This window comes from Plantactinospora mayteni, from assembly GCF_016862935.1.
Taxonomy (GTDB): Bacteria; Actinomycetota; Actinomycetes; order Mycobacteriales; family Micromonosporaceae; genus Plantactinospora; species Plantactinospora mayteni.
In genome coordinates this window covers 170,315-227,985 of sequence record NZ_BONX01000026.1, presented here as the reverse complement: position 1 = coordinate 227,985, position 57,671 = coordinate 170,315, and the positions used below count along the sequence as shown (strand labels likewise).

The following is a 57,671-nucleotide window of genomic DNA, read 5'->3' as shown; positions in this document are numbered from 1 at the left end:
ACTGTTGATCTCGCCGCTGAGCTGGGCGCAGATCCGGGGTGAGCGGCGTCGCGCCGCGCTGGCGCCCCGGATCCGGGAACTCCAGCGGCGGCACCGTAACCAGCCGGACCGGCTTCGGACCGAGCTGGTCGCGCTGCACCGGGAGGCCGGGGTCTCGCCGTTCGGCAGCCTGCTGCCAGGGCTGGCCCAGGCGCCGTTCTTCTTCCTGATGTACCGGCTCTTCGCCCTGCCGGGTGACGCTGGCTCGGCCACCGGCGCCGACGGGCTGGACGGCTCCGGCGATGGATCCGGTGCCGGCGGGTTGCTGGCCGAGCGGCTGTTCGGGGTACCGCTCGGCCAGCATCTCGGCGACGGGCTGGCCGGGGCGGCCGGGCCGGTCTTCGGCGTACTTCTCGGGCTGCTGGTGTTGCTGGCCTCGTGGTCCTCGCGGCGGATGCGCCGGGCGGCGGGCCTGGCCGGGCCGGCCGACACGCCGGTGGGCGGTACCTCGGCGGCCGGTACCTCGGCGGGCGGCACCGAGGTGCCCGGCGCGGCGGTGCTCGGCAGGCTGCTGCCGCTGCTGCCGTACGCGACGGTGCTGGTCGCCCTGGTCATGCCGCTGGCGGCGGTGCTGTATCTGGTCACCACCACGGCGTGGACCGCGCTGGAGCAGGTGGTGCTGCGGCGCGGCGGGGCATCGACAAGTGTTGACACGCGAGGGTCCGGGACGTACAACTCCTGAGAGAGCGCTCTCTCGGCTCCCCGTCCCCCGTCGGGCTCCCCGTCCCCTGTAGAGAGGCCCCGCACATGAACACCACCCGGATCGTCCGGCCGGACTCCGCCGGCCGGCCCACCAGACGGCGCCTCGCGCTGCTGGTGGCCGCCTCCACCCTGCTCGCCACGGTCGTCAGCACGGTGACCGTGACCGCCAACGCCGCCATCCCACCCCCGCCCTCCGGCTGGAGCCTGGTCTGGGGCGACGACTTCACCGGCGTGGCCAACACTCTGCCGTCGTCGGCGAACTGGATCATCGACACCGGCACCAGCTATCCCGGCGGCCCGCCGAACTGGGGCACCGGCGAGATCCAGACCTACACCAACAGCACCGCCAACGTCAGCCACGACGGCAACGGCAACCTGCGGATCACCCCCATCCGCAACGGCTCCGGCCAGTGGACGTCGTCCCGGATCGAGACCGTCCGCACCAACTTCAAGGCGCCCGCCGGCGGGGTGTTGGCGATCGAGGGCCGGATCCAGATGCCGAACGTGACCGGTGCCGAGGCGGCCGGCTACTGGCCGGCGTTCTGGGCGCTCGGCGCGCCGTACCGGGGGAACTACCAGAACTGGCCGGGGATCGGCGAGTTCGACGTGATGGAGAACGTCAACGGGATCAACTCGGTCTGGGGCGTACTGCACTGCGGCGTCGCGCCGGGCGGGCCGTGCAACGAGTTCAACGGCATCGGCGCGCAGCGGGCCTGCCCCGGCTCGACCTGCCAGTCGGCGTTCCACACCTACCGGTTCGAGTGGGACGCCTCGGTCAGTCCCCAGCAACTGCGCTGGTACGTCGACGGCCAGCACTACCACACCGTCACCCAGTCCCAGGTCGGCTCGTACTGGTCGCAGATGACCGACCACGCCGGGTACTTCCTGCTGCTCAACGTCGCGATGGGCGGCGCGTTCCCGAACGGCGTGGCCGGCGGCACCACCCCGACCGCGGCCACCGTCTCCGGCCGGCCGATGCTGGTCGACTACGTGGCGGTCTACAGCCGGGGCGGTGGCACCAACCCGACCGACCCGCCGACCACCCCGCCCCCGACCACGCCGCCGCCCGGCGGCACGGTGAGCGCGTACTCGACGATCCAGGCCGAGGCGTACAACGGGCAGCAGGGTGTCGGGGTCGAGGCGTGCAGCGAGGGCGGCCAGAACATCGGCTGGCTGGCCAACGGTGACTGGGTCCGGTACGACCGGGTCGACTTCGGCTCGACGCCGCCCCGGGACTTCGTGGGCCGGGTCGCCTCGGGTGCCGGTGGCGGGGTGAGTGGCCTGGTGCAGGTCCGGGTGGACAGTCCGACCGGTCCGGTGCTGGGCAGCTTCGCCGTCGGCAACACCGGCGGTTGGCAGAGCTGGCAGTCGATTCCCGGCAACGTCTCGGCGGTGACCGGGGTACGTACCGTCTACCTGACCTTCAGCAGCGGCCAGCCGGCGGACTTCGCCAACCTCAACTGGTTCACCTTCCGCCGCTGAGCGCGGGCAAGGCTCCGCCGCTGAGCCTGTGAAGCCTGCGCGGCTGAGCCCGGGCAAGGCTCCGCCGCTGAACCTGGGAAGGCTGCGGCGCTGAGCCTGAGAAGCCCGCGTTGCTGCGTCCGCGTGGGCGGTCAGGACCGGTCCGGCCGGCGTCTCCGGCTTCTCGGCCCACCGGAGGCGCCGGCCCCACGGGTGCGTGGGTGGCTCTGCCGTCGTGCGGGGCCACTCCACGCACCCTCTTGCGTAAAACAGTTAACCTTCCTAATAATTGGCGGACAGTCGATGGCTGTGGATGCCCGACCGCCCGGTGGAGGACCACATGAGACGCCGCAGAAGCCTTGTCCTGTCCGTAGTCGCCGGCCTCGTGGCGGCGGTCGGCGTCGCCTGGGGAGCGCTGCCCGCGTACGCCGCCGGGCCGACCGCCACCTTCGTGAAGACCTCCGACTGGGGCACCGGCTGGGAGGGGAAATACACCATCACCAACGGCGGGACCAGCACCATCAACGGCTGGTCGGTCGCCTTCGACCTGCCCGCCGGCACCACGATGGGCAGCTACTGGGACGCCCTGCTCACCTCCTCGGGCCAGCGGCACACCTTCACCAACCGATCCTGGAACGGCACCGTCGCACCCGGCGCCTCGGTGTCGTTCGGCTTCCTCGCCACCGGCTCGGGCAGCCCGGCCAACTGCACCCTGAACGGCGCGGCCTGCGGCGGCGGCACCACCCCGACCACCCCGCCGACCACCCGCCCGCCCACCACCCAGCCCCCGACCACCCCGCCGACGACGAACCCGCCCACCTCCGGGCTGCCCAAGCACTTCCTCACCGGGTACTGGCACAACTTCGACAACCCGGCCGTCGAACTGCGACTGCGGGACGTGCCCGCCGAGTACGACGTGATCGCCGTCGCCTTCGCCGAGGCGACCAGTACGCCCGGCGCGGTCACGTTCGGGATCGACCCGGGGCTGTCGGCCTCGGTCGGCGGCTACACGAACGCCGACTTCACCGCCGACGTACGGACCGTCAAGGCGCGGGGCAAGAAGGTCATCCTCTCGGTCGGCGGCGAGACCGGCCGGGTCGCCGTCAACGACGCGGCCTCCGCGACCAACTTCAGCAACAGCGTCTACGGCCTGATCCAGCAGTACGGCTTCGACGGGGTCGACATCGACCTGGAGAACGGGCTCAACCCGACGTACATGGCGCAGGCGCTGCGGTCACTGCGCAGCCGGGTGGGGTCGAGTCTGATCATCACGATGGCGCCGCAGACCATCGACATGCAGTCGCCGTCGGTGTCGTACTTCAAGTTGGCGCTGGACATCCGGGACATCCTCACCGTGGTGCACACCCAGTTCTACAACTCCGGCTCGATGCTCGGCTGCGACCAGGCGTTCGCGTACTCCCAGGGCACGGTGAACTTCATGACGGCGCTGGCCTGCCTGCAACTCGAAGCCGGACTCCGGCCCGACCAGGTGGCGCTCGGGCTGCCGGCCGGTCCCGGCGCGGCCGGCGGCGGCATCGTCGCGCCGAGCCTGGTCAACCAGGCGCTGGACTGCCTGGCCAAGGGGACGAGCTGCGGCAGCTTCCGCCCGCCGCGCACCTACCCGGGCATCCGGGGCGCGATGACCTGGTCGATCAACTGGGACGTCAGCAACGGCAACAACTTCGCCCGGACAGTCCGGCCGCACCTGAACACGCTGCCCTGACTCTCGGGACAGTGCGTCGTCGGGCCGCCAGCGCGTGCTGGCGGCCCGACGCCGGCCCGACCGCCGCCGCAGCTTCACCGCCCGAAGTCGCAGCCGGCCTGGTTCGAGCGGACGATGTCAGGCGGCGGGGCGGGTGCGGCGCAGCCAGAGCAGACCGAGCACCGGCAGTACCAGCGGGATGTAGCCGTAGCCGCCACCGAAGTCCGACCAGACGGTGTCGTCGGGGAAGAGCGCCGGGTCGAGCAGGCTCAACGCCCCGACGCTGAGCACCCCGACGAGTTCCACGGTGCAGCAGACCAGCGCTGTGCGGCGGCCGGCCCGGTCGCCCCGGGCCAGCCCGACGGTCGCCACGATGTAGATCACGGCGGCGAGCGCGGAGAGCAGATAGGCGACCGGCGCCTCGTCGAACTTGGTGACGATCTGCACCCCGGCCCGGCAGCTCGCGGCGATGGCGAACAGGATGTAGACCGCCACCAGCGCCCGGCCCGGCCCGCTGTTCACCCGTCGGGGCAGCCTGTCCGGGGTCGCCGTACCGGCGCTCGTCGACTCAGCCACCGGGGATCTGCCAGGTCTGTTGCAGGCGTACCACGACCACCGGGATCACCAGGCAGACCACGGTGACGATCACCGAACCCCAGCGGGTCGGCTCCATCCGGGCCAGTACCCCGGCCAGCGGCGGCAGGCAGACCAGGGTGATCAGGTAACCGGCGAAGGTGCCGGCCTCGGCGGGCTGCTCGCCGCCGATCCAGGCGGCCACCGCCGCGGCGGCGAGCGCGAGCAGCACCAACTCCAGCACGGCCAGGCCGGCGAGGTGGGAGACGTTCGGCGGCCGGTTCCGCATCGTCGTCACCAGGCTCCAGACGGCGAGTACGAGCGACAGCACGATCGACGACGCGACCAGGAAGTCGTTCATCGGCCGGCCCGGGGGCGGATGCCGGTGCGAGATGGCAGCGCGGCGGCGCGGGACCGGTGTCGGCTCACCGCCGCAGTCTACTAACCGGCGTAGTAGCGCGGCGTCAAGGGGTGCGGCATGGCGGCCGAGTTCCTCGCCCGAGCCGTCACCGCCCCGGCCTACGCCCCCGCATCGCGAGTTGCCCGCAATGGTGCTGCGGAGCCTCCTCGCCCGGGGGCTTTCCCTACCCTCGCCCGGGATGCCAGTCGGATCGATCCTCGCCGTGATCGTTCATAGCGTCGGTGACACGAGACCGGAGACACCGACGAGGGGGACGTCATGCAGCAGCGCGACCGGTTCATCGACGGGCTCCGAGCCCTGGCCATCCTCGGCGTCGTGGCTGGGCACTGGCTGGTCGGCGCGCTGGTCGCGACCCCGACAGGCGGTCTGCGGATCGACAGCCCGCTGCGATACCTGGAGTGGCTCCACCCGGCCACCTGGTTCCTCCAGATGCTGGGCCTGTTCTTCCTCGTCGGCGGATACACGGCGGCACAGGGGCTCCGCCGTGCCCGGGCGCGCGGCGAGACCGACGCCGAATGGGTGTACCGCCGGCTGTGGCGGATCGGGCGGCCGGTTGTCGCCGCGACGATGATCCTGACCGTGGCGCTGCCGCTGCTCGGCGTCCTCGGGCTCGGCGCCGGTACCGTGCGGACGACCGTGGTGCTGTTCCTCCAGCCGTTGTGGTTCATGGCCGTGTACGCGGTGATCACCGCCCTCACGCCGTACGCCCTCAGACTCGACCGGCGTGCTGGGCTCCGGGTGGTCCTGGCGCTCGCCGCCGCCGTGGCCGTGGTGGACCTGGTGCGCTTCGGCCCGGACGTCGAGCCGGCCGCCGTCGGGTACCTGAGCGTGCTGCCGGCCTGGTGCTTCGCGTACCAACTGGGCGTGGCCTGGTCGGCGGGGCGCGTCGACCGGCGGGTCGCGGGCGGTCTGCTCGCCGGGGGACTGGCGCTGTTCGTGTTCCTGCTCGCCGTGCTGGAGTACCCGGTGAGCATCGTGAGCGTGCCCGGCTCCACGCGCTCAAACTCGAACCCGCCGTCGCTGATGGTCCCGGCCCTCGCCGCGATCCAGGCGGGCGCCGCACTGCTGCTGCGGGACCGGATCGAGCGGCTCCTGCGCCGGCCCCGGATCTGGGCCGCCGTGACACTGCTCAACCTGAGCGCGATGAGCGTGTTCTGCTGGCACCAGGTGGCGCTCGTCGGCGTCTCGGAGGTCGCCCGCCGGCTCGGCACGCTGCCCGGCCTCGGTGACGCACCCGTCGACATCGGCTGGGTCGCCGCCCGGCTCGCCTGGTATCCAGTGCTCGCGCTCGTGCTGGCCGGCCTGGTCGTGCTGGTGCGCCCCTACGAGCACCCGGTGCCCGCCGTTCCCCCGAAGCCGGCGGACACCGCAGAGACCGCCGAGCCGGTCAGCCGCGGAGCTTAGGCTCACCAGAAGTCGTCACGATCTGGGTGTGCCTGAGCGGGCCGAAGGCCGGATGTCGATCGGGGTGGCTCTGGTCCGGGGATAGCTCACCTCAACCGGCCACCTTCATGGTATCGGCGTGGCAAGCCGTTCCGCGTCGGCGCGAATGATGATTTCTCGGCCCTGACCGGTACATATGCTCGCCGGAGTCACGCTCGTACACACCGGGGGAGCACTGTGTCCGACGCCAGAACCCAGGAAATCGCTGCCGAACAGCGGGTCGTCGACCGGGTCTACGCACGACTCGACGTGATGCGGGAGCAGGCGAGCGCGCTCGCCGAGGAGGGCAACAAGAGGGCGGCGGCCGGTCCGGTCGCCGGGTTGGTGGAGCGCGACGCGATGGCCCACCGGGCCGCCACGCAGTTGCGGGCGCTGGACGCCGAAGCGGAGGGCCTGGTCTTCGGTCGGCTCGACTTCGACGACGGCGAGACCTACCGCATCGGCCGGCTGGGCGTACGCGACGGGGTGGAACCGCTGCTGGTCGACTGGCGGGCGCCGGCCGCCGCGCCGTTCTACCGGGCCACTCCGGGAGCGCCGCTCGGGGTGGTACGCCGTCGGGTGATCATCTGCCGGGGTCCGCAGGTCGTCGACCTCGACGACGACGTACTGTCCCCGGACGCCGCCGGTGAGCTGCGGCTACTCGGCGAGGGTGCGCTGCTGGCCGCGCTCCGGCGCTCCCGTGGCCCGCGCATGCGCGACATCGTCACCACGATCCAGCGGGAGCAGGACGAGGCCATCCGGGCCCCCGCCCGGGGCGTCACCCTGATCACCGGCGGGCCGGGGACCGGCAAGACCCAGGTCGCACTGCACCGGGCGGCGTACCTGCTCTACACCGACCGGGGCCGGTTCACCGACGGCCGCATCCTGGTGGTCGGCCCCTCGACCGTGTTCACCACCTACATCAGCCGGGTGCTGCCCTCGCTCGGTGAGGAGAGCGTGCACCTGCGCGCGCTCGGCGAACTCGTCGACGGCGTGACCGCCACCCGCCGGGACGGCGCGGAGGTCGCCAGGATCAAGGGCGACGAGCGCATCCGGGACGTGCTGACCGAGCTGACCTGGCAGACGCCGCCGACCGCACCGGACCGGCTCCGACTCGTGTACGCCGGCCAGGTGCTCACCCTGGACGGAGCCGACCTGCCGGCGGCCCGCCGTCGGGTACGCACCCGGTGCGAGGCGACCGGGACGATGCCCAACGCCGCCCGTTCGACCGCCGCCGCGATCCTGCTGGACGCCCTGTGGAGCAGGGTGGACGGCAGGCACCTCGACCGGGAGCTGTTCGCCGAGGAGGTCGGGGACCGGGGCGAGTTCCGCCGGTTCCTGCTCGCCTGGTGGCCGGTGCTGACACCGACGGCCGTACTGTCGTGGCTCACCGACCCGGCCCGGGTGGTCGGCCTGGGCGACCGGGCCGCCGAAGTGCTGGCCGCGTCGTACCGGGGTCGGACCGACTGGTCCGTGGACGACGTGCCGCTGCTCGACGAGCTGACCGGACTGCTCGGCGAGCCGCCCGTCGCGCCGAGGGCACCGGAGCCCGAGTGGCGGCTGCGCGAGCTGACCACCGGCACCCGCGACGTGCAGACCTTCGTCCTCAGTTGCGGACTGCGCGAAGGATGGGAGCTGTACGCGCCGGGACTTCCGACCCCGATCGCCCTCGCCGGCCCGGCGATCGACAACGACGCGACCGTCGCCGCCCAGCGCTGGGCCGAGGCCGTGATCCTCCGGGAAGGGCACCGGGTGGTCGGCTGGACCGACGGGTTCGACCCGCACGGCGAGGAGGGCTACGTGCCGGTGCTCGCCGAGCCGCTGCCGGTGGCGGAGCCCGACGACGACCCGTCGATCGGCGACCCCTACCTGCACGTGATCCTGGACGAGGCCCAGGACCTGTCGCCGATGGAGTGCCGGATGATCGCCCGCCGGGCCGAGTACGCCTCGATGACGGTCGTCGGCGATCTCGGGCAGGCGACCCACCCGCTGGCGGCCGACTCGTGGCCCGTACTGCTCGGCCGGCTCGCCAAGCGCGAGGTCCGGACGCTGGAACTGCACACCGGATACCGGGTACCGCAGGTCATCGCGGAGTACGCGGCCCGGGTCCTCGCCCCCGGCATCGCGCCGACCCGGTCGTACCGGCCGGGCGGGACGCTGGCGGTGCGGCAGGTCGACGATCTGCACGCCGCGGTCCGGGTGGCGGCCCGGCAGGCTCCCCGGGAGACCACAGTCGCGGTCATCGCCGCCGACGACGCGGCCGACGAACTGGCCGGCGACGAACTGGCGGGGCTCGTCGACGTGCCCGGGGTCGTGGTGGTGCCGGCCAGCCTCTGCAAGGGCCTGGAGTACGACCACGTGGTCGTGGTGGAGCCGGCCGACATCGTGGCCGCCGAACCTCGCGGCCTGAACCGGCTCTACGTCGTGCTGACCCGGGCCGTCGCGGGCCTCGTCGTACTGCACCGGAAGGCACTGCCGGCGGTCCTGCGCGACTGACGTCCGTCCGACCCCGGGCGTACCTGGGGGCACCGGGCGATCATGGGCGGATTATCAGTACCTTCTATGATTGGCCGCACCCCGACCGCCACCTCACCGGGAGCCCCACCGCGTGGACCTGTCCGGCATCGACGCGCTCTCCGCGCTGCTGATCGCCGGTGGTGTGGTGCTGTTCTCCCTCCTCGTCCTCGCGGTGGTGGCAGACCGGCCGCGCAACCCCCGACCCGACGTGGAGCGGCTGCGCGCCGCCGCCGAGGAGTTGGAGGCGTACGCGGTGGCGACCCAGACCGACGCCGGCCGGGCCGCCGCCATCGCCGGTGCGGCCCGGGTGGCCGTGGCCGAGGCGGAACGGCACCGGGACGAGGCGTGGGCGGACCAGGAGGCGGCCGGGCAGCAGTACGACCGGGCCTGGCAGGCGGTACTCGCCGGCCGGCAGGCGGCGGCGAGCGCCCCCGTCCGCGATCCCGAGCCCGATCCGGAGCGGGACCGGGCGGTGTCCCGGGCGGCCCTGGCGGCGTACCGGCGCGGGGATCTCTCGCTGCCGCAACTGCGCGAGGTGTTCCGGCGGAGCGGGAACTGGGACCCGGCGCAGGAGGAGCGGGAACGGGTACTCGACCTCGCCCGGATGCGGCTGGCCGAGGCGCGCCGGGCGTACGACCGGGCCGCCGCGCTGACCCGACGGGTCGAGCAGGAGGCGCGGGCCGCCGAGACGGCCGCCTGGGAACTGCTCTCCGAGGCGAACCGGTCGGTGGCGGAGGCGCGGGAGGCGTACCACACGGTCCAGCGGTTCGCGCAGCGGCGCGGGCGGAGCAGGCGACGCCGGAAGCGGGCCGGTTAGGACGGCCCGATTCGCCCCGGCCGGTTGTGTAAGGAAGAATTCCTGCTCAGAATGGCGCGAAGAGGGGATTACCGTGCTCACGTTCGGATTGTTCGGCACCGGTCACTGGGCGGCGGAGGTGCACGCCGCCGCGCTCGCCGGGCATCCCCGGGCCCGGCTCGCCGGGGTCTGGGGCCGGGACCCGGCCAAGGCCGAGGCGCTGGCCGACCGGTACGGCGTGCCGGCCTATCCCGACGCCGACGCGCTGATCGAGGCCGTGCAGGCGGTGTCGATCGCGCTGCCGCCGGACGTACAGGCGGACCTGGCGGTACGGGCCGCCACCGCCGGCCGGCACCTGCTGCTCGACAAGCCGCTGGCGCTGAGCCTGCCGGACGCCGACCGGGTGGTGGCGGCTGCCGCGCAGAGCGGGGTCGCCTCGGTGGTCTTCTTCACCAACCGCTTCCAGCCGGCCATCGCCACCTTCCTGGCCAGCGCGGCGGCCACCGGTGGCTGGCACGGCGCCCGGGGCGTGATGTACGCGTCGATCTTCCAGCCCGGCAACCCGTACGGCGGATCGGCCTGGCGGCGCGAGCAGGGCGCGCTCTGGGATGTCGGCCCGCACGCGCTCTCGCTGATCCTGCCGGTGCTCGGCCCGGTGACCGAGGTCGCCGCGATGGGCGGACCTCGGGGCGGCGTGCACCTGACGCTGGCGCACGGCGGGACCGCGACCAGCACCCTGTCGCTGGCCCTGGACGCCCCGCCCGCCTCGACCACCTTCGAGTTCGCCTTCCACGGCGAGGAGGGCATCGGCGTGGTGCCGGACCGGGACGGCAGCCCGGTGGACGCGCTACGGCTGGCGGTCGAGCAGCTCCTGAGCGAGATCGACAGCGGCACCCGCGACCAGCAGACGGACGTGCGGTTCGGCCGGGACGTGGTGGCGGTGCTCTCCGCCGCGCAGACCGCCCGCGAACAGGGCCGCACCGTCACCCTGCCGTCCTGATCCCGAGACCCGCCGGGGTCGGGCCGCCCCGTGCCGGCCCGACCCCCGGGGACTGCTCCGGTTAGGTTAGGAAGTCCCGGTAGCGGCCAGAATGGGGCCGGATGCCGACCCGGGGTGTAGCTAACCCCACCCCTGGCCGGCGCCTTCGGGCACTGCCGCCGCCGGCCATCAGCGGACAGACTTGACCGCATGACAACCAGAGCGGTACGCGCCGCCGGGCTCGCCCTGCTGCACGGGGTGGCACTGGCCGGGCTGGGCCTGGCCGGGGCGGTGTCGCTGCTGGTGCACCTGGCCTTCTTCGTGCCGGGGTTCGGGCTCGGGCTGATCTTCCTGCTGCCGCTGCCGATCCTGGCCGGGCGGCACCTGACCAACCTGGTACGCCGGCTGGCCGGCGACGGCTCCGGCTCCGGCGACGGCTCCGGGATGCCGCTCGGGTCGCCGTACCGGCCTCGGCCGGGGCCGCCGCAGCCGGAGGCGGACGGGCGCTATCCGCACGACAACCGGCTCTACCGGCGGCCCTGGGTTCCCGCGTTCCTCCGGCTGATGGACTGGCTGCTCGGCGACCCGGCCAGCTACCGCGACCTGGGCTGGATGATCACTACTCCGCTGGTCGGGACGCTGCTCGGCGGCCTGCCGGTCGCGCTGGTCGCCGCCGGTGGCTGGTACGCGGCCAGCAACGCCTCCCGGCACTGGTGGGCGGTACCGGCCGGACTCGCCGCCGCCGTCGCCGGGCTGGCGGTGGCGCCCTGGCTGCGTACCCTGCACCTGCGGTGGACCCGCTGGTGGCTGGGGCCGACGCAGCGGCAACCCGGCCGCCTCCGGGTCTGGTACGCGCACCAACTCCTGCTGCTGCTCCGACTGCTCTCCCTGCTCGGGCTGAGCCTGGCCGCCCTGCCACTGGCCGCACTCTCCGCCGTCGCCCTGCTGCTGACGTACGGGGTCGGCATCGTGGTGGTGCTGCCACCGGTGATCCAGAACATCCGCTGGCTGCCGGAACTGCGTCGACGGCTGGCCGGCCAGTGGAGCGGGGTGACGGTCGACTCGCCGTACCTGCCCCGGCCCGAGGTGCCGCAGCGTCGGCCGGACGGCCGCTACCAGGTGGGGAACCACCTCTACCAGACCGAGCGGTGGGCCGCGTACGGGCTGCGGCTGCGCTGGCTCACCCGGGACCGGGCGAGCTGGCGGGACTTCGGCTGGCTGCTGCTCGACCCGGTGGTCGGCGGGCTCTCCCTGGCCGCCCCGCTCGGCGCGATCGGCTACGGGATCTTCGGGCTGGCGATGCCGAGGCTGTGGATGCTGGTCGGGCTGCGGGCCGACGGCGGCACCGACTGGTACGGCTCGGTCGCCGGCTCGGACGCGGCGGCGATCCCGGTCGGGCTGGCCCTGGCCGCGCTCGGCCTGCTGGCCGCCCCGGCGGTGCTCCGGTTCAACGGCCGGTGGGCCGCGCTGCTGCTCGCCCCGACCGCAAAGTCCCGGCTGGCGCTGCGGGTGCAGCGGCTCACCGAGACCCGGGCCGACGCCACCGAGAGCCAGGCCGCCGAGCTGCGCCGGATCGAACGCGACCTGCACGACGGCGCCCAGGCCCGGCTGGTGGCGATGGGGATCAACCTCGGCAACGTCGAATACCTGCTGGACAGGGACCCGCAGGCAGCCCGGGCGCTGCTGGCCGAGGCGCGGCAGGCGTCGGCCAAGGCGCTCACCGAACTCCGCGACCTGGTCCGGGGCATCCATCCGCCGGTACTCGCCGAGCGCGGGCTCGCCGACGCCGTCCGGGCGCTGGCCCTGGACACCACGGTCCGGACCGAGGTCACCGTCGAACTGCCCGGCCGACCGGAGCCGCCGATCGAGTCGGCCGCCTACTTCGCGGTGAGCGAACTGCTGACCAACGCGGTGAAGCACGCCCGCGCCGCCCGGATCACCGTGCATCTCGGGTACGCCGACGGCCGGCTGCGGATCGTGGTCGCCGACGACGGGCGGGGCGGCGCGGACGAGGCGCGGGGCAGTGGACTGCACGGCATCAGCCGCCGGCTCGGTACATTCGACGGCGTCGTCGACCTGAGCAGTCCGCCGGGCGGCCCGACGACGGTGATCCTGGAGGTGCCGTGCGCGTTGTCCTCGCCGAGGACCTCTATCTCTTGAGGGACGGCCTGTCCCGGATGCTGACCGCGCACGGCTTCGACGTGGTGGCGGCGGTGGAGACCGGTCCGGAGCTGCTGGCGGCGCTGCTGGAACTGCGCCCGGACGTGGCCGTGGTGGACGTACGTCTGCCGCCCACCCAGACCGACGAGGGGCTCCAGGCGGCGCTGGCGGCCCGCCGGGAGGTACCCGGGCTGCCGGTGCTGGTGCTCTCCCAGCACGTCGAGCAGCTCTACGCCCGGGAACTGCTCGCCGACGGCACCGGCGGGGTCGGCTACCTGCTCAAGGACCGGGTCTTCAACGCGGAGCAGTTCGTCGACGCGGTACGCCGGGTGGCCGGCGGCGGCATGGCGATGGACCCGGACGTGATCGCCAAGCTGCTCGCCAGGAGCAGCCGGGACGCCCCGGTCGCCCGGCTGACGTCCCGGGAACGGGAGGTGCTGGAGCTGATGGCCGAGGGGCGGTCCAACAGCGCCATCGGGCAGCGGCTCTTCCTCAGCGAGAGCGCGGTCGGCAAGCACACCGCCAGCATCTTCGGCAAGCTCGACCTGTCCCCGTCGGACGACGACAACCGCCGGGTACTGGCCGTCCTGGCGTACCTCCAGCGGCAGGGCTGACCCCGGCCCCGGGGGCACCGTGTCCCGGGAGCACCGTGTCCCGGGTCGGGCCAGTTGGTCAGCAGCCGGACGGTGGCGTGCTCAGGAGAGTTCGATGATCGCGTCGCCGACCTCGGCGGGGGTCTGGAACTGCTCGACCGGCAACGACTGGAGCAGCTTGAGGGTCTGGGTGTCGACGCCGGTCTCCTGGGCCCAGCGCACCAGGTCCTCCTTTGACACCGGGTAGTCCAGTCCGGCGAGCGACTCCTGCAACTGCATCGCGTTAGCTCGCATGCGTCTGCGGTTACCCAGTCCCGCCCCACCCACACCACGGGTTTACCCGGGCGGCCCCCGGGGTAGCCGCGGGCATGCAGGTTTCCCGGCTCGGGGCCCCGGACGACTTCGACCCGCTGCTGGAGCGCATCGGCTCGGCCCGGGTGGTGATGCTCGGCGAGGCGAGCCACGGCACGTACGACTACTACCGGCTGCGCGAGCAGCTCACCCGGCGGCTGATCGCCGAGTGCGGCTTCTCGTTCGTGGCCGTCGAGGGCGACTGGCCGGACTGCGACCTGGTGCACCGCTCGGTGACCGGCGCACCGGGCGGCGACGACGACCCGCAGCGCGCGCTGGAACGGTTCGAGCGGTGGCCGACCTGGATGTGGGCGAACGCCGAGGTGGCCCGGTTCTGCCGCTGGCTCCGGGCCTGGAACATCGACCGGCCGGCCGGGCAGCGGGCCGGCTTCCACGGGCTCGACGTCTACAGCCTCTGGGAGTCGATGCAGGCAATCCTGGACTACCTGGGCGAGGAGGACCCGGCGTCACTGGAGATCGCCCAGGAGGCGTACCGGTGCTTCGAGCCGTACGGCACCCGGATCGAGGAGTACGGGCTGGCCAGCCGGTTCGTCTCGGCCCGCTGCGAGGCCGAGGTGGTGCGGCTGTTGGCGCGTACCCGGGAACGGGCCGCCGCCGACGGTGCCGACGCCTTCTCGGCCTGGCAGAACGCGGCGGTGGTGGCCGGCGCGGAGAAGTACTACCGGGCGATGGTCGGCGGCGGCCCGCAGTCCTGGAACGTCCGGGACAGCCACATGGCCGACACCCTGGACCGGCTGCTCGACCGGTACGGCCCGCAGGCCCGGGCGGTGGTCTGGGCACACAACACGCACGTCGGCGACGCCCGGGCCACCGACATGGCCCCGGGCGGGATGGTCAACATCGGCCAGCTCGCCCGGGAACGGCACGGCGCCGACGACGTGGTACTGGTCGGCTTCGGCAGCTACCAGGGCAGTGTGGTCGCGGCCAACCGGTGGGGTGCGCCGGCCGAGGTGATGACCGTGCCGGTGGCCCGGGCCGGGTCGATCGAAGAGCGGCTGCACCACATGCTGCCCGAGCAGGCCATGCTGGTCTTCGACCCCGGCGACCGGCCGCACTCGGGTGACCGGCTGGGCTCGGGTGACCGGTCGGACTTGGGCGAGCGGCCGGACTGGCTGGGCGAGGAGGTCGACCACCGGGCGATCGGGGTGGTCTACGACCCGTCGTTCGAGGCGTGGGGCAACTACGTGCCGACCCGGCTCGGCGACCGGTACGACGCCTTCATCTGGTGCGACCACACCACGGCCCTGCACCCGCTACCCGCCGCGACGGCCCCCGGCGAACTGGAGACGTACCCCTCCGGGGTCTAGTGAGGGAGCCGCTTTTCCGGGTACGTCGTCGGCGAGCGTTCGCTCGAAGCAGAGCTGGTTGTACGGGCTGTCGCCGTACACCGGGATCTGGTGGTAGCCGGCCGAGCGGTAGAGGGTTGCCGCCTCGGACAGCGATCGGTGGGTGCCCAGTCGCACGGTGTGCAGGCTGCGGGTCACCGCCTGCCGTTCCAGCTCGGCGAGCAGCCGGCGGCCGAGCCCCAGGCCACGGGCGTCGCCGTGCACCCACAGGTGGCAGAGTTCCGCCGTGCCCGGCCCGAGGGTCCGGATTCCGCCGCAACCGATCGGGCGGCCCTGCTCGTACCCGACCAGGAAGGCACCGCCGGCCCCGCTCACCTCGGCCGGGTCCACCAGCGCCCGGGTGTCGTACCCCTCGGGGAACCGGATCGACAGCTCGGCGGCGTACTCGGTCAGGCAGTGCCGGGCGGCGGCCGAGTCGGCCTCGACGACCTCGACCGTGACGGCGGCCAGCCGGAGCAGTTGGCGGGTGCGGTGCTGCGCCGCGATCAGCTCCGCTCGTTGGCTGACGGTGAGCGGCGCCAGCAGTTCGCTGGCGGCGGCGGTCGAGCGCCGCTCCAGCTCGGCGAGTTCGGCGGTGCCGGCGGCGGTCAGCTCGGCGACCCGGACCCGGCCGTCCGTCTCGTGCGCGCGGAGCTGGACCAGGCCCTGCCCTTCGAGGGAGCGGAGCGACCGGCTCAGATAGCCGGAGTCCCAGCCGAGCCGGGTACGCAGGTCGCGGACTGACGCGCCGGTGCCGATCTCGTAGAGCAGCCGGGCCTCGCTGAGCGGCCGGTCCTGCCCGAGGTAGCGGTCGGTGAGCAGCCCGATCCGCTGCGAGTAGTAGCGGTTGAAGTCGCGGACCGACCGAGCCTGTTCGGACATCGCCGCCTGTTCGGTTGTCGCCGCGTCTTCGGTCCTCGCCGTCACTTCTCTGACTATAGTCAGAGATCTCTCGGCGGTCAGTCCTCCGGCACTCCGGTCCGGAACTCCGGCGGGTCGTGCATCAGGAAGTCCCGGTGACTGATGTTCCAGGCGTACGCGCCGGCCATGCCGAAGACGATCGTGTCGCCAGCGGCGATCCGGCCGGGCGGTGGCAGTTCGGCCGCGTCCGGTATCCGGGCCAGTACGTCCTTCGGGGTGCAGAGCTGCCCGACGATCGTCACCGGCCCGGCCCCGGTGACCGGCCGGGGGAACGGATACTCCCACTCCGGGCGGGGCAGTACGGTGAACGGCTGGGAGTGCGACTTCGCGGCCGGGGTGCGGAACTGGTGCGTGCCGCCGGTCACCACCACGAACCACTCGCCGCCGGAGTGCTTCACGTCCAGCACCCGGACGCGGTAGTGCCCACAGTAGACGGTCATGGCCCGGCCCGGCTCGATCCGCAGCGTCCGGCCGGGATGGTCGGCGAGCAGCCTGGCCAGCGCGGCGCCGTACGCCGGCCAGTCGAACCGGGCCGCCGGGTCGGCGTAGTCGACCGCCATGCCACCGCCGACGTTCACCTCCCGGGCGTCGAGTTCGGCCACCGCCCACTCGACGATCGTCCGGGCCACTGCGGCGGCACCGGGCGCGGCGAGGCCGCTGCCGAGGTGGGCGTGCACGCCCCGGATCCGGATCCCCGGCAGGTCGAGCCGGGCACAGGCCCGGGCCTCCACCGGGGACATCCCGAACGGGCTGGGCCGGCCGCCCATCACCAGCACGGCGTCGCCGACCGGCACCGGCAGGTTGACCCGGAGCAGCACGTCGGCGACCGCGTCCCGGTCGACGGCCAGCCGGGCGAGCCGACGCAGCTCGGTCGGGGACTCGACGTGGAACCGGCGCACCCCGGCGGCCAGCCCGGCGGAGAGTTCCGGGTCGGTCTTGCCCGGCCCGCCGAACGCCGCCGGGGCGGTGCCGGGGAAGACCTCGGCCAGGTGCCGCAGCTCGCCGCCGCTGGCCGCCTCGAAGCCGTCGACGTGCGGTGCCAGGGTACGCAGGATTCCCGGGTCCGGGTTCGCCTTCATCGCGTACAGCAGCTCGACCCCGGGTGGGAGCGCGGCCCGGATCGCCGCCGCCGAGGCGTCCAGCCCGGCGAGGTCGTACCAGTAACTCGGTCGCGCGTGCCCCGTCACCAGCCCGCCTTTCGTTCGTGCTGTGGGGCTCGCAAGCCCGGCTCACTCCTCGCACTCACCGCGATGCCTTTCGTTCGTGCTGTGGGGCTCGCAACCCCGGCTCACTCCTCGCACTCACCAGCCGCCGCCGATCGGGTTGGGGAACGGCAGGTAGTCGGCCTGCCGGTCGGCGGCCCGCTGCCAGCGGACCAGCAGGTTGGCCTTGACCGGCAGCGGTACGCCGGCCAGCAGGGCGCGCAGCCGGGGCGGATCGCCGAGCCGGGCGGATGTCTCACCCACCACCTCGCGCAGCGCCGCCCAGAGTCGCGCCTCGACCCCGGGGTGCGCGTCGGCCAGCGCCCCGGCCAGCTCCACCAGATGGTTGACGAAGAGGCAGTAGCTGACCCGGTTGAACGCCTGCTCGGGGTCGTACCCGATCGGGGCCGGCAGCCCGGCGAGCCAGTCGGCCCGGCGCTCGGTGTCGAGCTTGACGCCCTCCAGGTCGCGCAGCAGCATCCGGACCGGCCACCGTTCGGCGTCCAGCACCACCACCACGTTTTGCAGGTGGGCCTCGTGCACCACCCCGTGCCGCCACCAGAGTTCCAGCACGGCCGGGACGAGCAACCGGACGTACGCCTGCCACCAGCCGACCGGATCCGCCACCGTCAGCGGCGCGGCGGCCAGGGCGGCGGCGATCAGCGGCGTCTCGCCCTCGGCCAGGTGCGGGCGCAACCCGCCCCGCAGGATCACCCCGAACCTCTCGTCCAGCCCCGGCAGCTCCACCGTCCGGTACGCCGGCTCGGGCAGCAGCGCCACCCCGGTCGGCAGGGGCAGTTCGGCGAGGAGTCGGGTCAGCGCCACCGCACCGGTCAGCTCGTGGCGGGCGTTCTTGCGTACGCAGTTGGTGATCCGGATGTGCAGGCTGGTCTTGACGAAGAGGTCGGCCCGAGGTGCGTAGAGGGTACGCACGCTGGCGGTCGGGCGCAGCACGGTACCGGCCACGCCGAGGTCGCGCAGCCGGGGGTCGAGTGGCCCGGACAGCTCGTACTGCCAGGGATGCACCGGCAGTACGGCGTGCCCGACCGGCGCCGGGGGCGGATCGAGTACGTCGATCAGTTCGTCGAACGGTCCGTCCGAGCCGAGTAGCCCCTCCGGCACCCCGATCCAGCGCAGCCGCAGGCTGGTACGCAGCTCGGGAGCGTACGCGTTCCACGCCTCGACGTCGCCGCTGCGCCACTTCGGGGCCGGGTGTCGGGGGTGGCCGTGCACCAGCGACTGTTCAGAGTCCACATAGGAGTCGACCACCGGGTCGCCGGTCGGGTCCGGATCGGCGGGCGGGCGCAACCGGAGTACCCGGTCCAGCGCGTCCCGGCTCGCCACCACCTGCCCGGCGAACTCGTCGTTGCGTACGCCGGTGCGCAGGGTCAGCTCGTCGGCGACCAGGGTGGCGAGTCCGGCCGCGTCAACCGGTGACCAGGTGCCGGCGGAGAACCGCTGCACCGGCCCCTCGTAGCGGTGCGCCCCCACCTCGGAGACCCGGGCCACCGCACAGCGCAGCAGTACGGCGCTGCGCGGCAGGCGTACCACGGCGTGCCCGTCGGCCAGCGTGGTCTGCCGTTCCGGACCGGCGACCTCCCGGGCGACGCAGCCGAGCAGCGTGTGCGTGCTGGCGACGTCGGCGGTCGGCCGGGACACAGCGGCGGTCATCGACAGCTCCTTGCCGCGACGCGGCCCGCCCCGAAGCGCGGTCACCGATCGGACCGCAGATAGTTGGGGCCGGTACGCAGGTAGTACTTGTTGATGTCGGCACAGCCGGTGCGCTGCTTCGGCAGCAGCGTTCCGGCGGTGAGCATCGCCTTGACCGGAAGGTGGTCGGCGGTCAGGACGCGCTCGGTGAGCAGCCGCCCGGCGGCGGCCACGTCCCAGCCGGCCGGTCCGGAACTGTCGCCGGCCGGGCCGCACGCGCTCGTGGCGCAGCCGTCCGGGCCGGATACGTCGGTGGCGCCGTCCGGGTCGGGTGCGTCGGTGGCGCCGTCGTCCGGATTGGCTGTGTCCGTGCGGTGAGCCGGGCCGGGTGTGTTGGTGGCGTCGGGCGGGCCGGGGCGGGCCGTGCGGGGCGGGGGCGTGCGGGGTGGGCTGGCGGTCCAGCGGTCCCGGGTGGCGAGCAGCCGGGACCGCAGCGCGGTGCCGGGGGTCGGCACCGGCACGCCCTGCTCGGCGAGGGCGCGCAGTGGTGCGGTCGCGGCGAGGTGCAGGGTGATCGTGGTGAAGACGTCGGCCAGCTCGCCGGGATCCCCGATCCACATCCGCTCGTCCCGCAGCGCCGGCCCGGGGCGCCGGACCAGTCGGGCACCGTCGTTGTCCTTGTAGAGCAGCCGGAGCCGGCCGCCGCCGCCCGATCCGGTCGGGCCCCGCGCGACCCGGCCGCCCGCGGCCACCCCGCCGACCACGCCAGTGCCGCCCGCCCCGGGAGCGCCGCCAGTGCCGGGAGTCGTGCCAGTGCCCGGGGCGGTGCCCGGCGTCGTGTCGGTGTCCGGGGCGGTGTTGTCGGGCGGGTCGAGGACGAGGTGGATGTTCTGCTGGTGTGCCTCCAGTGCGATGCCGTGCCGCAGCCAGAGATAACCGTGCCAGTCGACCAACAGGTCCAGATAGGACTCCAGCAGGGCGCGCGGGTCCGGCCCGCCCACCCGCTGCGCGACGGTCCCGCCGGCCGGATCCTCGGCGGCCAGCGCGGCGACCGGGACCACGGTCCGCCCGGCCAGCTCGGCCGGGAAGCGGCGGACCAGGAAGGACCGGACCGGGTCGCCGGCATGGCCGTAGCAGCTCTCGTCGGCGTGCAGGATCCGACCCGCGAACGCTGGCTCAGCCGCCGCGATCCGGGTCAGCAGCCGGTGCAGTTCCGCGCCGTCGACCAGGGTGCCCGGTGCGATGGTACGGATGTTCCGGGCCCCGAGCGCCGCCGTGGCCAGTGGCAGCTTCAGATGCGTGTACGGGTCGGCGACCAGCGCCACCGTCCGGGTCGACAGGGTCGGCCGGACGAGTACCTCGGGCGCGTCGGCGCGGACCGGCAGGTGGAGCCGGTCGGCGGTGACCGGGTGCACCGGCAGCAGTACGGTCGACGGCTCCCCGGACTGCGGCCACCAGTCCGGCAGCGCGCCGGTCAGGGTCAGCTCGGCGCGGGGCACCGGCAGCCAGCGCAGCGCGAAGGTCGGGGCGTGCTCCGGGGCGTACCGGAGCAGGGCGGTGCGGTCCAGGCCGATCCGGGCCCGGCTGGTCGGATAGACCGGGTGATCCGTCCGAGCGGCCAGTACGTCGTCGAGCAGCGCTCCCGCCATCCCGTCCGGCGTACGGGCGCGGGCGGCGAGCAACTCGGCGTGCACCCGGGAGCGGGTCTGCGCGGCGAGCCGCCGGGCGACGAGATCGTCCCGGCACTCGGCGCGGAACGCGGCCCACCCCGCTTCGGCCTCCGGATCGTCGGTCGGGGCGAGTACGTCGAGCAACCCGTCGAGGCTCCGCACCACCCGCCCCGACACACCCGAGTCGCTCTCCTCGCTGGACAGCACCAGCAGTTCCGGTCGGGCGGTACGCAGCTCGTGCTGGAAACCGTCCGGCTGGATCGGCAGCCGCAGCCGGGCGCCGGGAATCCGGGTCAGCCACCATCGGCCGCTCCGGTGCCCGTTGCCGGCCAGGCCGAGGTGGTCCTCCCGGAGCAGTGCGTCCAGTACCCGCTGGAAGAGCTGCCGCTCGGCGGCGTCGCCGCCGGCCCCGGCCACCGCATCGCCTGCGGAGGTCCGGTGATCCCGCCGGCGGAGGCCGCCGCCGGGTCCGCTGCTCTTGTCCGCTCCTCGTCGCGCCGCCATCACTCGATTTTCCAGCGGTGGGCCGCCCGGAAGTCGCGGAGCGCGTCGCGCACGGTCGCCGGATCGGGGCCGATGCCGTGCAGCGCGGCCAGGTAGTCGCGGTTGGTGCCGGTCAGCGGCGCGGTCACCCCGACCGTCCGCAGTGGACGGGAACCGAGCAGCACCCCGGCCGGCCCGGTCGCGTCCACCGGGCCGGGCGCGGCGACCAGGGTCCCGGAACGGTCGGCGCAGACCCATTCGACCCGGGCGTGCCGGGCCAGGCGTACCGGGTCGGGCAGGGGCGGCAGCGGATCACCGGCGTGGATCCGGATGACGTGCGCGAAGAGCGGCAGGTCGAGCAGTTCGGCCATCACCAGGTCGACCCGGTCGCCGATCAGCCGGTAGTTGACCTCGACGAGCCGGGCCCGCCCGTCGGCGACGACGAACTCGGTGTGGCAGGCGCCGAAGCCGACCCCGAGCGCGTCGAGTTGGGCGAGCACCTGGGCCAGTACCGGCGCAGGCAGGTCGGGGGCCCAGTCGAGGGCCTCCTCGGTGAAGGTCGGCGGCGGCCCGAGGCTGGTCCGCCAGCCACCCAGCACGGCGATGGTCTCGCCGTCGCCGAGTGTCTCCAGGGTGTGCAGGTCGCCGGTCAGGTATTCCTCGACCAGCAGCCCCTGGCCGGGGCGTCGGGCGCGGATCTCGGCGACCCGGCGGCGCAGCTCGGCCACCCCGTCGACCAGATAGACGTCCTCGCTGGCCACGCCCTCCCGGGGCTTCACCACCGCCGGAAACGGCACGGTCCCGGCCAACTCCGGTGGATCCTCCGGGCCGAGCGCCACCGCGGCCACCCGGTCCAGTCCGGCGTCGGCGACGGTACGCCGGGTCAGCCGCTTGTCCTTGCTCCGCAGCGCCGCCCGCCAGTCCTTGCCGGGCAGTCCCAGGTATTCGGCGGCGAGCGCGGTGGGGGTCTGAAGGTGGTCGCTGTTGGACAGCAGCGCGACCGGCCGTTCGCCCCGGTCGGCGGGCCGGCCGCGACGCCGGTACACCGCGTCGAGTACGCCCCGTACGTCGCGGACGTCCGCGCCGGCCACCTCCGCCCCGGACCGTTGGGCCGGGCTCGCCGGCCAGGCGCTGGGCTGGTCGGTCAACACCGTCACCGGCAGCCCGAGCCGGGCCGCCGCCGGCAGGAAGCCGTCGAGTACCGAGTCGGTCGGGTTGAGCGCGGTCAGATAGAGCCGCACGGCGCTACTTCGCGGGGTCGACCTGGAAGGTCTGCGCGATGTCGTCGAGGACGAAATGGGCGCCCTGGACCGAGACGGAGGTCATCCAGAGTTCGTCCCTGACCTCGTAGACGTGCTTGGCCTGTACCCCGGCCAGCCGGTTCCACAACGGGTTGGCCTGGAACCTCTCCCGGTAGCCCTCGCCGCCGCTGTAGGTGGTGACGAAGATGTGGTCCGCGTCGGCCAACTCGATCTGCTCCTCGCTGATCTCGGTGGAGAAGGTCTCCTCGTTCTGCGAGGCGGGGCGCTTCAGCCCGGTGTCGGCCAGGATGATGCCGATGAACGACGCCTTCGCCATCAGCCGGGTCGGGCCGTCCACGAACCGGACCACCGAGACGGACGGGTTGTTCGCCTTGGCGTTGACCTCGTCGCCGATCTTCTTGGCCCGCGCCTCGTACGCGGTCAGCTCCCGCTCGGCCCTGGCCTCCTCACCGAGGGCCTTGCCCAGCAGGGTGATGTTGTCCTTCCAGATCGGGCCGGTGGTCTTGACGAAGACGGTGGGCGCGATGGCGGAGAGCTTGTCGTAGAGAGCCTCGTGCCGGACGGTCGCCGACACGATCAGGTCCGGCCGGAGCGAGGCGATCAGTTCGAGGTTGGGGTTGTCCAGCGGGCCAATGTCCTTGGTGTCCTTGACCGCGTCGCCGAGGTAGTCCGGGAAGGTCTTCTGGTTGCGATAGCTGGCGATCCCGCCGACCAGCGGCCGGTCGAGCAGTACGACCGCCTCCACCAGGCTGTTGTCCAGCGCCACGATCCGCTGTGGCTTCGCCTTGAGCTCGGTGCTGCCCTTGTCGTGGGTGATGGTGCGGGGGAATCCGGCGTCGGCGGCGGCAGCCCCCTGGCCGGGGTCGGACCCGCCCGTCGCGTCCGAGGTGCCGCAGGCCGACAGCCCGACGGCCAGGGCCAGCCCGGTCAGGCCGGCGGCGAGCCGGAGTGCTGCCCCGCGACCGCGCGCGAATCGACGCATGGAATGTTCCTTCTTCCCGTTACTAAGGTAAGGCTCTCCTACTTCGCAGTTAGGTTAACCTTGCTCGCCGCCGAATGGAAACTGCGAAGCCGATCACGCCGACCTCGTGTCGCCGCTGGTCACCGACCCGTCACGACTCCCGGCATCCGTCAGGGCCGATCACCGGCGGGGACGCCCCTCCGGTCATCGGCGGGGACGCCCCTCCGGTACGACGATCGGGGTGCCGGCCACCGGGCAGGGAATGATCCGGCAGTCGAGGCCGAACACCTCGCGTACCAGCTCCGGGGTCACCACCTCGGTCGGCGGTCCGGCGGCGACGACCGTACCGGCCCGCATCGCGACCAGGTGGTCGGCGTACCGGCACGCCTGGTTCAGGTCGTGCAGCACCATCACCACCGTGGTGCCGTCCCGCTGGTTCAGCTCGGCGACCAGCTCAAGTACGTCCACCTGGTAGGCCAGGTCCAGATAGGTGGTCGGCTCGTCCAGCAGCAGTACCCGGGTGTCCTGGGCCAGCGCCAGCGCGATCCAGACCCGCTGCCGCTGCCCGCCGGAGAGTTCGTCGACGTTCCGGTCGGCCAGCTCGGCGGTGCCGGTGGCGGCCAGCGCCGCGTCGACGACCTGCTCGTCGGCCCGGGACCACTGCCGCCACCAGTGCTGGTGCGGGGTACGCCCCCGGGCCACCAGGTCCCGCACGGTGATCCCGTCCGGGGCGATCGGCGACTGCGGCAGCAGCGCCAGCCGCTGGGCAAGCTCCCGGTTGGACAAGCCGGCGATCGGGTCCCCGTCGAGATAGACGACCCCGGCGGCCGGTGCCAGCAGCCGGGACAGCGCCCGCAGCGCCGTCGACTTGCCGCAGGCGTTCGGCCCGACCAGCGCGCTGACCCTGCCGGCCGGCAGCTCGATGTCGAGGCCATCGGCCACGATCCGGTCGCCGTACCCCAGCCGAAGGTCGCTGCCCAACAGTGCGGTCATCCCGTCCTCCATCTGCTCGTCGCGAGGGGCTGAGAAGGGTTCATTCAGCCGGCCCGGCCGACCCGGTTCGCCCGGGCCAGCAACCACATCAGGTACGGCGCACCGACCGCACCGGTGACGACGCCGACCGGCAGCTCGATCGGCGCGAGTAGCAGCCGGGCCGCCAGGTCGGCGAGGAGCAGCAGGGCCGCGCCGACGCAGCCGCTGGTCAGCAGCGGCAGGTTCGCGGTGCCGGTGAGCCGTCGGGCGATCTGCGGCGCGGCGAGCGCCACGAAACCGATCGGGCCGGCCGCCGCCGTCGCCACCGCCGCCAGCACGACCGAGGCGAGCAGCAGTACGACCCGGGCCCGGTCCACCGGCAGACCCAGCGCTCGCGCGGTGTCGTCGCCGTACTGGAGCAACTGGTACGGCCGGATCAGCGCCAGCACCACCGGTACGGCCACCAGCAGGGCCAGCCCGCTCCACCAGGCGTGCTCGAAGCCGCGTCCGTTCAGCGAGCCGGTCAGCCAGACCATCGCCCGGGACGCCTCGTCGATGTCGGCCCGGGCCAGCAGCCAGCTCGTCAGCGCGGTCAGCGCCCCCTGCACGCCGATGCCGACGAGTACGAACCGGAAACCGGTGATGGCGCCGTCCCGGAACGCCATCCCGTAGCTGATGCTCGCCGCGACCAGCGCACCGAGCAGCGCGCCGAACGGCACGCTGACGTACGAGCCGGCGCCGGCCGAGGTCACCCCGCCGAGCAGTACCGCGGCCACCCCGCCGGTGCTCGCCCCGGCGGTGATGCCGATCAGGTCCGGGCTGGCCAGCGGGTTGCGGGTGACCGCCTGCATCAGCGCGCCGGCCAGCCCGAACGCGCAGCCGACCAGCAGCGCGGTCAGCGCCCGGGGCAGCCGCAGCTCGCGCACGATCAGCGTGGCGTCCGCGCCGCCGGTGCCGGTGAGCGCGGCCACGACGTCACCGACCGGGATCGGGAACTCGCCGACCGAGACCGAGGCGACCAGCCCGGCGACGGCGAGCGCGACCACCAGCAGCACCACCCCGACCACCCGGGGCCGGACGATCCCGCCGAACCCGGCCAGTTCCCACCCGACCCGATCCCGCCGGGACACCGCCCCGCCGACCGGCGTGGGCGCTGCGGGCGGCGTGGCGGGGGCGGCCCGATCGGGGAGGCCGAGGGTCATCGGGTCTGCTCCCGGAACCGGCCGCGCTTGACCAGGACGATCAGGAAGGGTGCGCCGATCATCGCGGTCACCACGCCGGCCTGTACCTCGCCGGGATGGTCGAGCAGCCGGCCGAGGGTGTCGGCGCCGAGCAGCAGCGTCGCGCCGGCCAGCGCCGACCCGGGGAGTAGCCAGCGCAGGTCGGGACCGGTGAAGGTGCGTACCAGGTGTGGGACGACCAGCCCGACGAAGGTGACCGGGCCGGCGGCGGCCACGGCGGCACCGGTCAGCAGGATCACCCCGACCGCGCCGAGCAACCGGGTGGTGCCGACCCGTACCCCGAGTGAGCCGGCGAGGTCGTCGCCGAGGGCGAGCGCGTTGAGTCTCGGCGTGATGGCCGCGACCAGCAGCAGCCCGGCCAGGACGAACGGGCTCAGTTGACCGGCCAGTGCACCGTCCCGGCCGGCGAGCGAGCCGACCGCCCAGAACCGGTACTGGTCCAGGGTGCGGACGTCCAGCAGTACCAGCGCGTGGGTGAGACTCATCAGCAGGGCGGTGACCGCCGCACCGGCGAGCGCGAGTTTGACCGGGGAGGCACCACCCCGGCTCGCGGACGCCCGGGCCGCACCGCCGATGGCGTAGACCAGGGCACCGGCCAGGGCGGCACCGAGGAAGGCGAACCAGACGTACTGGTAGGGCGAGGTCAGCCCGAAGACCCCGATGCTGGTCGCCACCGCCAGGGCGGCTCCGGCCGAGATGCCGAGCAGTCCGGGGTCGCCGAGCGGGTTGCGGGTGAGTTCCTGGGCCAGCGTGCCGGCCACCCCGAGCGCGATCCCGACCAGCAGGCCGAGCAGCGTACGCGGGAAGCGCAGTTCCGCGACGAGCAGCGCGTCTCCGCTCCGGTCACCGGTCAACGCCCGCAACGCCTCGCCCGGCGGTACGTGCTTCGCGCCGATCAGCACGCTCGCCAGAGAGGCCAGCGCGACGGCGGCGAGCAGCACCAGCACCAGACCGGTACGCCGACCGGCCGTGGTCCGGGGAGGTCGCGGTGGCGCCTGGCCCGGTGCTGCCGGGGTGCGGAGGGTTAGGGGCACCTAAGTAAGATAAGCCATGCCTGACCAGCAGCTCAGTGGGGCTGCCGCGGCACTGGCCGGTCATCGGGTCGGTGGGTCGGTCATCGGGTCGGTGGGTCGGGTCTCCGACCGGCGGGAGGATGGGACCGGGGCGTCGGCGGCCGGAATCCTCGGCGGCGGGTGGGGAGGGAGTCGGCCGGCTGCGGGGCGGCGGTCAACCGGTGCCGGGCGACCAGTTCGACGGTACCGGCGATGGCGACGGCCTCCACGGCGAGCAGCGCGACGAGGATGAGCAGTTGGGTGGCGCCGGCCTGCACCGGTCCGGCACCACCGAGCAGTACGCCGACGAACGCGCCGGGCAGCGTGACGAGTCCGACCGTACGGGTCTGGTCGAGGGCCGGTACCAGAGCCTGGCCGGCCGACGTCCGGCAGACCTCCATGGCGGCGTCCCGATCCGTGAAGCCGAGGGCGAGCCCCGCCTCGTACTCGCCGTGCCGGGTCCGCAACTCGTCCAGAGCGCGTCGACCGGCCAGGCTGGTCGCCGTCATCGCGCCACCGATCAGGATCCCGGCCGTCGGCAGTACGGCCAGCGGTGTCGGCGGTACGGCACCGGTGCCGACGAGCAGGGTCAGCGCCGGGGCGACGCCGAGCCCGATGGGGAGCAGGGTGACCCAGCCGGTGCGTCCGCCGGTGACCCGGCGGGCGGAGGTGCCGGCCGCGACCAGGTACATCACGACGACGAAGAGCAGCGTCGACCACCAGGAGCGGAGGACCAGGACGATGATCGCGGAGACCGCCGCCAACTGGATCGCGGCCCGGACGGAGGCGGTCAGTACCGCCCGGCCCGGGCCGAGCCGGGCCCAGCCGACGACCCCGGCGCCGAGCAGTGCGAGCGCGGCCAGTACGGCGAAGAAGGCCGGCCCGAGGTCGATCGAGGTCTGATCCATGACCTGGATTGTGGCCATCGCAGCGGAGGCTCGCATCCGCGCGGGTAGCAACCGGCCCAGGCGGCGGCCGACCGGGCGACCTCGTGGCTGGCGGCGGGTTGTGGCCGGTGACGGGTTGTGGCTGGTGGCTGGCGGTGCCGGGTGACGGGTTGTGGCCGGTGGCAGGTGGCGGGTTGTTACGCCTGGCAGGGGCGGTTGTTGATCGTGCAGGCCGTCGGCTCTCCGTCGATCAGCGCGCCGTCGACCCGGAAGCGCACCTGCACCGAGCCGCGTGCCGGCACCCGACTGGTCCCCTGGTCCGGGACGAAGGTCCAGGTGGCACCGTCGCGGCTGGCCTCGGCGCCGTTCACCGCCGCGACGGACTGGGTCGTCCGGGGCAGGGTGATGACCAGCCGCCAGCCGGTGGCCGGCCCCGGACCGGGGTTGGTGATGGTCACCGAGGCGGTGTAGTTGAGCAGCGTGACGTCCTCGGTCGCGTATTGGGCGGCCAGCGGCGGCGGGGGAGCCGGTGACGGTGACGCGGCACGCTCCGGTCTGTTCCGGGTTCCGGGGCGGGACGTCGGTGACGGGGCCAGTGGCGAGGAGGCGGGTGGGGTCGCGCTGCTACTGGCATCGTCCACCGCGTCCCCGTCCACCTCGGGCTCGGCGGACGGCGGCGGCGCCACACCCAGCGGCGCGAACTGGTCCGGCGTCCGGAGCAGCGTCACGACGAGGAACCCGGTACCGATGACCGCGACCAGCGCCGCGACGACGATCGCGCTCGCCACCACCCGGTCGCTCGGGCGTACCGCCAGCAGCCCGGCCACCCGGCGGACCAGGGCGCGTGCCGCCGCCACCCCGGCGAGCAGTACGTCGAGGATGGCGACCGGCAGGGTACGCGCCGGACGTTGTCGAACTTTGTGCACGTGACTTTCCCTTTCGCTGCACGGGTGGCGACGCCGTGCCGCCCCCGCCCGTCAGACCCGGACCGAGCGGATCAGAGCGCTCGCAGCCCGGCGAGCACCGCCTCCAGCAGATCCTCCGAGGGCGCGTCCAGCACCGGTGGCTCGTGGGTGTCGATCAGGCCCGCGTCCAGCAGGTCGCCGAGCAGCACCCGGATGGTGCCGACCGGCAGGTCCAGCGCGGCGGCGATCTCCGCCACCGAGAGCGGCCGGTGACAACTGGCGAGGATCTCGGACTGTTCCGGTGTCAGTTCGGCGCGCTGCGGCACCGGCCAGCGGGCCACCACCAGGGAGATCAGATCGAACTGTCCCCGGATCGGCTGCGTCCTGCCCCGCGTCATCGCGTACGGGCGGACCACCGGCCCGGCGTCCTGGTCGTACCAGGCGTCGTCGTGCCGGCCTCCTGCGCCGGTGTGCACCGCGTGTCACCCCCCGGTCAGGTCATCGGCCGGTACCGGGAAGGTGGGCAGGTGCGAGTCCGCCCGGCCGGCCGCCAACGCCACCTCGTACGCCATCTCGTCGACGTCGGCGTCCCCGGCGAACCGCACGGCGAGGATCGCGCCACCCCGGGTCGCGGCCACGAACAGGAATGCCCGGTGCATCTGCACGATGACCTGCCGCACTCCACCGGGGCCGGAATATCGGGAGGCGGCCTGGGCCAGTGCCTGCAACCCGGCGACCACGCTGGAGAGCTGGTCGGCGAGTTCGCCGCCGACCCCCCGCGAGACGCCGAGCAGCAGCCCGTCCGGGGAGAGCGCGACGGCGTGTTCGGCCGCCGAGACCCGGTCCACGAACTCGTCGAGTATCCGGACCAGGTTATCCGTCGTGACCACTGCGTGAGTCACCTGTCGTCCTCTCGCTGCTCTCGGATTGGTCGGCGGTGGGTGCCGGGAGCGCTACCGGCAGCTCCATCGTCGCCGACCAGTCGGTTGCGGCGCGCCGGACAGGCGCGCCGTTCGGAGCGGGGCCAGCGGCCCGGCTCGGGGTGCCGACCGGGGTGTCCGGGTCCGGACGGCGGACCCGGATCGGCAGGGCCGGGGCGGCCCCGGGTCGGGGCGCACCAGCCGGCTGTCCGGCGGCGGTGTCGGTCGGCCGCCCCGGGGCGTTGGTGGTGCCCGGGGCGGGACTTGGTTCAGGCTCGGATGTCTCGACCAGCAGAGTAGCCGGCACCAGCACGGTCGCGGCGGTCCCGCCCCGAGGCCCGGCCGTCAGTTCGACGGTCACGCCGTGCCGGCGGGCGAGCCGGCCGACGACGTACATGCCGACCGCGCCGTTGAGCGGCCCGGCGTTGGGAGTGTCCCGGATCAACTCGTTGACGGCGTCCAGCTCGGCCGGACCCCGGCCGACGCCGTCGTCGCTGACGATGATCGCCCGACCGCCGTCGCGTACCTCGCCGGCGACCCGGACCGTCGTCGTCGGGGCCGATCCGTGCAGCGCGGACTCGACGATCTCGGCGAGCAGGTGGATCAGGTCCGGCAGGGCCCGCCCGGCAACCGTGCCCGACCAGTTCGGAGCCACCAGTACCCGTGGATAGTCCGACACCTCGGCCACCGCCCCCCGTACGACGTCGACCAGCGGCACCGGTCGCCGCCAGCGCCGGCCGGGCGTACCCCCGGAGAGGCTGATCAGCTGTTCCACGTTGCGCCGGATCCGGGTGGCGAGATGGTCGAGCCGGAACAGCTCGGCCAGCTCCTCGGTGTCGGTCTCCCGCCGCTCCAGCGCGTCGAGCAGGCCGATCTGCCGGTGCAGCAGGCTCTGGTTCTCCCGGGTCAGCCAGACGTTGACCTCCCGGGCCCGCTGGTGCGCGGCGAGCCGGGCCGCGATCTGCGCGGCCCGTTCGGTCACCCGCTCGGTCTCCGCCTGCCGCCGCCCGGTCTGCGCCACGAGCTGCTCCCGCTGGCTGGCGAGGCGCTTGCGTTGGGCGGTCAGCTCTGCCGCCCGGTCGGTCAGCGAGGCGGCCCGGTTCCGCTGGGTGGCCACCTCCGCCGCCAGGTCGTCCCGGGCACCGGTCAGGGCGGCGTTCTCGCTGCCCAACTCGTCGAGCCGGGCGACGATCCGCCGGGTGCCGCGCAGGGTCAGTACGGCGGCGGCCACCAGTACCACCAGGCCGAGGCCACCGACCAGACCGGCCCGGGCGACCACCCCGGCCGCGCCCCGGGTGGCCCGGTCGACGCTGTCCCGCACCCCGGCGGTGACCAGGGCCCGCAGCTCGGACAGGGCCGGTTCGGTCGCCGCCTGCCAGCGGGCGGGCTGGACCGGTGGGCTTCCGCCCTCCCAGTCGGCCTCCAGCAGTTCCGTCTCGGCGGCGTGCAGGGTCGCGAAGACCGGGCCGGTGACCAGCCGGTCGTAGCCGGCCCGCTCGGCCCCGGGCAGTCCGGCCCCGGCCTCGGTCCGGACGAACCGGGCCACCGCGACGAGGTCGACCAGTCGGGTGTGCTCCGCCCCGGTCAACCGGGGAGCGGCGAGCGCCCCGGCCACCAGGGCGTCCTCCCGGGAGAGCAGTTCGGCGGCGCGGGACAGCGCGAGGAGGGTACGGGTCTCCTCGATCAGGTCGCTCCGGCGGCTGGCCCACTGCGAGCCGTACACGGCGAAGCCGGCGTCGATGATGGTCCCGTACGACGCGGCAGCGCTGGCGCGGTCGACCCGGCCACCGTCGACGTCGTCGCGGAGCGGCCGGAGGTCGTCCAGCCGCCGGACCAGTTCCGCCGCCCGCTCCCGGACCGCGCCGACGGTGGCCAGCCGGAGATCCGTCCGGCCGGTGAACCGCCGCAGCGCCTCGACCGCCGCGTCGGTGCGGGTGCGCTGTTCGAGCAGGGCGGTCCGGTGCTGACCCGGTGCGGCCAGTTCGACCATGCTGAGCCGGCGTTCCGCCTGGAGGCCGAGGATCAGCGCGTCGGTCGGCTGGCCGAGCTGGGTGCCGAGGGTACGGACCGCGAGCAGGTCCATCGCGTCCCGGGCGGCCAGGAAGGTGGCGTAGCCCCAGAGCAGGGTCAGCACGACCAGCAGGGCGGCGCCCTTGGCCACGATCCGGGTGGGCGTCGAGCCGACCCGCGGCACCGGCGCCCCGGTCTCGCCGCCTCCGACCGCCGCCGCCCCGGGCTCGCCCCGAACCGGTCCAGACCCGGAGCCGCTCGACACCGGCCCGGCCCCAGGCCCGGAGTCGCCCGACACCGGCCCGGACCCGGAGCCGCTCCGCCTTGCCGGCCCGGATCCGGAATCGGGCTTGCCGCCGGGCATCTGCCGCTCTGCCGGCCGTGCCCGACTGCCCGACTGCCCTGACTGCCCCGACTGCTCTGCCGGCCGCTCCACCGGCCGTGCCCGGTCGCGTGGCTGCTCTGCCGGCCGCTCTGCCGGCCGTGGCCGGTTGCCCGACGGCTCTGCCGGCCGTGCCCGGTCGCCTGGCTGCTCTGCCGGGCGTGCCCGGTTGCTTGGCTGCTGGCCCGGCCGCGCTCGGTCTGCCGGTCGTTCCGCCGGCCGTGGCCGGTTGCCGGATGGTTCCGCCGGTCGTGGCGGGCCCGGCTGTCCCTGGTCTGCCGGCCGCTCCGCTGGCCGTGGCCGGTTCCCCGACTGGTCCGCTGGTCGTGGGCGGCTGCCCGGCTGTCCGTGGTCTGCTGGTCGTTCTGCTGGCTGTGGCCGGTTCGCCTGCTGGCCTGCTGGTCGCGGCCGGTTGCCCGGCTGGTCTGCCGGTCGTGGCCGGTTTGCCTGCTGGTCCGCCGGCCGTGGGCGGCTGCCCGGCTGTCCGTGGTCTGCTGGTCGTTCTGCTGGCTGTCGCCGGTTCCCTTGCTGGTCCGCTGGACGCGACCGGTTGCCCGGCTGCTCTGCTGGACGCGGCCGGTTGCCCGGCTGGTCTGCCGGCCGTGGCCGGCTCCCCGCTGGTTCCGCTGGCCGTGGCCGGCTACCCGGCTGTCCCTGGTCTGCCGGCCGTGACTGGTTCCCCTGCTGGTCCGCTGGCTGTCGCCGGTTCCCTTGCTGGTCCGCTGGTCGTGGCCGGTTCCCCTGCTGCTCTGCTGGCCGCGACCGGTCGGCCGGCCGTTCCGGGAGGCGCGGCCGGTCAGCGTGCTGGTCCGCCGGACGTGGCCGATCGGCCGGCTGGTCTGCCGGGCCCGATGGGCCCGACTGGTCGACCGGACCGTCGACCGGTGCGGCGTCCGCCGGGGTAGGGACTGCGCCACCTCGCCGGAGTCCGGCCCCCAGCGCCGCCATCCGGCGTGCCGCCGCCTTCACCGTGCCGTCCGCTGTGGCCAGGGGGAGCCGACCGGCCGTCCGCCGGACCGCTCCTCGACGATGGTCCGCAGCCGGGCCAGCAACTCGCTGCGGTTCGCGCAGTTCAGCCGCTGGCGCATCCGGGCCACGTGATGTTCGACGGTCTTGGCCGAGATGAACAACCGGTCGCCGATCTGCTTGTACGTCAGGCCGCTGAGTACCAGCTCGGCGACCTCCCGTTCCCGTTCGCTGAGCCGGTTCTCCGCCGGTGCCGTGATCGCGTCCGCCACCTGGGTGGCTTCGGTACCCGCCGGACGGGTCCCGCTCTTCGCCCCGGCCGGTCGGCCCTGGAGCATCCGGGCACAGTCCAGCAGGGTGGTCATCGCCTTCCGGTCGGAGGTACGGATCGCGGCCTGGCCGGCGAGCCGGGCGCCATCCCAGCACAGTCCGATGCCGTGCAGGCCCCGGGCTGCGGCCTCCACCCGGACCGGGTCGACGGCGCCGCGCAGCACCTCGACCCAGCTCTGCCCGGCGGCGGCCACCACGGAGGCGTACCGGGTGTGGCCGGTGGCGGCGGCCAGCGCGGCGACGTGTTCGTCCGCCACCGCCGGCCGATCGGCCATGATCGCGGCGTGCAGGCAGCTCCAGTGCAGCGGAGTTGTCCACAGTGCTGGGTCGCCGAGTCGGGCGAGCAGGTTTCGGGCCTCGCCCAGATAGGGGGCGAGCCGGTCCAGTTCGCCGAGCCGGGCGGCGGCGATGGCGAACTCGCCGAGCGGGAGCAGGGTGAACAGGTCCACCGGGTGGCGTACCACCGCCTCGCGGGCGCGTTCCCAGCCGCGTTGCAGGGCCGGCAGGTCGCTGTTGCGGCGGGCGATGCCGACCTCCAGCGCGGCGGCGAAGATCAGGTCGCGGGACTCCAGCGGTACCGGGCCGGCGGTGACCGTCGCCAGGTGCGCGGCGGCCTCGACGGCCCGCCCCCGGACCATCAGCAGCCAGGCTTGGAGCAGCCGGTGCCGGCGGGCGGTCAGGGCCGCGCCGAGACCGGCGGCGACGGCACGGTCCAGGGCCCGTTCGCCGATGTCCAACTCTCCACAGTGCAGGGCCACCAGGGCGGCCAGCGCCGCCGGGGTCTCCGGCAGCAGCACCGACCGGCCGGCCGGTTCGAGCAGCGCGGACGCCTGTACCAGGGTGGAGAGCGCGGCGGTCGGCGGGCCGGAGAGGGTCTCCTTCAGCCCCCGGGCCATCAGCTGCGCGGCACTGGCGAGCAGGGTCGGCGGGCCGTCCGTGGGCGGATCGGCGAGGATCCGGCCGAGTTGGTCGACCCGGCCGGCGCCGGCCGCGCCGAGTGCGGCGAACGCCAGCGACGACGGGGTACCCGACCAGCGGTACAGCTCGACCGCACGATCCGTGTGGCCCCGGTGCACCAGCGCGGTCGCGGCGACCGCCGCCCCGTCCGCCCGGTCCGGCGAGTCCGGCGTGGCGATCAGCCGGTCGGCCAGGCGCAGCGCGGAGTCGAGGTCGGCGGAGAGCGCCGCCGCCATCGCCCGGCGGGCCGCCACCGGCCGTCCGGCCGCGTCGGCGACCGCGAAGAGCCGGGCCGCGAGCGCGGGGTCGTCGCCGAGAGCCTCGTCACCGGCGGCCTCGGCCACCCCGGCCGGGCAACTGCCGCCGAAGCCGCCGTCGAGCATCGACCGGACCAGCGGCAGCACCCGCCCGCCGCGCTGTAGTTGCAGCTCCGCCAGGCGTTGCCAGACCGCCGCCCGCTGGCTGGCTGGGCTCAGCGCGGCGATGGCGCGCCGGACGATCGGGGCGAGCCGGTCGTCCGGCCCGAGCAGCCCGGCGGCCCGAGCTGCCGCGAGCAACTCGTCCAGCTCGTCCGGGTGCCGGGAGAGCAGCGCGCCGAGCAGGTCGGTGGGGAGCGCCGGGCCGGCCGCCATCGCCAGCAGCAGCCGGCGTACCTCGATGTCCAGGCTTTCCAGCTCGGGCGCGAACTGGAGCAACACCGACCGGGGGATCTCCAGGGTCGGCGTCGGGCGCTCGGCACCGGCGGGCGACCGCTCCGCGCGCCCCGGGCGGCGGTCGGCCGGGCGCAGCGCCCGGGCCAGCCACTCGACGAACCGGGGTACGCCGCCCGTCTGCTCCTGCACCAGCCGCGCGACTCCCGGCGGCACCGTCGACCCGTACGTCGTGCCGAGGAATGTCGCGGTGCGTTGCTCGGTGAACGGGCCGGGCAGCACCGGTGGCCCGGTGCGGTGCAGTATCTCGGCCAGCTCGGCCAGCCCGGCTGGGCGGGGCCAGGGCCGGAACGCGACCGCCAGCCGGGCCCGGCCGCTCTCGGCCAGCCGACGCAGCTCGGCCAGCGCGGTGGCGTCGAGCAGGTGGGCGTCGTCGACCAGTACGGCGCAGTCCGGGTCGCCGGGATCGGTCAGCTCCCGCCACGAGTCCAGCACCGGTACGCCGGCCTGCTGGTAACCCTGGCGCAGCCGGGCCAGTACGGCCGTCTTGCCGTGCCCGCCCGCCGCCTGTACGGCGGTGCAGAGCGGTGCCCGTGGGTCGGCGTCGACCCGGCTCAGGAAGGCGGTGGTCTGCTCGTCCAGTACGAGCGGGGCGTCGGTGTCGGTACGCGGCGTCAAGGTGGTCCTCACCGGCCCCACCCGTCCGGGGCGGCGACGGTCAGCGGATCCGCCCCGACGGCCGCGCCGAGCAGTACGCCGAGCGCGATCACCAGGACGGCCAGGCCGATCACCATGCTGTCCCGGCCGGACGCGAGGCGGGACAGTGCCCGCATCGGCAGCTCCAAGGGGGTGATCCGGACCGGTGGCCGGGGCGGGAGTGGGGACTGTTCCTCGTCGGGTCGGCCGGGTTCGCGGCCGTCGCCGGACCGGCCGCGCTGCCGGCGGGCCGGTGGTTCGCCGCGCCGGGCGCCGGGTCGGGGTGGCCGCATCACCGGCGGGCGCGGTGGCGGCCGGTTGCCCCGCTGCCGGTCGAGCAGTTGGCCGCCGGCCACCGCCGCACCGGCCGCGACGGTCAACTGTGGATCGGCCTCGACCTCGACGGGTACCGGGAACCGGGTTGCCAGCAGTTCCCGGACCAGCGGGATCCGGGCGGAGCCACCGGCCAGCAGCACGCCGTCGAGTTGGTGCGGCGCCAGGCCGCAGGACCGGACCGTACGGGTCAACTCGTCCACGGTCAGCGTGACGGCGGGCCGGATCAGATCCTCCAACTCGGCCCGGCGTACCGGAACCCGGGTCTGCCGGCCGGGCAGCCGGACCAGTACGTCGGCGGTCTCGGCGGCGGTCAGTTCCGTCTTGGCCCGGCGGCACTCCCGGCGGAGCCCGAGCAGGGCCTGCCGGACCAGCGGGTCGGTCGGGTCGGCGAGTTCCTTGGCCAGGCTGGCGCGGACGTGCTCGACGAGCGCCTCGTCGAAGTCGGCTCCGGCGGGCGGCTCGGCGTGCGCCAGCCCGCCGCGCAGGTCGAAGCCGAGCGGCTGGGCCCGGTCGACGACCGCGGTGGAGTAGGTCTGCCCGCCGAGGGTGTAGACGGCGAGGGTACGCCCGGAGAAGCCGTGCGCGGCGTGGCTGGCGGCGGCGAGCACCGGTGCCGGCAGCAGGGCCACGTCGGCGAGGCCGACGTCCCAGAGCGCCTCGCCGAGCAGGTGCCGCCGGTAGTCGCCCCAGTCGCCCGGGTGGCTGAGCACGATCCAGTCGGGACGTTCGCGCTCCTGGTCCATCACCCGCTCGACGACCCACATCGCGAGCATGGCGGTGAGCGCCTGCGCCGAGCACGCCTCGTCGCCGACCAGCAGCGGTACGTCGTCACCGACCCGGTTGCCGAAGTCCCGGGCGACCCAGCCGCTGTCGACCGGAGCGTCGTACTCGTCGGGGTCGGCGACGGTGATCGACCGGTTGCTCGACATCAGCAGCACGGACGGCACGGAAAAGCCCGTCGGCCCGAGCCGGACGGGTTCGGGGGGATCCCAGTTGCTGCCCTGGAGTCGGGCGACAGCGGCAGCCGTGGCGGTGCTGCCGATATCGATTCCGAGGACGTAGGGCATCCGATCATTCCTTCACCGCGAGTCATCACCCCAGGACGGCGCGTACCGTGTCGCGGCCTCACCTGGGGACGACCCCGGGCGGCTGGGATCGCCCGGCGGGCCGTTAGGGAGTCATCCTTTCGTACCAGAGATCTATCCGCCATCGGGACCCTAACTCTGTCGGAACGCATCCCCTATGCCCCTAACGCAGATCTAAGGCACGGCCCTAGCAAACGTGCCCCGGAACCCGGCCTCGTCCCCGATGTCCGGCGCGACCGATCGGGTCTACCGTCTGTGCAGACATCCGGCGGCGGCGCGACGCAGCGCGTCGCCGCCGGAGGTTCCACCTGCGCAACCCCAGACGGGCCCGCCCCACCGGACGCGGATCCGTCGCCACATAGACCGCACCGGACCCGCACCGGGCGGGGACCGCACCGAGGAGACCGGCACATGGGCTCGCCCCAGACACTGCACGACTTCGTGCTGAACCTGCTGACCAATCCGGACGCCCGGTCGGCCTTCGAGATCGACCCGGAGGGGACGCTGCGCGACGCCGGGCTGGCCGAGATCAGTGTCGCGGACGTCCAGGACGTGGTGCCGCTGGTGGTGGACTACGCGCCGGTCCAGGGCCTCACCTCGCTGGCGCCGGTCGGCGACGACCTGGGGCTCGGTCAGTTCCAGCTCGACCCGAGCGGTGTCATCGGCCAGTTGCAGAGCGTCGCCACGCAGTTCACCGCCGGTACGCACTCGTCGGCTTCGGACGTCAACGCCGCGACGTTGGGTGCGATCAGCGTCGCGCCGGGCGGGCTCAACGGTGTCCTGCCGGGGTTCGGCGCCGACCAGCTCTCCGACCCGCTGGGCCTGGTCGACCCGCTGGTACCGACCGAAGTGGACGTCGCCGACACCCTCGACTCCGAGGTGGCGGACCCGGTGCTCACCGACCCCACGGAGGCGGTCGACAGCACGGACGGCCCGGTCGCGAACACTGTGGACGGTGGCCAGGTCGGCCAGGTCGGCCTGGTCGACTTCGCCGGTGACACGGTGCGGGGGACTCTGGACGACGTCACCGGGCTGGTCGACTCACTGGGTGTCGGCGGCACGGTGGGCGGCACGGTCGGCGGCGTGACGGACACCGTCGGTGGGGTGACCGACACGGTGACCGGGGTCGGCGACGCGCTCGACCTCGAACCGCTCAGCGCCACCGGGACGCCGGTGCTCGACGACACCACCTCGACGGTGACCGGCCTTACCAACAGCCTTGGCAACACCCTCAGCGACACCACCTCCGGTGTCCTCGGTGACAGCGGCCATGCCGGAGAAGTAGACGCCTCCACCTCCGGCGGCCTCCTGGGGATCGCGGACGACCTTCTCTGAGCGCGAGGAAGTCCGTGAGGCCCACCGAAGGCCGGACCGTGGTCCCACGGTCCGGCCTTCGGTCCTCTTGATAATTCCGGCTTAACCGGCACACTTGGTGCGGTGATGGCGCCCAGTTGGCTTGACGTACTCGATGAGATCGTGCGGGTTTCCGGCGCGCACGGTCGGGGCGACCTGATCTCGTGGCTTCGGCTCCGGCGGGCCCAACTGCTGGACCCGAGGTTGCGGGTGCTGATCGTGGGCGAACCGAAACAGGGCAAGAGTCAGCTCGTGAACGCACTGCTCAACGCCTCGGTCTGCCCGGTGGGGGACGGGGTCAGCACCACCATCCCGACCGTGGTCGGGCACGCCGAGGCGCCGACCGCCGCCCTGGTCTGGAGTCCACCGCAGGCACCGGAGCAGCCGGCGCGACGGCGGACGGCGGACGGTCAGGATCCGGACCGCCCCGCGCCCGTCCGGCGCCGCGCCGCGCCGGGGTCAGCCGAGCGGACCGGCCCGGCAGGTCCGGCCAACTCGCCGGTCTCCGGTGCGCGCCCCGGCACGGCGGTGCCCGGCCCGGCACAGCGGATCGCCGTACCGATCGAGCAGATCGCGGCCCGGATCGGTGGCCGTAGTGGCGGGATCGGGGACGTACCGGCCGGCCCGGCCGGCGCCGCACCGGCGGGCGGTGGGCGTACGGTCGGGGGCGGCGGGACGGTGGGGCGACGGCAGGGCGGTGGGTTGGAGCACGCCGAGATCGGGATCCCCCGGGCGTTGCTCGCCTCCGGACTCGTCCTCGTCGACACGCCAGGAGTGGACGGCACCAACCCGGGCCGGGCGATCAGTCCGGCCGCCACCCCGAACCAGGCCGACCTGGTGCTGCTGGTCTCGGACGTGACCCGGGAGCTGTCGGTCGCCGAGCTGAACCTGCTGCTGCACATCGCGCAGTCGCACGCCAACCTGGCCGTGGTGCAGAGCAAGATCGACATGGTGCCGCACTGGCGCAGCGTGGTCGAGCGCAACCGGCAGCACCTGGCCGACGCGGGCGTACCGGCGGTGTTGATCCCGGTCTCCGCGACGCTGCGCTTGCAGGCGGCCCGGAGTAACGACAAGCAGCTCAACGCCGAGTCGCAATTCCCCGAGCTGATCAACCGGATCAAGCGCGACCAGGCCGGCAAGGCCGACGCGCTGGGCCGGGCGGCGGTGGCACTGAGCTCCCGAACCGTCCTCGAACAGCTCGCGGCGCCGATCCGCGCGGAACTCGCCGTGTCGAAGGAGGCCGCCGCCGAGCAGTCCGGCCCGATCTCGAAACTGCAAGCCGCCCAGCGCGAGGTGGACGAACTGCGCCGCTGCTCGGTGCGCTGGCAGAACACCCTGAACGACGAGATGGCCGACCTGATCTCCGACGTGGAATACGACCTGCGGGACCGTACCCGGCAGATCCTGCGCAAGGTGGACGAGGCGTTCGACAAGGCCGACCCGTTGACCGGCTGGGACACCTTCCAGGAGTGGCTGACCGAAAACCTCACCGACGCGGCCGAGGCGAACTACGCCTGGCTGGCCGAGCGCTGCGGCTGGATCGCCAACCGGGTCGCCGGCCAGTTCGACCGGTACGGCTTCGACGCGCTGCCGAGCTGGTCGGTCCGGGTACCGGAGAACCTCAGCGACCGGATCCAGATCATGGAGCAGCCCACCGTCGAGAAGTTCACCCGTACCCAGAAACTCGTCACCGGGCTGCGCGGCTCGTACGGCGGTGTGCTGATGTTCGGCCTGGCCACCACGCTGGCCGGGATGCCGCTGATCAACCCGATCTCGCTCGGCGCCGGCGCGCTGTTCGGCGGCAAGAGCGTCCGCGACGAGGGCAAGTCGCTGCTCAAACGCCGGCAGGCGGTGGTCAAGGCGGCGACCCAGCGGCACGTCGACGACTTCTTCCTCCGGCTCAGCAAGGACTGCAAGGACACCGCCCGGCAGGTGCAGCGGATGCTCCGGGACCACTTCACCGGGCTGACCGAGGAGTTGCAGGAGGGCATCGTACGGTCGTTCCGGACCGCCAAGCAGGCGGCCGAGGCGGACGCAGCCGAACGCGACCAGCGACAGCGCCGGCTCGCGCTGGAGATGAAGCGGCTGGCCGACCTCTACGAGAAGGCCCAGGCACTGGCCGGCGCACGCCCGCTCGGCACCGGCCGCAGCACCGGGTTGGAGCCGTGAGCCGGGTCGGTCGGCTGGACGAGGCGGCCTGGGGGCTGGTGCACGAGGCGCTGGAGGTCTACGGCAACGATCCCCGGGCGGTGGAGCAGTTGCACCGGCAGTTCGCCCGGTTCGAGGAGCCGCTGCGGATCGCCGTCGCCGGCCCGTGGCGGTCCGGCAAGTCGACCCTGGTCAACGCCGTGATGGGCGAGGCGGTCGCCCCGGTCGAGGTGGCCGACGGCCGCCAGGTCTTCACCTGGTACGAGGACGGGCCGGAACCCCGGGTCACCGCGTACCCGACCGGGGGTGCGCCCCGGGAGCTGGCGGTGACCCGTACGGCCAGTGGGATGCGGGTGGACCTCGGCGGTGGGCGGTGGGACCAGGCCGACGACATCGTGGTGCAGTGGCCGACCCGGGCACTGCGGCACGCCGTACTGATCGACACTCCGGCGGTCAGCCACCGGGCCGACGAGACCCGGACGGCCGGTGAGGAGGACCGGGCCGGCAACGGGCGGTTGGCGCTCGGAGCGGGGCCGACCGCCGGTGGGGACGCCGAACTCCTCGCCGGTGCCGGTGGCGGCGCGACGACGGTGCAGCGGATCGTCCGCGAGGCGGATGCCGTGCTCTATCTGAGCCGGGACGGGAGCGGGGACGACCTGCGGCCGTTCCAGGCGGCGCAGCCGGGCTCGGTGGCCCGGGCCGCACCGGTGAACGTACTCCTGGTGTTGTCCAGGGTGGACGAACTTGCCGGCGGCCGGGTCGACGCGCTGCTTACCGCCCGGCAGCTCGCCCGCCGGCACCGCCGCGACCCGCGGGTCAGCGCGCACTGCCTGAGCGTGGTCGCGCTCGGCGGGCTCGTCGCGCTCGCCGGCCGGATGCTGAGCGAGTCGGAGTACGCCGCGCTGGCCGCGCTGGCCGGGCTGCCCCGGGCCGAGACCGACCGGCTGCTGCTCTCCACCGACCGGTTCCTCGCCACCGACTTCCCGATCCCGCTCGACGCACAGACCCGGCGCCGGCTGCTCGACCGGCTCGGCATCTTCGGGGTACGCCTGTCGACCACCCTGGTCCGGACCGGTTCCGACAGCCGGGCCAAGCTCGCCGCCGAGCTGGTCCGGCGCAGTGGCCTGACCGAGCTGCGCGAGTCGATGACCCGATACTTCGTGGACCGCGCCCCGGTACTCAAGTCCCGGGCGGTGCTGATGGCGCTGGAGTCGCTGCTCCGGGCCGAGCCCCGACCCGGCGCCACGGAGCTGCTCGCCCGGCTGGAGCAGGTGCTGGCCGGCGCGCACGAGTTCCGCGAGCTACGGCTCTCGGCCGCGCTGCTCGGCGGTCAGCTCCGGTTCGACCCGGAGGTGTCGGCCGAGGCCAACCGCCTGATCGGCGGAGACGGGGCGAGCCTGGCGGCCCGACTCGGCGTGGAGCACGACGCCACCGCTGACGAACTGTGGGCGCGCGGCTCGGCGGCGGTACGCCGCTGGCAGGACCTGGCCGAGGACCCGCTACGCGGCGTCGACCAGCGCCGCGCCGCCCGCATCGTGGTACGAAGCTGCGAGGGAATCCTCGCCGAACTCTCCTGATCCGGTACGCGAACCGTCTCATCTGGACGTGCACACGGCGACGCCCCGCCGCCCGGGTTGGTCCGGGGGCAGGGCGCTCGTCGTGTCCTTACCAGCAGTGCTACGAACGCCGGCTGACCTCGCCGACGAATGCGTGCCAGGCGGTCGGCTCGAAGGCGAGCACGGGGCCGGTCGCGTCCTTGCTGTCTCGCACGGCCACGACGTCGGGAAGGTTGCGGGCTACCTCGACGCAGTTCCCGCCGTTCGTGCTGCTGCGCGTGCTCTTGCGCCACTCGGCGCCGGTCAGGTTCATAGCCGCTCCATTCTTGGCGCTACGAACGTCGGGTGACCTCGCCGACGAAGGCCCGCCAGGCGGCTGGCTCGAAGGCGAGCGCCGGGCCGGTCACGTTCTTGCTGTCTCGTACGGCCACGATGCCGGGGAGGTTGCGCGCGACCTCGACGCAGTCCCCACCGTTCGTGCTGCTGCGCGTGCTCTTGCGCCACTCGGCGCCGGTCAGGTTCATAGCTGCTCCATTACTTCCGTGATCAATTCGATCGACTGCGGGACTGCCAGCGCGCTGCCCCGAATGGCGTCCCACGCTCGACGCAACTGCAACACGTCGGCGGGTTGCTCGACCACCTTTCCCTGCAACTGGCTGTCTATGTAGCCCACGTCCGCGTTGGTCGGCAGGGTCGCCAACACGAACGGCCCGCCGAGTCCAGGGTACGACCCGATGCTGTCGGGTACTACCTGGATCTGCACCAGGGGAGTGGCGCTTAGCTTGAGCAGGTGCGCCAACTGTTCGCGCATCACCTCGCGCCCCCCGATGACCCGGCGGATCACGCACTCGTCAACAACCGCGATGACCTGGGGTGGATCGTCACGGGTGAGGATGGACTGCCGGTCCAGCCGCTCCGTCACCTTCTGCTGCACCTGCTCGCCGGTGAGCAGCGCACCGCTGAGCAGCGCACGCGCGTACGCCTCGGTCTGGAGCAGGCCCGGCAGGACGGCGTTCTGGAACGACCGCAGGGCGACGGCCTCGCGCTCGTGGTCGATCCACTCGCGTAGCCAGGCCGGAGCGCCGAGGGTGATCACGAGGCGTTGGTATACCCCGCCCGTCTTCAGGGCGCGGTCGGCTCCGGCGATGAAGTCCATCGTCAGGGCACGGGTCCGCTTCTCGACGGCACTCACGTGGGACGCGGAGAAGTTCGCCAACCGCCCGAACGCCTCCTGCGTCATTCCGGCCGTCTTCCTGCCCTCGCGGATCTCGGCAACGATGAAAGCGGCCAGTGGTTCCGGTACTTCGATCATCAGGATTCCCCAGGAGATAGATCAATTATTCACGGCTCTTCAGCGGCATTCACGCGCACCGTGGATTGGCCAGCGCTATCCATTGGGGCGCGAGGTGTTCCCAGCCTAGGGCCTATGCGTCCAAGGTGGAACCAGGCATTTCCGCTCGGTTCCCGCACTTTCACCGGGTGCTCGGAAATGTCGACGGATGTGGCGGCGGGACGGGCAACCAGGACGCCGCCTCGGCCAATTCCACCGACGGGAGGCAGCATGAGGTTCGGTCGCGGGACGAAGCCATATCATCGCCGGAACTGGCGCCGGCTCTGGCGCTATTGCCGGTGCGGCCTCCGCTGGCGGTGCCCGGACTCCGTTGACCTGGTACCGATGCCGTACGCGCCGACGGTGCCGCCGTTGACCGGGGCGGCGTACCGGGCGGCTCTCCGCACCGAAGCTCCGGTGCGGTCGGGTCCGGACGCGCTGCCGTCACCGGCCCGGTTCCGGGCGAACAATCGCCGTCCCGCCTGGGACGCGCCGACCCGCTCGCATCTGGGCAACGGCCGGGCGGGCGCGCTGACTCCGGGACAGGCCGCGCGTGCCCGGCACGGGGAGCGGGTGTGACCGGTGATCGGGCCGCAGGAGCGTTGGTACCGCGCCATGCGGCGCAGGCAGCGCCAGTACCCGCCCGGCCGGCACCTCCCGGCGCAGGCGTACCGCTGTCAGACCTGCTCCGACCCGTGGCCATGTGCGCCGGCGCGGCTGGCCCTGCTGATCGGTTTTCAGGGTGACCGCGTCGGGCTGATGATGTATCTGGCCGCACACCTCGCCCGCGCCCTGGAAGCGCTGCCCGACACGCATCCGGCGCTGGTCACCGGCCAGATTCTCTACTGGGTTCCCCGGCGCCGCTGACCGCCTCGTCACCCGACCGGCCCGCCCCGGTTCGCCGCCTTCCCCTTCGGCGAACCGGGGCGGGCCCCCTTGTTGTCGCGGCACCGGCAGGCGTTCGGCTACACCACTACTCTCACATCCGGTCCGGGGCGGCGATGCCGAGCAGGTGCAGGCCCTGCCGGAGTACCCGGGCGGTGAGGTCGCAGAGGACGAGTCGACTCTCCCGGACGGTCGGCTCGGCCCGGAGCACCGGACAGTGCTCGAAGAAGCCGCTGAAGGCGACCGCGACCGCGTAGAGGTGACCGGCGAGGCGGTGGAATTCCAGGGTCCGGTCGACGGCGCCGACGACCGCACCGAAGTCGAGCAGTTCGCGCGCGAGCGCCCGCTCGGCCGGCTCGCCGACCAGGACCGGTACGCCCTCCGGTGCCGCCCGGCCCGCCCGCCGGAAGATGGACCGGATCCGGGCGTGCGCGTACTGGAGGTAGGGGGCGGTGTTGCCGGAGAGCGCGAGCATCCGGTCCCAGTCGAAGACGTAGTCCCGGCTCCGGTCGACGGAGAGGTCGGCGTACTTGACCGCGCCGATCCCGATCGCCCGGCCCACCTCGGCCACCGCGGCCGGACCGAGGCCCGGGTTCTTCTGCCGGGCCAGCGCCGTCGCCCGGGCCACCGCCTCGTCGAGCAGCTCGACCAGTTTCACCGAGTCGCCGGCCCGGCTGGCCAGCTTCCGGCCGTCTGGCCCGAGGACGAGCCCGAAGCCGACGTGTTCGGCCCGGGCCGGTGGCCGCAGCCAGCCCGCCTGCCGGGCGACCGCGTACACCATCTCGAAGTGCTGCCGCTGCGGCAGGCCGACGACGTAGAGCAGCCGGGTGGCGCCGAGTTCCCCGGTCCGGTACCGGAGCGCGGCGAGGTCGGTGGCGGCGTAGCCGTACCCGCCGTCCCGCTTCCGCACGATCAGCGGTACCGGCTCGCCGTCCCGGCCGGGAAAGCCGGCCGGGAAGGCGCAGGCCGCGTCGCCGCTTTCGACGAGCAGGCCGAGCCGGTCCAGTTCGTCGGTGACCGGGCCGAGCATGTCGTTGTAGTGGCTCTCACCGACGAAGTCCGCCCGGGTCAGCAGCACGTCGAGCCGGTCGTAGACGGCCAGGAAATACGACTCGGACTCGGCGACCAGCAGCCGCCACAGCCGCAGCGTCGGCTCGTCCCCGCCCTGGAGCGCGACCACCCGCTCCCGGGCCCGCCGCCGGAACGCCTCGTCGGCGTCGAACTTGGCCCGGGCACCCTTGTAGAACGAGTCCAGGTCGCCGATCGACAACTTGGACGCGGCCGTGGACTCGCCGAGGTCGGCCAGGTGCGCGATCAGCATCCCGAACGGGGTACCCCAGTCGCCCAGGTGGTTGGCCCGGACGACCCGGTGCCCGAGCCACTCCAGCAGCCGGGCGGTGGCGTCCCCGATGATGGTCGACCGGAGGTGGCCGACGTGCATCTCCTTGGCCACGTTCGGTGCCGAGTAGTCCACCACCACCGTCTCCGGGGCGGTCACGGTCGGCACACCGAGTCGGGGATCGGCGGCCATCCTCGACACCAGCGTGCCGAGCAGGTCGTCCGCCACCGTGAGGTTGACGAACCCGGGGCCGGAGACCGTCACCGACGAGCACAGGTCGGCCAGCGCGGCCCGCTCGACCACCTCGGCGGCGATCTCCCGGGGCGGCCGGCCGAGCCGGCGGGCCAGCGACAGCGCCGCCTCCGCCTGGAAGTCGGCGTGCCGGGAGCGCCGGACCACCGGGTCGACCGGACCGCCGGCCACGGCCGCGAACGACCGCGCCAGCCGGTCGGTGAGCAGGCTTTCGAGATCCATCGGGTACGCCTCTCTCGCTCCGGTCCGTTGCCGGACGGGATGGGAGCGGACTGATCGACGTACGGAAGTACCGGCGGATCGGTCCGCCGGTCGTGATCGGGCTGGTCAGCTCAGGCGGCCTCGGCGGGCTCGGGAACGAGCCACCGGACGCCGTCGGCCCACAGTCGGAGACGACCCGGGCGAGGGCACCTCGGAGTACGCCGAAGCGGCAGGACTGGCCACGGAGGCAGGCTAACCGGAATCCCGGTACCGGCGCACGGCATATCCGGGACCGATTTGTCGGACGCGTCAGTGATGATTGGCTTTCTCGTCAATCCCTCGACTGTGGAAGGTCTAATGTCCACCGATCTGTACGGCCTCCGTGTCCTCGACGTCGCGCCCGATGAGCTGCGGGTCAGCTTCCGTGTCTTCGTCGTGTACTACGACACCGGAGGCAAGACCCACGCGCCGATTCCCGACGATCCGAGCTTCTTCCTGCACGAGCTGTGGGGCGCACAGCGCTTCGAGCCGGTCACCACGCCCCATCCGCTGCGGATGGTGAGCGTCAAGCAGATCCTCGACGAGGACTGGTCGGCCGCGAACGCCCACCGGTACGTCCGGCGTGTTGACCGGGTGGCGACTCGAAACCACCCGGTGGCCGACGACGATTGGGCGCACCTGCACGACTTCTACTACGAGCGTGCGGGCGGATGGTCTGACGAGGACCTGCTGGTGCAGGCCGACTTCGACGTCTGGGTCACCGATCCGCGCTGGCTGGAGACGCTGACCCCGGGCCGCAGTTGGGCCACCACCTCGTACCCGATCATCACCGACCAGGTGTTGGAGGCCGACGCGCCCACCGTGCTCGACCTGCGCGAGCCCGCGCTGACGCTCAACCCGTTCCCCGGTGGGAGCGGGGACGCCGGCACGCCCAGCGACGTGGCCTTCTCCGACGACGGGCGGTACCTCGCGGTCACCAGCCAGGCGTGCGAACTGGTGGTGTTCCGCACCGATGACTGGACCGAACACGTCCGAATCCCGGACAGCGAGCTGTGGGGGCAGGACATCCAGTGGGTGCCCGGCACGCACCAGCTCACCAAGCGGCTCGTCGAGGGCGGCGACGAGGCGCCGACCCGGGCGTACGACGTCGACACCGGCACGGAGGTGGACGTCGCCCCGCAACCACGGATGTTCCGCTCCCGTACCGGGCGGTACCGGGCCGACAGTGGCTTCGGCAGGCACCGTGCCGACGGCGGGTACGGCGGCTTCACCGGCTACGGCGCCTGGGTCGATGTGCTGACCTCGTCCGGCGAGTCGCGCCTGCTGCACCTGCCCCGAGGAAAGAAGTACGTCGGCAGCGTCTCCTTCAGCGCCGACGAGCGCCGGATGTTCGTGGGGCAGGGCAAGGACGTGCATGTCCTGGACCCTGAGGATGGGCGACTGCTCGCCACGGTCAGCGGGCTCCGGCCCGGGGCGATCGTCCGCCCGGACGGGGCCTACCTGGCAGCGGTTGGGCGGTCGAGTTCGTTCCCGGACAACCCCGAGGACAAGCTGATCGACCTGTGGCGGGTCTCCGACGGTGCGCTGCTGATGAGCTGCCGGTCGGGTGGCGGTTATGTCACTCCGACCTGGTCCCCCGACGGCAGCACGCTCGCGACCTCGGTGGTCACCGGCAGCCAGGGGTACGGGGGCGAGATCCGCGTCTACCGCGCCGGGCCGCCCGTCGAGCCGCCGGAGGAGGTGCACCTGACGGCCGACAAGCTACGCGCGCTCATCAAGAGCGGCGATATCAAAGACGAGCCCTACCTGCACTACATGTTGATCGAACGTGAGCAGGACCCGGTGGTACGCGGCCGGTCCCGGGGGAAGGCCGGTGTCCGGCGGAAACGGCGGGACGGCCTGTGGGAGGCGGCCGAGGCGTACCGGAAGGCGGTCGAGATCGGCGGCACGACCGACGCCGCCCTGCACGCGTCCAGGGAACTCGCCTCGTTGCTGCTCGAACTGAACGACCCGGAGGGTGCGGTGGCTGCCGCGCGGACCGCGCACAGCATCGCCGCGTCCCGCGACCTTGACGACAGGAAGAACAGCAAGGCCCTGGCCGAGATCGCGGTACGCCTCGGCGACGCGCTGCGCACCCGGGACGCCGAGGAGGATGACCAGGAACAGGCCCGCGCCGCCTACCAGCAGGCCATCGACCTCGGCGCGAAGCGGGTCGGCCAGGCCACCCTCGGCCTCGGCTGGACGGCGTACAACCTGGGCGAGGACGACGTGGCCGAGGCGCACCTGCAACGCGCCGTCGGGATGTTGGCCAACGAGCCCGGCGCCGAGGCCACCGCGGCCATGCTGCTCGGCGGTATCGCCAAGCGCCGCCGGGACCTGCCGAGCGCGCTCACGTGGTATCAGCGGGGCGCGAAGGCTGACAGCATCCAGCAGCCGCTGGCCGCCGCACATCTCGGCGAACTGCACTACTGGCTGGGCGACCATGAGGGAACCCGCACCTGGTACCAGCGGGCGCTGAAGTTCGCGTACGATCCGGCCGTGATCGCCGAGGCCACCTTCCGGCTCGGCGAACTGGCCGCCGAGGACGGCGACCGGGAGGCCGCGGCCGAGTTCCTGCGACAGGCCGCCGCGACCGGCCACGAGGGGTTCGCCGAGCGGGCCGAGGAACTGCTGAGCCGACTGACCGGCGGCGCCGACGGGGGTCGCGGCTGACCGATGCCAACCGGAGGCCATACCTTTCCGTTCGTGATCATGATCGCCTTCGGGGGCGAGATGGCGGCGATGGCATCATTCCGGCATGACCGCTCCGACCTTTGTTTTCGTTCACGGTGCCGCCAGCAACTCGTTCACCTGGGCACCGATGCAGCGCGAGTTGACCTTGCGCGGGCACCGTTCGCTCGCCGTCGACCTGCCCGGGCATGGGTTCGGCGCGACGTTTCCGGCGGCCTACCAGACGCCGCAGGATCTCGCCGCCCTGGCGACCGCGCCGAGCGCGATGGCCGGCATCGGGCACGCGGACAACGTGGCGCACGTCCTGGACGTGGTGAAGCGGGTACGCGAGCACGGGCCGGTGATCCTCGTCGGTCACAGCCGGGGTGGGCTCACCCTGACCGGGGTCGGCAACGCCGCCCCGGAACTGCTGGACCGGCTGGTCTATATCTCGGCGTGGTGCTGCGTTGACGACACCCCGGCCGGCTATCAGACCTCGGCGGAGAACGCGTCGACCGCGCTGTCCGGGGTCGGCGGCCTGGTCGCCGCGAATCCGGCGGAACTCGGCGCGCTGCGCTTCAACTGGCGTACCGCCGATCCCGCACTGCTCGCAACGCTTCGGGAGGCGACGCTGGCCGACGGCACCGACGACGAGTTCTACGGATATCTGAACACCCTGGAGCCGGACGAGAGTCTGGACGCCGGCGAGGAGCGGGTCGACGCCGAGACCTGGGGCCGGATTCCGCGCACCTACGTTCGGCTCACCGCCGACCGGTCGATTCCGGTCGCGCTCCAGGACCGGTTCATCGCCGAGGCTGACGCGCTGACCCCCGCCAACCGGTTCGACGTCCGGTCGCTCGATGTCAGCCATGCCAGTGTGCTGGTCCGCCCGGGCGAGGCCGCGGCCCTGCTCTCATCGCTGGTCCAGCGGTGACGATTCGCTAGCCTCGCCGGCATGTCCGCATCGCCCGATCGCCGGCCGGCGACCCTCGACGATCCGCCGGTCGACGTCGCCGACCCGCACGAACTGCTTCTCCGTTACCTGGACTGGTACCGGGAGGCGCTGCTGCGCAAGATCGACGGGTTGAGCGAACCGGAACTCCGCGCCCCGGTGGAGCCGCTCGGCTGGTCTCCACTCGGACTGGTCAAGCATCTCGGCTGGGTGGAGCGGCGGTGGATGCGCTGGGGCTTCGCCGCCGAGGACGTCGTGGCGTACCTGTCGGACGACGACGAGGCCGAGTGGCGGGTGTCGGCCGACGAGTCCGTCGACGACGTACTGGCGGCCTATCACGACGAGGTACGCCGGTCCCGGGCCCTGGCCGCCACCGCCGACCTGGCCCAGCCGGCCCGGCTCGGCGGGCGGTTCCGCACCGCCGCGCAGGCGCCGTCGCTCGGCCGCATCCTCTTCCACCTCTTCCAGGAGTACGCCCGGCACCTCGGTCACCTCGACATCGCCCGGGAACTGCTCGACGGCACGGTCGGCGAGTAGTCAGCGGGCCTTCGAGCGTTGCTCCGAAAGACCTTGAGAGTTTCGGCAACCTCAGTTCTGCCAACCTCAGGGCCTATCCTGGGCGGATGCGTCTGGAAACCCTCAACCCGGCGTACCGGGCTCCGGGTGGCGGGACGGCGTGGTGAGCCGGGCGGAGCGGAGACTGCGCCCCGTCGATCTCGCCCGGCTGGCCGGCATCTCCACCCAGCAGGTCCGCAACTATCTCGACGCCGGGGTGCTGCCCCCGGCGCCCCGGAGTGCGTCGGGATACCGCCAGTTCGACGAGCGGCACCGCCGGGCGTTGTTGACGTACCGGGCCCTGGCTCGGGGGTACGGCTGGGAGACCGCTCGGTCGATCATGTGCGCGGTGCATGTCGGGGACCTGCCGGCCGCGCTGGCGTTGGTCGACGCCAGTCATGCCGGGCTGCACGAGGAGCGTCGTTCGCTCGCCGAGACCGGTACGGCTCTGGAGGCGGTTGCCGAGGAGGAGACCGAGTCGGTGACCGTGCCCCGGCTGGCGCTGCGGATCGGCGAGTTGGCGGCCCGGCTGGGTGTGCGTACGTCGGCGCTTCGGGTCTGGGAGGCCGCCGGGTTGCTGGTGCCGGAGCGGGAACGGGGCACCGGATACCGCCGGTTCGGTCCGGCCGAGATCCGGGACGCGCAGATGATCAGCATGCTCCGGCGGAGTCGCTATTTGCTGCCGCAGATCCGGCCGATCCTCGACGGTCTCCGCCGCACCGGCAGTACGGCCGCGCTCCGGGTCGCCGTGGCACGGCGCCAACTGGAGTTGACCGAGCGGGCTACCGCGATGCTCGAAGGGTCGAGCCGGCTGCACGACTACCTGAACTCCACTCCCGGCGAGGGAGAGGGCGATCGGCAACCCGCCGGCCAGCCGAGCACCGTGCCGGGCGAGGGAGACGGCGAGCGGTCATCCCCCGGCTAGCCGAGTCACTGCGCCAGGCGAGGGGAGGGCAGCTAGCCGGCCACCCGAGGATCGTGTCGGGCGGGGGGCGGCGAGTGGTGAGCCGTCGTCGGGCGGTACCGGAGCGGTAGGCTGCCGGGCGTGGAGTCCGTGCCGTTCCTCCTCGCCGGCCGGCCGGCCCGGGGCGCCGATCCGTTCGTGGTCCGGCATCCGTACGACGGCCGCGAAGTCGGCCGGACCAGCCACGCCGACCCGGAGCAGGTCGAGACGGCGGTCGCCGCCGCCGCTGCGGTGGCGGACCGGGCCGCCGCGCTGCCGGCGCACGTCCGGGCCGGAGCGCTGGACCAGGTGTCCCGGCGGCTCGCCGAGCGGGCCGAGGAGTTCGCCCGACTGATCACCGCCGAGAGCGGCAAGCCGGTCAGATGGGCGAGGGCCGAGGTCGCCCGCGCGGTCGCCACCTTCCGGTGGGGCGCCGAGGAGGCCCGGCGCTGGTCCGGCGAGATGCAGCGACTGGACACCGAGCCGACCGGGGAGGGCCGGATCGCGCTGGTACGCCGGCTGCCCCGGGGGCCGGTGCTCGGCATCACCCCGTTCAACTTCCCGCTGAACCTGGTCGCGCACAAGGTCGCCCCCGCGCTGGCGGTCGGGGCGCCGATCGTGGTCAAGCCGGCCCCGGCGACCCCGCTGACCGCGCTGCTCCTCGGCGAGTTGCTGGCCGAGGTGACCGAGCCGGACGGTCCGGACAGCGGTCTGCCGGCCGGGATGTGCTCGGTGCTGCCGCTGCCGAACGACCGGGCCGGTGACCTGGTCCGCCACCCCCGGCTCCCGGTGGTGTCGTTCACCGGCTCCGGGCCGGTCGGCGCGGCGATCCGGCAGGCGGTACCGGGCAAGCACGTCACGCTGGAGTTGGGTGGCAACGCCGCCGCGGTGGTCTGCGCGGACTGGGCCAGCGCCGACGACTTCGACCACGCCGCGCACCGGATCGCCACCTTCGGCAACTACCAGGCCGGGCAGAGCTGCATCGCGGTGCAGCGGGTCTTCGTGCACGAGTGGCTGCTCGACGGCTTCCTCCCCCGGCTGGTCGCGGCGGTCGCCGCACTGCGTACCGGGGATCCGGCCGACGAGGCGACCGACGTCGGGCCGCTGATCGACGAGACCGCCGCCCGGCGTGTGGAGAGCTGGGTCGACGAGGCGGTGGCGGCCGGTGCCACCGTCGAGCTGGGCGGGCGCCGCGAGGGCACCTGCTACGCCCCCACCGTGCTGACCGGGGTGCCGCCGGAGTGCCGGGTCAACACCGAGGAGGTCTTCGGGCCGGTCCTGGTGGTGGCGCCGGTGCCGGACGACGCGGGCGCGTTCGCCGCTGTCAACGACTCGGCGTACGGGTTGCAGGCCGGGATCTTCACGCACAGTCTCCAGACCGCGTTCACCGCGTACCGGACGCTCCGGGTCGGTGGGGTGATCGTCGGGGACGTGCCGTCGTACCGGGCCGACCAGATGCCGTACGGCGGGGTGAAGGGCAGCGGCGTCGGCCGGGAGGGGGTACGCAGCGCGATGGAGGACTACACCGAAGCCCGGGTGATGGTGCTGAGCGGGATCGAGTGGTAACCCGACCGCCGGAGCTGTCCACCGTCTCCGCCACGATCGAGACCCCGGGCACCGTGGCCGAGGCGGAGGCGGTGCAGGATCGGCTGCGTCCACTGGTCGACCTGGCCGGGCCGGGGCCGACCGCACCCCGCACGGTGGCCGGGCTCGACGTGGCGTACGCCGAGGACGGCGACCGGCTCGCCGCCGCGGTGACCGTGCTGGACCCGACCACCCTGGAAGTACTCGACACGGCGGTGGCCACCGGCCGGGCCGCCTTCGACTACGTACCCGGGCTGTTCGCCTTCCGGGAGCTGCCCGCCCTGCTCACCGCGCTCGCCCGGCTGACCGTCGAGCCGGAGCTGCTGGTCTGCGACGGGCACGGGCTCGCCCACCCGCGCCGGTTCGGGCTCGCCTGCCACCTGGGCGTGCTCACCGACCGTCCGGCGATCGGCGTCGGCAAGACCCCGCTGGTCGGCACGTGGGCCGGACCGGATCGCCGACGCGGGTCCTGGGCGCCGCTGCGCGACGGTACGGAGCAGGTCGGCCGGGTGCTGCGGACCCGGGACGACGTCAAACCGGTCTTCGTCTCGGTGGGGCACCGGATGGATCTGGACAACGCCTGCGCTCAGGTGCTCCGGCTCACCCCGCGTTACCGGTTGCCGGAGACCACCCGGCAGGCCGACCAGCTCTGCCGGGCTGAACTGCGCAAACTCGCCGGGGTGTAACGGCGGGAGCCGTCCGGTCGCGTCCGGTCGCGTCTGGTGGCGTCTGGTCGCAGAGGGGTCACTTTCGGCCACCACCGGAGGATTCAGCACGGTGCCGGTCGGGCATGAGAGAGGGTGGCTGCCGGTACACCGGTAGCCTGTGCCCTGATCTTGTACTGCGACGAGCGAGGTAATCATGTCGGTACGGCGTGGCGCGACCTGGCTGGGTACCGTCTGCGTACTGGTCGGCACGACGGTGTCACTCGCCGCCGCCCCGGCCGTGGCCGAGGACGAGTCGGTACGCGTCCGCGTACCCAAGTCGATCAGCGCGGGCGGCTCACCGGGCTCGGTGACGGTGAACGTCTCGATGGACGACGGCGACTGCGTGAACGTCCGTACCGCGCTCGGCGTGCACCTGCCGGGGCTGACCGCCGACCGGGTCGAGATGCAGGTCGACGTCGACGGTGACTGGCGCCGGGTGTCGGTCTCGGATGCCGCGAACGGGCTGGTGGTGGGGGAGCGCACCGCACCGGAGAAGCCCGAACTCTGCGAGAAGAAGAGCGTGTCCAGCCGGTACCGGGTGATCCTGGCCGAAGGTGTGCCGGGCGGCCGGGTGACCCTGGTGGCCGAGGCGTACGCGGCGGGCGGCCGGCTGCTCGGTCGGGACAGCGACTCGGCCCGGGTGACCGGCCGGACCGGGGACGCCGCCGATTCGTCGGAACGTATCCCCGAGTTGGTGACCCCGTCCGCGACCGCGCAGGCCACCGAGGTGCCGGGCGCGGAGGCCACCCAGGACGGGGCCGTCGCCCTGCCGACGAAGCCGGCCGCCGCCGACTCCTCTGGCGGCTCGCTCGGGCTGGGCGGCCTGGTGATGGTGGTCGGCGTGGTGATGGTCGGGATCGGGATCGCCCTGATGGTGCTGCTGATCCGGCGGAGCCGGGCGGAGGGTGGCCGGGCTGCCGGTGCGCCGTCGGCCGGTGCGGATCCGACCGCCCGGATCGTGCTGCTCGGTGCCGAGCCCACCACCCGGATCGCACCGACCCCCCGGATCGCGCCGACCGGTGCGGACCCGACGGCCCGGATCACCCCGGTAGGCACGGTCTTCGGCAGCGGTGCGGATCCGACGGCCCGGATCACGCCGGTAGGCCCGGTCTTCCGCAGCGGCGTGCAGACGCCCGGTGTCGGGCCGGTCGGGTCGGTCGGGCCGCTGCCCGGCTCCGGGCCGGTCGGCGCCGCCGGACGGGCGCCTGACGGGCGGCCGGGCGGCGTACCGCCGGTCGTCGGCGACCAGACGCTGATCCTGCCCGCCGCCGGAGTGACGCCACCGCGACCGGCCGGCACCACACCGCCCCGGCAGCCCGGACCGGTACCGCCGCACGGGGTACCGCCGCACGGAGCGACTCCGCACGGGGTACCGCCGCACGGAGCGACTCCGCACGGTGTGACTCCGTACGGGGTGCCGCCGGCCCGGGCCGGTTCGGTGGCCCCGGGCGACGTGCCGGCCCGGCCGGGTGCCGCGCCGCCCCGACCGGACGGGTCCGTACCTCCGGAGCAGCCTCCGGCCGGTGGCCCGGACGCCACCCTGATCCTGCCGCCGGCCCGGCGTCCTCCGCAGTAGCGCCCGGATGGCGCTTCCGGCCGGGCGTGTCGGGGTCGCCACGGCACGCCGAGCAGGGCGGACGGCCCTGTTCGCCGCCGGCAGATCGCCTTGGGGCGGGGCGTGCCGTCCGGCTCCGATACGCTCAGGCCGTTGACCGAGTGTCCGGCTGAGGGGCGAGATCTTGTCTGATTTGTCCGCAATCGTCAAGGCGTACGACGTCCGGGGTACCGTTCCCGGACAGTGGGACGAGCGGGCCGCCGAGGCGTTGGGCGCGGCCTTCGCGCAGCTACTCCGTACCTCCGGTGAGCCGGCCGGGACCGTCGCCGTCGCGTACGACATGCGGGAGTCGTCGCCGGGCCTCGCCGCCGCCTTCACCGCCGGGGTCCGCTCCGAGGGGCTCGGCGTGCTCCACCTCGGCCTGGGCAGCACCGACCTGCTCTACTACGCCTCCGGCAGCCTCGGCCTGCCCGGCGCCATGTTCACCGCCAGCCACAACCCGGCCGGCTACAACGGCATCAAGATGTGCCGGTCCGGCGCCCGGCCGATCGGCCAGGACACCGGGCTGGCCGAGCTGCGCGACCGGGCCCAGGCGCTGCTGGACAAGGGCGAGACCCGGCCGGCGGACGAGTCGCTGCCGCCGCTGGAGCACCGTGACCTGCTGCCCGCGTACGCCGCCCACCTGCGCACCCTGGTCGACCTGACCGGGATCCGCCCGCTCAAGGTGGTGATCGACGCGGGCAACGGCATGGGCGGATTCACCGCGCCAGCCGTGCTCGGCGACGCCGTCCTGCCGGCGCTGCCACTGGAGATCGTGCCGCTCTACTTCGAGCTGGACGGCTCGTTCCCGAACCACGAGGCGAACCCGCTGGACCCGGCGAACCTGGTCGACCTCCAGGCGGCCGTACGCGCGCACGGCGCCGACCTCGGGCTCGCCTTCGACGGGGACGCGGACCGCTGCTTCGTGGTCGACGAGCGGGGCGAACCGGTCTCGCCGTCGGCGATCACCGCCCTGGTGGCGGTCCGCGAGCTGGCCAAGCACCCCGGCGCGGCGATCATCCACAATCTGATCACGTCCAGCGCGGTGCCGGAGATCGTCCGTGAGCACGGCGGCGAGCCGGTGTGCAGCCGGGTCGGCCACTCCTTCATCAAGGCCGACATGGCCCGCACCAACGCGGCCTTCGGCGGCGAGCACTCGGCGCACTACTACTTCCGGGACTTCTGGTTCGCCGACACCGGCATGCTCGCCGCGATGCACCTGCTGGCGGCGCTCGGCGAGCAGGACGCCCCGCTCTCCGAACTCGGCCGGGCATACGAGCGGTACGCCGCCTCCGGCGAGATCAACTCGACGGTACCGGACCAGCGGGCCAAGCTCGCCGAGGTCCGGGCGGCCTACCCGGACGCCGAGACCGACGAGCTGGACGGGCTGACCCTGCGCTTCCCCGACGGTGCCTGGGTCAACCTGCGCCCGTCCAACACCGAGCCGCTGCTCCGGCTGAACGTCGAGGCGCCCACCCCGGAACGGATGGTGGCGCTGCGCGACGAGGTACTCGGACTGGTTCGCCGATAAGATCCATCGCGCCGGTCGGACAACCGCCGTACCCGACCTATCGCCCGAGGAGTGGAAGGAGCCGCACGGTGGCCCTCGACCCGCAGTTGCTGGAGATTCTGGCCTGCCCGGACACCCATCACGCACCGCTGGACTACGATCCGGCGGCGCAGACCCTGACCTGCACCGAGTGCGCGCGGATCTTCGAGGTACGCGACGACGTACCGGTGCTGCTGCTGGACGAGGCGCGTGGCGGCCCGGTGGCCGACTCGGACGCGACCCCCGGCGGCACCACGGACCAGCGATGATGGACGGTACGGCCGGTCTGCGCGGTCGCCCGGTCGCAGACGAGGCGCTGCTCGACGACGTCGCGGCGATGAACGAGAACGACCCCGGCGGGATGCTCCGGCACACCGCCGCGGCCGGGGCCCAGGTGCGGGAGTCCGCCGCGCTGGCCGCCGAGGCCAACCTCGGGATACTCGCCGACGAGGGGCGCCCCCGGGCGGTCGTGATCGCCGGCATCGGCACCGCCGCGCGTACCGGTGAGGTGCTGGCCACAGTCGCCGGCCCGCGCTGCCCGGTTCCGGTGATCCCGCACCGCAGCGCCGGGGTGCCCGGCTGGGTGGGCGCGGCGGACGTGGTCATCGCGGTCAGCGCCTCCGGACGCAGCCCCGAGGCGCTCGGCGCGGCCGAGGCCGCCGCCCGGCGCGGGGCCCGGCTGGTCGCGGTCGGTGCGCCGGACTCGCAGCTCCAGTCGGTGGCCGAGGGTGCCCGGGCGCCGTTCATCCCGGTGCCCCGCCGGGCGCCGGCCCGGGCCAGCCTCTGGGCGCTCACCGTGCCGGTGCTGCTCGCCGCCCGCGCGCTCGGCCTGGTGAAGGTGAACGAGGCGGACCTGGCCGAGACGGCGGCCCGGCTGGACGCGGAGGCCGACCGGTGCCGCCCGTCCGCCGAGTCCTTCGTCAACCCGGCCAAGTCGCTGGCGCTGGGCCTGGCCGGCTCAGTGCCGATCGTCTGGGGCTCGTCCCCGCTGGCCACGGCCGCGGCCCGGCGGTTCGGCGACACCCTCTCGGCGAACGCCCGCTACCCGGTGGTGGCCGGCGCGCTCGGCGAGGCGGGACGGGGCCGGGTCGGCCTGCTCGACGGCGTCTTCGGCGGCCTCGGCGAGTCCAGCCGGGACATCTTCGCCGACCCGAACGACGAGCCGACCGGTACCCGGCTGCGGCTGGTGCTGCTCCGCGACGGCGGCCTGAACGCCGAGGACGACACCGACGAGCCGCTGGTGGTGGAGGAGCGTCGGGCCGACGCCGTGCAGACCCTCGCCGAGCGGCGCGGGGTGCGTTGCGACGTGGTGACCGCCGAGGGCGGATCCGCGCTGGAACGACTCGCCTCGCTGACCGCGGTACCCGACTTCGCCTCGATCTACCTGGCGCTGGCGCACGGCCTCGACCCGATG

General features: G+C 73.5%; 48 protein-coding genes (2 of these 48 running past the window's edge). 25 read left to right on the top strand and 23 right to left on the bottom strand.

Going from position 1 to position 57,671, the window contains the following annotated elements:
* The 3 genes from Pma05_RS20180 to Pma05_RS20170 form a co-directional block, all read left to right on the top strand.
* Positions 1-721: the 3' portion of a YidC/Oxa1 family membrane protein insertase gene (locus Pma05_RS20180; RefSeq protein ID WP_203858982.1), read on the top strand. It extends 137 nt beyond the left edge of the window; only the last 721 of its 858 coding nucleotides appear in the window; its start codon lies off the left edge, out of view; the stop codon is at positions 719-721.
* A gap of 65 nt (positions 722-786) precedes the next feature.
* The gene (locus tag Pma05_RS20175; protein WP_203858981.1) at positions 787-2,223 is read left to right on the top strand and encodes a glycoside hydrolase family 16 protein; all 1,437 of its coding nucleotides are present in this window, start codon (positions 787-789) and stop codon (positions 2,221-2,223) included.
* 319 nt (positions 2,224-2,542) lie between these two features.
* Positions 2,543-3,925, top strand: coding sequence for a chitinase (locus Pma05_RS20170; protein ID WP_203858980.1), 1,383 nt, complete (start codon positions 2,543-2,545; stop codon positions 3,923-3,925).
* Positions 3,926-4,042: 117 nt separating this feature from the next.
* Here Pma05_RS20170 and Pma05_RS20165 read toward each other — a convergent pair whose 3' ends face one another.
* Entirely contained in the window at positions 4,043-4,480 is a 438-nt protein-coding gene (locus tag Pma05_RS20165; RefSeq protein WP_372441512.1) for a hypothetical protein, read from the bottom strand.
* Positions 4,473-4,838 carry a hypothetical protein gene (locus Pma05_RS20160; protein ID WP_203858979.1) on the bottom strand — a complete coding sequence of 122 codons (366 nt, stop codon included), beginning with the start codon at positions 4,836-4,838 and terminating at the stop codon, positions 4,473-4,475. The genes Pma05_RS20165 and Pma05_RS20160 overlap by 8 nt, the downstream gene beginning before the upstream one ends.
* Positions 4,839-5,156: 318 nt before the next feature.
* Between Pma05_RS20160 and Pma05_RS20155 the strand changes: the two genes are divergently transcribed.
* The 6 genes from Pma05_RS20155 (at position 5,157) to Pma05_RS20130 (ending at position 13,386) form a co-directional block, all read left to right on the top strand.
* Positions 5,157-6,302 (top strand): acyltransferase family protein, encoded by a 1,146-nt coding sequence (locus Pma05_RS20155; RefSeq protein ID WP_203858978.1) that lies wholly within the window; start codon positions 5,157-5,159, stop codon positions 6,300-6,302.
* 216 nt (positions 6,303-6,518) lie between these two features.
* Positions 6,519-8,816 carry a HelD family protein gene (locus Pma05_RS20150; protein WP_203858977.1) on the top strand — a complete coding sequence of 766 codons (2,298 nt, stop codon included), beginning with the start codon at positions 6,519-6,521 and terminating at the stop codon, positions 8,814-8,816.
* A 112-nt stretch (positions 8,817-8,928) separates the two neighbouring features.
* The gene (locus Pma05_RS20145; RefSeq protein WP_203858976.1) at positions 8,929-9,654 is read left to right on the top strand and encodes a hypothetical protein; all 726 of its coding nucleotides are present in this window, start codon (positions 8,929-8,931) and stop codon (positions 9,652-9,654) included.
* A gap of 73 nt (positions 9,655-9,727) precedes the next feature.
* Positions 9,728-10,633 (top strand): Gfo/Idh/MocA family protein, encoded by a 906-nt coding sequence (locus Pma05_RS20140; protein WP_203858975.1) that lies wholly within the window; start codon positions 9,728-9,730, stop codon positions 10,631-10,633.
* A 189-nt stretch (positions 10,634-10,822) separates the two neighbouring features.
* Entirely contained in the window at positions 10,823-12,772 is a 1,950-nt protein-coding gene (locus Pma05_RS20135; protein ID WP_239312699.1) for a sensor histidine kinase, read from the top strand.
* Complete coding sequence (locus Pma05_RS20130; protein ID WP_203858974.1) at positions 12,736-13,386, top strand: response regulator transcription factor; 651 nt, start codon at positions 12,736-12,738, stop codon at positions 13,384-13,386. The genes Pma05_RS20135 and Pma05_RS20130 overlap by 37 nt, the downstream gene beginning before the upstream one ends.
* An 81-nt stretch (positions 13,387-13,467) precedes the next feature.
* Here Pma05_RS20130 and Pma05_RS20125 read toward each other — a convergent pair whose 3' ends face one another.
* On the bottom strand, positions 13,468-13,659 hold the full coding sequence (locus Pma05_RS20125) for a DUF2795 domain-containing protein (RefSeq protein ID WP_203858973.1): 192 nt from the start codon (positions 13,657-13,659) through the stop codon (positions 13,468-13,470).
* Between the two features lie 74 nt (positions 13,660-13,733).
* Between Pma05_RS20125 and Pma05_RS20120 the strand changes: the two genes are divergently transcribed.
* Positions 13,734-15,044, top strand: a complete 1,311-nt coding sequence (locus tag Pma05_RS20120; protein WP_203858972.1) for an erythromycin esterase family protein — start codon at positions 13,734-13,736, stop codon at positions 15,042-15,044.
* Here the strand turns inward: Pma05_RS20120 and Pma05_RS20115 are convergent.
* From Pma05_RS20115 to Pma05_RS20040, 16 genes are all read right to left on the bottom strand, one after another.
* Positions 14,991-15,989, bottom strand: a complete 999-nt coding sequence (locus tag Pma05_RS20115) for a MarR family winged helix-turn-helix transcriptional regulator (RefSeq protein WP_239312696.1) — start codon at positions 15,987-15,989, stop codon at positions 14,991-14,993. The genes Pma05_RS20120 and Pma05_RS20115 overlap by 54 nt on opposite strands.
* Positions 15,990-16,021: 32 nt before the next feature.
* On the bottom strand, positions 16,022-17,170 hold the full coding sequence (locus Pma05_RS20110) for a type III PLP-dependent enzyme domain-containing protein (protein ID WP_203858971.1): 1,149 nt from the start codon (positions 17,168-17,170) through the stop codon (positions 16,022-16,024).
* A 114-nt stretch (positions 17,171-17,284) separates the two neighbouring features.
* A complete protein-coding gene (locus tag Pma05_RS20105; protein WP_203858970.1) occupies positions 17,285-18,856 on the bottom strand; it encodes an IucA/IucC family protein in 1,572 nt (523 codons plus the stop codon).
* Positions 18,857-18,897: 41 nt separating this feature from the next.
* The gene (locus Pma05_RS42625; protein ID WP_239312693.1) at positions 18,898-21,009 is read right to left on the bottom strand and encodes an IucA/IucC family protein; all 2,112 of its coding nucleotides are present in this window, start codon (positions 21,007-21,009) and stop codon (positions 18,898-18,900) included.
* Positions 21,009-22,229 carry an ATP-grasp domain-containing protein gene (locus Pma05_RS20095; RefSeq protein WP_203858969.1) on the bottom strand — a complete coding sequence of 407 codons (1,221 nt, stop codon included), beginning with the start codon at positions 22,227-22,229 and terminating at the stop codon, positions 21,009-21,011. Before Pma05_RS20095 ends, Pma05_RS42625 begins: the two co-directional genes overlap by 1 nt.
* A 4-nt stretch (positions 22,230-22,233) precedes the next feature.
* Positions 22,234-23,232 carry an ABC transporter substrate-binding protein gene (locus tag Pma05_RS20090; protein WP_203858968.1) on the bottom strand — a complete coding sequence of 333 codons (999 nt, stop codon included), beginning with the start codon at positions 23,230-23,232 and terminating at the stop codon, positions 22,234-22,236.
* A 183-nt stretch (positions 23,233-23,415) separates the two neighbouring features.
* The gene (locus Pma05_RS20085) at positions 23,416-24,204 is read right to left on the bottom strand and encodes an ABC transporter ATP-binding protein (RefSeq protein ID WP_203858967.1); all 789 of its coding nucleotides are present in this window, start codon (positions 24,202-24,204) and stop codon (positions 23,416-23,418) included.
* 44 nt (positions 24,205-24,248) lie between these two features.
* On the bottom strand, positions 24,249-25,385 hold the full coding sequence (locus Pma05_RS20080) for a FecCD family ABC transporter permease (protein ID WP_203858966.1): 1,137 nt from the start codon (positions 25,383-25,385) through the stop codon (positions 24,249-24,251).
* Complete coding sequence (locus Pma05_RS20075) at positions 25,382-26,458, bottom strand: FecCD family ABC transporter permease (protein WP_239312691.1); 1,077 nt, start codon at positions 26,456-26,458, stop codon at positions 25,382-25,384. Before Pma05_RS20075 ends, Pma05_RS20080 begins: the two co-directional genes overlap by 4 nt.
* Before the next feature lie 80 nt (positions 26,459-26,538).
* Positions 26,539-27,384 carry an ABC transporter permease gene (locus Pma05_RS20070; protein ID WP_203858965.1) on the bottom strand — a complete coding sequence of 282 codons (846 nt, stop codon included), beginning with the start codon at positions 27,382-27,384 and terminating at the stop codon, positions 26,539-26,541.
* A 176-nt stretch (positions 27,385-27,560) separates the two neighbouring features.
* Positions 27,561-28,289, bottom strand: a complete 729-nt coding sequence (locus Pma05_RS20065; RefSeq protein ID WP_203858964.1) for a cellulose binding domain-containing protein — start codon at positions 28,287-28,289, stop codon at positions 27,561-27,563.
* 71 nt (positions 28,290-28,360) lie between these two features.
* Entirely contained in the window at positions 28,361-28,744 is a 384-nt protein-coding gene (locus Pma05_RS20060; protein WP_275414715.1) for a DUF742 domain-containing protein, read from the bottom strand.
* Between the two features lie 6 nt (positions 28,745-28,750).
* Entirely contained in the window at positions 28,751-29,158 is a 408-nt protein-coding gene (locus tag Pma05_RS20055) for a roadblock/LC7 domain-containing protein (protein WP_239312689.1), read from the bottom strand.
* A complete protein-coding gene (locus Pma05_RS20050) occupies positions 29,142-31,382 on the bottom strand; it encodes a sensor histidine kinase (RefSeq protein ID WP_203858962.1) in 2,241 nt (746 codons plus the stop codon). Before Pma05_RS20050 ends, Pma05_RS20055 begins: the two co-directional genes overlap by 17 nt.
* A gap of 1,163 nt (positions 31,383-32,545) precedes the next feature.
* Complete coding sequence (locus Pma05_RS20045; protein ID WP_203858961.1) at positions 32,546-35,173, bottom strand: helix-turn-helix transcriptional regulator; 2,628 nt, start codon at positions 35,171-35,173, stop codon at positions 32,546-32,548.
* Entirely contained in the window at positions 35,170-36,582 is a 1,413-nt protein-coding gene (locus tag Pma05_RS20040) for an Hsp70 family protein (protein WP_203858960.1), read from the bottom strand. Before Pma05_RS20040 ends, Pma05_RS20045 begins: the two co-directional genes overlap by 4 nt.
* A gap of 429 nt (positions 36,583-37,011) precedes the next feature.
* Between Pma05_RS20040 and Pma05_RS20035 the strand changes: the two genes are divergently transcribed.
* From Pma05_RS20035 to Pma05_RS20025, 3 genes are all read left to right on the top strand, one after another.
* Positions 37,012-37,935: an IniB N-terminal domain-containing protein gene (locus tag Pma05_RS20035; RefSeq protein ID WP_203858959.1), complete on the top strand. Its 924-nt coding sequence runs from the start codon at positions 37,012-37,014 to the stop codon at positions 37,933-37,935.
* Positions 37,936-38,040: 105 nt separating this feature from the next.
* Positions 38,041-40,122, top strand: coding sequence for a dynamin family protein (locus tag Pma05_RS20030; protein WP_239312720.1), 2,082 nt, complete (start codon positions 38,041-38,043; stop codon positions 40,120-40,122).
* On the top strand, positions 40,119-41,678 hold the full coding sequence (locus tag Pma05_RS20025) for a P-loop NTPase family protein (protein WP_203858957.1): 1,560 nt from the start codon (positions 40,119-40,121) through the stop codon (positions 41,676-41,678). Before Pma05_RS20030 ends, Pma05_RS20025 begins: the two co-directional genes overlap by 4 nt.
* A gap of 100 nt (positions 41,679-41,778) precedes the next feature.
* On the opposite strand, the gene Pma05_RS20020 is transcribed toward Pma05_RS20025, so the two are convergent.
* The 3 genes from Pma05_RS20020 to Pma05_RS20010 are packed head-to-tail and all read right to left on the bottom strand — an operon-like array spanning position 41,779 to position 42,969.
* Positions 41,779-41,970: a DUF397 domain-containing protein gene (locus Pma05_RS20020; protein ID WP_203858956.1), complete on the bottom strand. Its 192-nt coding sequence runs from the start codon at positions 41,968-41,970 to the stop codon at positions 41,779-41,781.
* 19 nt (positions 41,971-41,989) lie between these two features.
* Positions 41,990-42,181 (bottom strand): DUF397 domain-containing protein, encoded by a 192-nt coding sequence (locus tag Pma05_RS20015; RefSeq protein WP_203858955.1) that lies wholly within the window; start codon positions 42,179-42,181, stop codon positions 41,990-41,992.
* Positions 42,178-42,969 (bottom strand): helix-turn-helix domain-containing protein, encoded by a 792-nt coding sequence (locus Pma05_RS20010; RefSeq protein ID WP_203858954.1) that lies wholly within the window; start codon positions 42,967-42,969, stop codon positions 42,178-42,180. Before Pma05_RS20010 ends, Pma05_RS20015 begins: the two co-directional genes overlap by 4 nt.
* 363 nt (positions 42,970-43,332) lie before the next feature.
* Here Pma05_RS20010 and Pma05_RS20005 point away from each other — a divergent pair, with 363 nt between their 5' ends.
* Both Pma05_RS20005 and Pma05_RS20000 read left to right on the top strand, forming a co-directional pair.
* Positions 43,333-43,566 (top strand): hypothetical protein, encoded by a 234-nt coding sequence (locus tag Pma05_RS20005; protein WP_203858953.1) that lies wholly within the window; start codon positions 43,333-43,335, stop codon positions 43,564-43,566.
* Positions 43,567-43,569: 3 nt separating this feature from the next.
* Entirely contained in the window at positions 43,570-43,854 is a 285-nt protein-coding gene (locus tag Pma05_RS20000) for a flavin reductase (RefSeq protein ID WP_203858952.1), read from the top strand.
* A gap of 112 nt (positions 43,855-43,966) precedes the next feature.
* On the opposite strand, the gene argS is transcribed toward Pma05_RS20000, so the two are convergent.
* Positions 43,967-45,685 carry an arginine--tRNA ligase gene (gene argS, locus Pma05_RS19995; protein WP_203858951.1) on the bottom strand — a complete coding sequence of 573 codons (1,719 nt, stop codon included), beginning with the start codon at positions 45,683-45,685 and terminating at the stop codon, positions 43,967-43,969.
* Positions 45,686-46,021: 336 nt separating this feature from the next.
* Between argS and Pma05_RS19990 the strand changes: the two genes are divergently transcribed.
* From Pma05_RS19990 to Pma05_RS19945, 10 genes are all read left to right on the top strand, one after another.
* A complete protein-coding gene (locus Pma05_RS19990) occupies positions 46,022-48,376 on the top strand; it encodes a WD40 repeat domain-containing protein (RefSeq protein WP_203858950.1) in 2,355 nt (784 codons plus the stop codon).
* 85 nt (positions 48,377-48,461) lie between these two features.
* The gene (locus Pma05_RS19985) at positions 48,462-49,307 is read left to right on the top strand and encodes an alpha/beta hydrolase (RefSeq protein WP_203858949.1); all 846 of its coding nucleotides are present in this window, start codon (positions 48,462-48,464) and stop codon (positions 49,305-49,307) included.
* A gap of 21 nt (positions 49,308-49,328) precedes the next feature.
* Positions 49,329-49,862 (top strand): DinB family protein, encoded by a 534-nt coding sequence (locus Pma05_RS19980; protein WP_203858948.1) that lies wholly within the window; start codon positions 49,329-49,331, stop codon positions 49,860-49,862.
* Positions 49,863-50,004: 142 nt separating this feature from the next.
* Positions 50,005-50,805 carry a MerR family transcriptional regulator gene (locus tag Pma05_RS19975; RefSeq protein WP_203858947.1) on the top strand — a complete coding sequence of 267 codons (801 nt, stop codon included), beginning with the start codon at positions 50,005-50,007 and terminating at the stop codon, positions 50,803-50,805.
* Between the two features lie 120 nt (positions 50,806-50,925).
* On the top strand, positions 50,926-52,389 hold the full coding sequence (locus tag Pma05_RS19970) for an aldehyde dehydrogenase family protein (protein ID WP_203858946.1): 1,464 nt from the start codon (positions 50,926-50,928) through the stop codon (positions 52,387-52,389).
* Positions 52,383-53,093, top strand: a complete 711-nt coding sequence (gene nfi / locus Pma05_RS19965) for a deoxyribonuclease V (protein WP_372441511.1) — start codon at positions 52,383-52,385, stop codon at positions 53,091-53,093. The genes Pma05_RS19970 and nfi overlap by 7 nt, the downstream gene beginning before the upstream one ends.
* A 175-nt stretch (positions 53,094-53,268) precedes the next feature.
* Positions 53,269-54,690, top strand: a complete 1,422-nt coding sequence (locus Pma05_RS19960) for a hypothetical protein (protein ID WP_203858945.1) — start codon at positions 53,269-53,271, stop codon at positions 54,688-54,690.
* A gap of 163 nt (positions 54,691-54,853) precedes the next feature.
* A complete protein-coding gene (locus tag Pma05_RS19955) occupies positions 54,854-56,239 on the top strand; it encodes a phosphomannomutase/phosphoglucomutase (protein WP_203858944.1) in 1,386 nt (461 codons plus the stop codon).
* A 68-nt stretch (positions 56,240-56,307) separates the two neighbouring features.
* The gene (locus Pma05_RS19950; RefSeq protein ID WP_203858943.1) at positions 56,308-56,526 is read left to right on the top strand and encodes a Trm112 family protein; all 219 of its coding nucleotides are present in this window, start codon (positions 56,308-56,310) and stop codon (positions 56,524-56,526) included.
* Positions 56,523-57,671, top strand: partial view of an SIS domain-containing protein gene (locus Pma05_RS19945; RefSeq protein WP_203858942.1) — the 5' portion only. 45 nt of this gene lie beyond the right edge of the window; 1,149 of the gene's 1,194 nt are visible here — the first part of the coding sequence; the start codon lies at positions 56,523-56,525; its stop codon lies beyond the right edge, outside the window. Before Pma05_RS19950 ends, Pma05_RS19945 begins: the two co-directional genes overlap by 4 nt.

Coding starts and splice junctions, on each gene's coding strand:
- Pma05_RS20175 (WP_203858981.1), top strand. CDS start 787: ATGAACACCACCCGGATCGTCCGGCCGGACTCCGCCGGCCGGCCCACC.
- Pma05_RS20170 (WP_203858980.1), top strand. CDS start 2,543: ATGAGACGCCGCAGAAGCCTTGTCCTGTCCGTAGTCGCCGGCCTCGTG.
- Pma05_RS20160 (WP_203858979.1), bottom strand. CDS start 4,838: ATGAACGACTTCCTGGTCGCGTCGTCGATCGTGCTGTCGCTCGTACTC.
- Pma05_RS20155 (WP_203858978.1), top strand. CDS start 5,157: ATGCAGCAGCGCGACCGGTTCATCGACGGGCTCCGAGCCCTGGCCATC.
- Pma05_RS20135 (WP_239312699.1), top strand. CDS start 10,823: ATGACAACCAGAGCGGTACGCGCCGCCGGGCTCGCCCTGCTGCACGGG.
- Pma05_RS20125 (WP_203858973.1), bottom strand. CDS start 13,659: ATGCGAGCTAACGCGATGCAGTTGCAGGAGTCGCTCGCCGGACTGGAC.
- Pma05_RS20120 (WP_203858972.1), top strand. CDS start 13,734: ATGCAGGTTTCCCGGCTCGGGGCCCCGGACGACTTCGACCCGCTGCTG.
- Pma05_RS20105 (WP_203858970.1), bottom strand. CDS start 18,856: ATGACCGCCGCTGTGTCCCGGCCGACCGCCGACGTCGCCAGCACGCAC.
- Pma05_RS42625 (WP_239312693.1), bottom strand. CDS start 21,009: ATGGCGGCGCGACGAGGAGCGGACAAGAGCAGCGGACCCGGCGGCGGC.
- Pma05_RS20090 (WP_203858968.1), bottom strand. CDS start 23,232: ATGCGTCGATTCGCGCGCGGTCGCGGGGCAGCACTCCGGCTCGCCGCC.
- Pma05_RS20085 (WP_203858967.1), bottom strand. CDS start 24,204: ATGACCGCACTGTTGGGCAGCGACCTTCGGCTGGGGTACGGCGACCGG.
- Pma05_RS20080 (WP_203858966.1), bottom strand. CDS start 25,385: ATGACCCTCGGCCTCCCCGATCGGGCCGCCCCCGCCACGCCGCCCGCA.
- Pma05_RS20070 (WP_203858965.1), bottom strand. CDS start 27,384: ATGGATCAGACCTCGATCGACCTCGGGCCGGCCTTCTTCGCCGTACTG.
- Pma05_RS20040 (WP_203858960.1), bottom strand. CDS start 36,582: ATGCCCTACGTCCTCGGAATCGATATCGGCAGCACCGCCACGGCTGCC.
- Pma05_RS20035 (WP_203858959.1), top strand. CDS start 37,012: ATGGGCTCGCCCCAGACACTGCACGACTTCGTGCTGAACCTGCTGACC.
- Pma05_RS20030 (WP_239312720.1), top strand. CDS start 38,041: ATGGCGCCCAGTTGGCTTGACGTACTCGATGAGATCGTGCGGGTTTCC.
- Pma05_RS20020 (WP_203858956.1), bottom strand. CDS start 41,970: ATGAACCTGACCGGCGCCGAGTGGCGCAAGAGCACGCGCAGCAGCACG.
- Pma05_RS20015 (WP_203858955.1), bottom strand. CDS start 42,181: ATGAACCTGACCGGCGCCGAGTGGCGCAAGAGCACGCGCAGCAGCACG.
- Pma05_RS20010 (WP_203858954.1), bottom strand. CDS start 42,969: ATGATCGAAGTACCGGAACCACTGGCCGCTTTCATCGTTGCCGAGATC.
- Pma05_RS20005 (WP_203858953.1), top strand. CDS start 43,333: ATGCCGTACGCGCCGACGGTGCCGCCGTTGACCGGGGCGGCGTACCGG.
- argS (WP_203858951.1), bottom strand. CDS start 45,685: ATGGATCTCGAAAGCCTGCTCACCGACCGGCTGGCGCGGTCGTTCGCG.
- Pma05_RS19990 (WP_203858950.1), top strand. CDS start 46,022: ATGTCCACCGATCTGTACGGCCTCCGTGTCCTCGACGTCGCGCCCGAT.
- Pma05_RS19985 (WP_203858949.1), top strand. CDS start 48,462: ATGACCGCTCCGACCTTTGTTTTCGTTCACGGTGCCGCCAGCAACTCG.
- Pma05_RS19980 (WP_203858948.1), top strand. CDS start 49,329: ATGTCCGCATCGCCCGATCGCCGGCCGGCGACCCTCGACGATCCGCCG.
- Pma05_RS19960 (WP_203858945.1), top strand. CDS start 53,269: ATGTCGGTACGGCGTGGCGCGACCTGGCTGGGTACCGTCTGCGTACTG.